Origin of the sequence: Novosphingobium mangrovi, from assembly GCF_022818885.1 — a bacterium.
Taxonomy (GTDB): domain Bacteria; phylum Pseudomonadota; class Alphaproteobacteria; order Sphingomonadales; family Sphingomonadaceae; genus Novosphingobium; species Novosphingobium mangrovi.
The window spans coordinates 1-56,173 of the sequence record NZ_JALHAT010000035.1; the positions used below are offsets into that span (position 1 = coordinate 1).

Genomic DNA, 56,173 nt, shown 5'->3' on the forward strand with positions numbered 1-56,173 from the left:
CGAACAGGGCCCGAATCCTTGTCCACCGTCTCGCGGTGTTCGTTGAGAACCAGGTCATCGACCAGACCGCCGACCAGGTTGATCGAGCCCGACACCGCCGGGGCCTCGATCGCCACGCGCTCGCCCGCCGCCAGCGCGCTCTTGAGGTCCTTCTTTTCCAGCGCCACGGCGGCCGCATCGCGAAGGCCGCCTTCACGGGTCGGCTTGCCGGGCTCGGTCGCTTCCTCGGCCCCGCCGGCCTCGACCGTCTTCGTGGGCGTCTTGGCCTGCGGGTAGAAGTAGCCGACACCGGCCTCCCACCCGAAAAGCACAAGCGCCGTCAGAACGACCGCTAGAATGATGTTACGCTGGTTTTGCACGAAGGCTTTCCTGTCGTCGTCTCGTCAGTGGCAACAGCGGTCCGCCGATGCGGTCTCGCTCTTGGATTGGTTTTGCGTGCCGGGCACCGGATCGTAGCCGTGCCCGCCCCACGGGTTGCAGCGCAATAGACGCCATATCGCATAGCATCCACCCTTAATCGCACCGTGGGCACGCACCGCCTCGATGGCGTACTGCGAGCAGGACGGCGCAAAGCGGCAGGTGGGCGGCAGCACCGCCGAAGGGCCGAGCTGCCAGGCCCGCGCAATGGCAATCAGCAGCAGGCCGGGCAGCCGCGCGAGGAAGGCCAGGAGCCGCTTCACGGCGCCACAGGCTCCGGCACCGAAGAACCGGCCTGTCCGCCCTTTGCCTGGCCCTTACCCCGGTCCGCGCTCGAATGCTTGCGGGGAGGTCGCTTGCCCCGGCGAGGTCCGCGCGGGGGATCGCCCTTCCCGTCACGCGCCCGCCCGAGCGCGGCAACAAGCTCGTCGCGCAGAAGCGAGAAGTCGCGCTCGATACCGTTTTCGCGGCCGATCAGGACGTGGTCGGTATCGGGCAGGCCGTGCTCGGGCAGAAGCTCGCGCAGGAGCGCCCGGAAACGGCGCTTCATGCGGTTGCGCACGACCGCATTGCCGATTCGCTTGGTCACCGTGATGCCCGCGCGCACACCCTTGCCCGCATTGCGATTCGCAAGCAGGACGAAGCCCGCACGCGCCACCCGCGTGCCTTTGTTGGCCGCAAGGAAATCGGAGCGCTGGCTCAGGATCTGGTAGGGGGTCTGGGTCATGGCAGGCCGGAGCCTACCGCGGCGCGGCAGGCGGGCAAGCTCTCATCGGGCGAATCGCCGATGCGCCTCGACCGACGGGCCGGAGCAGCGGCGGATTCCCAAACGACGGCAGCCCGCGCAATCACCGGAAACCTCCCGAAGGAGACCCTGGCGCCTGCGCGGGCCGCGACGTTCATTTCCACTCTCCGGACGCGCGCCCGGAAAGCGGGAATGCCAATAAGATCAGGCCGAAAGCTTCTTGCGGCCGCGAGCGCGGCGCGCGCGAAGCACCTTGCGGCCACCGACGGTCGCCGTGCGTGCGCGGAAGCCGTGACGGCGGGCGCGGACAAGGCGGCTGGGCTGGAAAGTGCGCTTCATGTCAGTCCTCGAATAGTTCAATTGGCCCGTTCAAGGACCGAACAAAAAGGCCGCCTGCTGCGAGACGACCCCAAATCAGATGCGCGCCGATACGTGAGCGGGAAAAGAGAGTCAAGTTGAGGGCGGCGATTCGTTGACCCCAAGGGCGATTTCTTGCGCTTTTGGTCCGGCCGTGCTGTTCCTTGCCGGCAACCGCCCCTGCCCATCGACACCCCCGGGCGACCGCCCCGCGCCAACGGAGCCCAGACTTGATCCTCATCGTTGCCGGACTCTTCGTCAGTTTCCTGGCCCTCTTCGTGCTCGCAAGCCTGCTGGAGCATCTTGTCTTCAAGCACCTCCTTCGCCGCGCCACCGCCATCAAGCTGCTTTCCACGCTGGGAGCATGGCTGATCGGCGGCGTAACCATTGCAGGCTCCGCTGGAGAGATGCAATCCGACCTTGATGCGGGCTTCCTGGGCACGATGCTCGTGGGCCTTCTCGCTCTAGCCCTGCCTGCGGGCATTCTTGCGGTGATCGGCTATCTGGGCGCACGCCAGCGCGCCAAAGCCAACCTGCCCGAAGATATCGAGAGAACCTTCTCCTGACGCCCCGTCAGGAATGCGCGTCGAGATCCGAGAGGGCAACCGCCCCGTCAAGCGGCACCCACAGACTCATCACGCCCGCGCCAAACCAGCGCGCTTGGGTGAAGGGGACCGAATTGGTCATGGCGTAGAAGGCCTCGGCCTCGAGCGGGCTCATGCCCATGTGCCGATAATAGTCGACATAACGGCGGTTCACCGGCGCGCTGAGCGCGTAGTCACCCGGCTGCAACCCATCCTCATCAATCCAGGAATGGACCGCGAACTCGGCACCGGGATCGGCGAGGCGGCGGGTGCCCGCCAGAAACAGCTCCACCCCGCCCGAACGAACCGAGCCGCCCGAGGGCACATGCGTGGCAATGCCGTGCGAGCGGATCAGACGCCCGAGTTCCAGGTTGGCAAGGTCATCGCGCGTACCGGGACACTCGACCATCTCGAGGACAGTGATGCCCGGATAGTCGCGCAGCATCGCGGAGAACTGGGCCGGACTGCGCGGCCCGGTTGCATCGACAAGTGCCGCCCGCGCGCCATCGAGCACGCGAAACGGGCCATAGGCCGCTTCACGCCCGGTCAGCTCAGGCAGGGAAACGTCGAGAACGGCACCACCCGAAGCCATGAGGCGCGACCTGCGCGCACCGGGCCCGGCAAGGGACGTGTCATCAAGATCGAGCGCTTCATAAGCCAGACGCTGCGCCGCCGCCGGAGAAGCCCCGCACAGGGCGCCAAGTCCCAGGGTGGAGGCCAAAATCGGCAGAAGAGCGGCAGTGAATGAGCGCATGGACAGAGAATGCCTCCTGGAGCCTTACCCAATCCGCGAGAGATGCGGTTAAAATGCTGTAAACTTTCACTCTCGCAACGCATTGTGGCTCGACAGGTCGCACCCTCGATGCAAATACTGCTCGAAATACGGATTAATACTTAGTCTATTCGTGGCAGGTACCTTTGTGGTCGCACTCATTTCGACGGTAGCTTATCTGGGCCTCGAAGCCCGCGCCGTCGAAGTACAATGCCAGGTAGCGCCGGGAATGCCCGGCTTCGCGCTGGTCGGCCTGCCCGACAAGGCCGTCGGGGAAAGCCGCCAGCGCGTCAGCGCCGCCTTGACCGCGATGGGCCTTGCCCTCCCGCCCAAGCGGATCACGATCAATCTCTCGCCCGCCGACCTGCCCAAGGAAGGCTCGCACTACGACCTCCCGATTGCGCTCGCCCTGCTGACCGCGATGGGCCTGCTCGATGCCGAGCAGATGGCCGAAGTCATTGCCGTAGGTGAACTCGCGCTCGACGGGCGGATCATCCCCTCCCCCGGCGTCCTCCTCGCCGCGCTCCATGCCAGTGCGGCCGAGAAAACCCTGATCTGCCCTGCCGCCCAGGGGACCGAGGCAAGCTGGGCGAACGGGGTTCCAGTCACCGCCGCGCCCGACCTCGTCAGCCTGCTCAACCACCTGAAGGGCACACAGGTCCTGCCCCGCCCGGCGCCCGGCCGCGTGGAGGCCAGCACACCCGGGCCCGACATGAAGCAGGTGAAGGGCCAGGAGACCGCCCGGCGCGCGCTGGAGATTGCGGCCGCTGGCGGGCATAACCTCTTGATGTGCGGACCGCCCGGCGCGGGCAAGTCGCTGCTCGCCGCCTGCTTGCCCGGCATCCTGCCCGAGCTGACACCTTCCGAAGCGCTCGAAGTCTCGATGGTCGCCTCGGTCGCAGGCACGCTGGAGGAGGGGCGCATCAGCCGCGCGCGGCCCTATCGCAGCCCGCACCACTCCGCCTCGATGGCCGCGCTGACCGGCGGCGGGCTCAAGGTCCGGCCCGGCGAAGTCTCGCTTGCGCACCTGGGCGTCCTGTTCCTCGACGAGCTTCCCGAATTCCAGCGCGCGGTGCTCGATTCGCTGCGCCAGCCGCTCGAAACTGGGGAGATCAGTGTCGCGCGGGCCAATGCGCACGTGACCTTTCCCGCGCGGGTCCAGCTGGTGGCGGCCATGAACCCGTGCCGGTGCGGACACCTGGGCGACCCCGCACTTGCCTGTTCGCGCGCGCCCAAGTGTGCGGCCGACTATCAAAGCAAGGTCTCAGGCCCGCTGCTGGACAGTATTGTTGCTCTTTTCAAGCGATGGTATGAGCGACTTATGCAAGACATTCCGCCAGTTGATAGGTCACACCCGGACGCCGAATGGTTGGCTGAGCTAGATCGACAAGGGGTCGAGCGCCTCAAGTCCCAAAGGCAGCGTTTTCGCTGACACCTCCCGCCTCCCACTTTTCCTAAGTCCAAGGTCTACAATGCAAGCTGTCCAATATGCCCGCTGGTCCTCGATGGAGCAGACCAAGGGATCGACCCTAGCCCGCCAACTCGACGCCACAGCAACTCACATCTCGGAAATGGGTTGGGAGATTTATCGCCCCCCCCTGATCGACCGGGGGAAATCCGCTTATACTGGCGATAACATCGAAACTGGTCAGCTAGGTAAGTTCGCGAAGTCGATCATGACCGGTACCGTCGATGCGACCAGCCTCGTGCTAGTCGTAGAAGAACTAGACCGCCTCTCACGTCAGCCCGCCGACGTGATGCTTTCATGGTTATCCCCGCTTGTGCGGCGTGGATTATCCATCAAAGTGGTCAGCACCGGTCAGATGATCTCGGTCGAAATGCTCGACCACGATATGGGCGGGCTGATGATGATCCTCATCACGGCATTTGGGTCACACACTGAGTCCCGAAAAAAGGCAGGTCGAGTTGCTGCCGCGTGGGAGAAAAAGCGTGAGGCTGCTCGCGATGGTCAGGCCACGATTCAGCGCAACCACCGCCATCCCAAGTGGATCGAAATTGCAACAGACGGATCGTTTTTCGTCCCTGAGGATAAAGCCCGAATCGTCCGCATGATTTTTGAGAACCGCATTGCCGGGATTGGAAAAGGTCTGACGGCGAAAAAGTTGAACGAGCTTTCGCAGTCCGATCCAGCATATGCACCATGGCCGCTGAATGCAGGGGAACGCAAAGCCCCCAAGATGTGGACGCCAACGTATGTTGGTCGCATCCTCGCAAACCGGGCCGTGTTGGGCGAATGGCAGCCCTACCATCGACCTCGGAAGGGTGCAGCCACTCCGGCTGGTGACCCCATATCGGATTTCTACCCGCAGGTAATCGACCCGGCGACTTTCGCCCGCGCGAATGAGAAGCGGCTTGTGGACGCCCTCAAGCATCAAGGCCGTGGACGCGGACTGAGCAACCTTCTCGGCACCCGCGCGGCTTGTGGCTCATGTGGTGGGCGCATGGACGCACTCGGATCGGCGCGACCGTTCATCAACAAAAAGGGGGAACAACGCCGCCATTATTTCCTCTATTGCCGAGCAGCCAAGGTCGCGAAGACGTGCGACAACGAACGCGGTTGGCCATACGACAAGGTCGAAGGCCCCCTCCTCGACCGAATTCTCACGCTGGCAATGGATGACCAACATTTCGCAGGCGACATAGACATCTCACCACTAGAGGCAGCCGTGCATAACGCACGCGCTACTGTGATGGAGACCGAGCGAAGGATCGGCATCCTCATCGACACATTGGAAACAGTCCCGAGTGATGCCGTGCGGGAGCGCTTGTCGATGCGTCAGAATGAGCTCGCCATCGCCAAAGAGACAGTCGCGAAAGCGCAGGAGGAACTTGCAGCCGCGCGCGGCAAGGTTTCCCCTGCTGAACACATTCGCCGAGTTAGCGAAGTCCGCGCGAATATGTGGGCAGAGGATGCAGACGAACGTTTCGAGGCCCGCCGCAAGATAAAAGAGGCACTTTCGGACGTGATCGACGTTATAAAATTTGATCCTGAGACCGGCAAGGTGCGGGTAAGCCTGCGTAATGGAGTAGCTGTATTCTCAATTACCGCAGATGGGGAGATCGTTCACGATTTCGATCTCCTAAAAGATAATGATAATTTCGAATACATCAGTGACCCAGAAAAGCGGGCGACGTTGATGGCATATAAGTCCCGACGCAAACGTACCAAGACCGCGAAAGCCTTCTCCTCATAGCGGTAAGGAACGTCCGAGGAAAATACCTGTACGTCCACGCTATAGCTTCGACTTCCTGCCCCCCCCTTAAGACACTCATGAATATCACCGACATCACCAACATCGACCACTAGGCTCTTGCCCGCGAGATCGACCTCGACCGGCACGGCCCCAATGGGCCGAAATCTTCCGGCCCATTGGGGCCATCGCAGTCGCACGAACGGGTCCACCGACAGGCTGCGGCTCTGCCTCGTCGAGCTTGCGCCTACCGAGGCCTCCCGTCTTTTCTTTGATATTCTTGGGGGTTGCGGTTCCGGCCATGCAGGTATTTATGCATAGCCTCAATCTCGCATGGTTCGTGCGCCACGCACGACAAAGGCTAAGGATTGGTAGCTCAGGACTCTAGAATGAAATATATTTTGACAGCCATTTTCACTTTTTTATTAATTCATTTCAATAAGGCCGAGAGCTTTCAAGATGCAGGCTTCCTAGCAACAACTTCCGCCTACATAGTAGGATTTATCGTCGGCCTCATGGGGTTAATTATCGGCGAAAAAATAAGAAACACCATAAAGCCCGATTTTGTAATCGCAGATTCCGTGTCATCTTTGGCAGCCTCCCACATATTCTGGTCATTTGGAATGCAGACAATAGGTTGCTTCCTAGGAATAATTCTTGGCGCTGCCACGATGTTCAGCCTACTGGGACCAACGAAAGTCGAACGCACTCAAGACAAAGACGCCCAAGCCTTTATAGATGGCCAACCTCTTGTTTCAAAAATAATGATGGACAACCCTAAAGCAGTTCAACAAATACGCAGAACTGTAGAAAAAGAAAATGGCGCAAACGCCACAGGCAATTACCATTTAACAAATGAAGAACGCGATTTATGCACAACACACCGCCTAATTAAAGAAATAAAAATGGAGAACTTGAGCAACGCCGATCACGAATTAATCCACAATTACAAAGCAGCCTTAACGCGAAAAATGGAATCCAAGATGATTCGCACAGATGGCAATTACGCATGCTTCAAGAGAGACAAGGAGTGCAAAAGCAAAAGCTGCGGTGCCAAGACGCTATACTAGAAGTGCAACTAAATAGCATTTATCAGAAATAATTTATTAAAATAACCTTGTGAGATGCAGGCATTCTCGCATGCCCATATTTAGTCAGAGGCGACGAATGGCCCGACAGAGTGCATTTGATAAGATACGCGCGGGGCTAGAGGATGCCATCGCCTATGCAGAGGGCGACGAGAAACGTGGACGTCGCGTGGAACCCAAGGGACCTAGCGAGCGCGACAATAAGACTTCACCGTCGTCAGGCAAATCCCGAACTGCCGTGCGGTCTGCGCGATTGAAGCCTTGTTGTCCTCGCGCCATGCCCTGACCGCCTCAGGGTCGTGGGCCATGGGTCGGCCCGTCAGGATAGTCTTGCCACGATGGGTGCGGCCCGTGCGCGCGAATACCTCTCGTGCGGTCTCTCGACCGGCACTTGTGCGGGCGACGATCCTGCGCCTCTCCATTTCTGCGAATTGGGCCATGAGGTTGAGGACGACCTCACCGATCTCACCCTCGACGTATCCGAGACCTTGCACATAGAGGCGGATGCCACGGCCTTTGAACTGGTCTCGATAGGTCGTCTGTATATCGATGCTATCTCGTCCGAGGCGGTCGATTGCGGTGACGAACACGGTATCGCCGTCGCGCATGTAATCCGCCATCGCGGAGAAACCCGGCCGGGTCATTGCTACCGTCGCACCCGACGTGGCCTCATCGGAGAACTCGCGGTCGAATGGTCCACCGAGATCATGGCGCTGGGATTCGATGGATTGGTCGGCTGCGCTGACACGATAGTACGCAATGTTGGCCACGGGTGCCCTCATGTAGTCGGAAAGATACACCGCGATAATGGCTAAGGTAGAAACCTGCGTCTAGTATGTTTCCGACCATATCGCGAGATCATGTCGTGCATGGTCGGAAACCAACACCTTGTTGACCTAGTCGTCAGGGAACGTCGGTGTCCAGCCACAGTCGCGGCCACCACAGTTTCGGCACCTCAGTTTGCCGGTGAGATCGTCGAGGCGCGAAACCTTACCAACGAGTGCATCCGGGGAAATCTTGGTCACATGGCCACACGCACACGACACCCGCAACCAGTAGCCATGGCGGACGAGGTCTGATCGGGTGCGGAGACGGTAAGAGGCCATCGTCTCGCGATAGACTATGATCGGAACATTTCAAGAACGATATGACAACGATTGATACCGGACGCAGAAAAGCCGGGGTTGTTTGCCCCGGCTCTCGTGTCCCCTAGAGGCGTTCTAGACGTCGTTGATGTGGTCGAGGTTGTCGAACTCATCCATAATGCCGGTCATCCAGCTGTCTCGGGTGGCGATCGCGGTTCTGAGATCGGAGACAGGATCGGAGCGGAGGGTCGCGCCGTTCCGGGTGATTTCGACCTGATATCGGGTACCCATGGACTTGGTTTCCCGCGACCGGATGTATTTCGCGCCCGATGCGGCTCGGGAGGGACGGTTGCGGTTGTTCTGATCGACTGTCGCGGCGCGCAGGTTGGACCACGTATTGTCGTCCTTGATGCCGTTGATGTGATCGACGTGGTGATCTGGCCAATGACCCGTCATGGCGAGGTGCGCGAGACGATGCGCGTAGTAATTGCGCCCATCGACATAGACCTCGACATATCCAAGGACCTTATGGCGTGATCCAACGACCTTGCCGTTTCGTGTGACCTCACCCGTTTCGGGGTTGTAGTTGTACGAGTGGATTAATTTATCGAGATTTGCCGCATTCGACAGGGATTCGCATTTTTCCTTTTTCATATATTTAATTATTTTTTTTATGAAAAAAGCAGACTAAAGAGCCCTAAAATCGGGTTTTTTATTCATTCCATAGGTGTCACGGGTACCACTTATTCCTTCGGGGGAGGATAATGTAAGGTCGCGGTCACGACCTGATCGCTCGCCGCGTGCGACCTGCATGGATGGACGCCCAGAGGGATTCCTCGAAAATGACTTCGGGCAATCAAGGGCTATGCCCCTGTCATAATGGATGTGGTCGCGAGACCGCGAAGACGTGGAGCGAATGACCGTGAGCGCAGCGAGTGGCCATGAGAGACGTTTTCGCATCTGGACGACCGAGGCCCCGCCGAGGTCGCCCTCATCCATCTTGCTCCGCTACATCCCTTGTCAAATGTCCATGTCGATCAACTGGTATCGGCCCATCGTCCTCCTGACCTGCTGTCATCCGGCCTCTCGACCTCAACGAGCCCCCCGCCCCCCTCACGTCATGGCTTCGCTCATGACATTCGCGATCCGGTGCCCTCGCCTCCACTTCGCTCCGAAAGAAATGGAATCAGGCCCCATGCCTTTGGTAAGATCGACCCCAATAACAAGCCCCCCATGTAAACGACCCATGCAATGTAACGCTCACCCCTATACATTAGGAATAAAAAGTTACACCATTCAAGTGATGCCCGCATCATGAATGGATGATGTTATAAATGTTAACCACATAAAACTGGCGCTTCGCGGCTGCGAATATAAGATACCGCGCGGAAAAAGAGGAAAAATGACAGATTTTTATTATGACGCACGCCCGTGCGGATTAGGAAAGACTTACCGAGCTATAACAGATATCATCCAGAACTCCGGACGTTACTTGATCGCCATCGAGCGCAAAGAGCGTCTCTACGCGTTTCAGGGCGATGTCCGTGCGCAGGCGTATCAGCACGGCGTCCATATCGAGACCCGCGCCATCCACTCGATTGACCGCAACAACGCACGATACAACGCCGATGGTGAGCGCATCACGGTCGGCTCGACCAACGTGCGCAAGGACGTCGAGGCCCTGCCCCACGTGATCGCCCCGGATACCCATGTCGTCGTGATCGTGACCCATGAGGCCCTCAAGTCTGCGGACCTCGATGCCTTCGCGGGCTGGCATCTCGTGATCGATGAGACCCCGGACATTTGGGATTCGCAGACGCTCAAGGTCGAGGTTGAGGCTACCCGGACATTTTTGCGCGACAACTATGAACTCGTCCCGGTGACTGATGGTCGCTCATACCTCAAGCCTCGTCGCGCGCTCGGTGCCATCGATCAGGTCTCGATGACCAACGACACCATATTCTCCACACTCTCGACCATCCATGCCCGCATACAGAGCCCGTCCGCACGCGTCACCACTGACCTCACCTCATGGGACGATCTCGCGAAGAAAACGTCGATGTCGATTTCGTCGATCTGGTCGCCCGAGACCTTGCTCGCATTTTCCACGGTCACGATCTTGGCCAACGCCTTTACCGAAAGCGTCACGTATGGCCTCTATCGGTCATTCTGGCCAGACATCGAGTGGCAGGACCTTGCGCGAAAAACGGTTCGCCGGTTCGCTCATCGCAAGGTCATCATCTCGTACTATGTCGAGGCCCACCAGATTGGCCGCCATTTCGTCGATACCGGCAAGGGTGGATGGTACCTGCAACGCATCGCAGAGGACATTTGCAAGAGGATCGGAGACGACGATCACATTTGGATGAGCAACCCGGCCAACATGCCTTTCCTGCGCGATCTTGACGGTGATGCGATCCTCCCCGGCAATCACCTCGGACCTCGTCAGGCCGGATCAAACAAGTACGCGCACGTCCATTCCTCGACCATGCTCTACACGGCCAAACCGACCACGGACGAGGCGCGTTGGATGGATGAGATCGGCATCTCCCCGGACATGATCGTCCAGTCTCGTGAGCGCGAGATCATGTTGCAGTTTGCCTGCCGCACGAGCGTCCGCAAGGCATCCTCGACCGCGACAGTGTGTCTCTATGTCTACGACAAGGCGCAGGCCGACTATCTCGCATCCTACTTCGTCTCTACCGAATATTGCCACGCTGAGACCAACCTCATCGATCTCGGATTTGCGCACGACGTTGCCAAGACTCCCGCTGGTCGCCCTCGTGTCGTGAGGACGCTGGAGGAAAAGCGCGCGATGGCCAACGAGCGGGTCAAGCGTCACCGCGCCAAGGCCAAGGCGCAAAAGGCGAAGGCGAAAACTCTGGGGGCCACAAACCTAGCTAGCCAAAATGAGATTGACACCTAACTCAAATTTGGCTAGCTAGGTTCCATGACCGGCAAGCCCGAAACCATAAGCCTGTATCAGTTCTTCCAGAGGTTTCCGAACGAGGAGGCCGCGCGGCAGTATTTTGAGCAGAACCGCTGGGCTGGCGAAGTCTCCTGCCCTCACTGCGGCAGCCCTTCGGTGGCCGAGGTCAAGAACCACAAACCGATGCCGTATCGCTGCCGCGACTGCCGCCAGCATTTCAGTGTCCGCACTGGAACTGTCCTCGCGGAAAGCCGCCTCCCGCTGCACAAATGGCTCATGGCGATCTACATGATGACCACTACCCGCAAGGACATCCCTTCGGCGCATATGGCCCGTGAACTAGGCATCACGCAGAAGTCTGCTTGGTTCCTCGCGCAGCGCATTCGTGAGACTTGGCTGCCCAAGAAGGATGGCGGCATGGGCGGTCATGTCCAAGCGGACGAAACCTGCATCGGCACAAGCATGCCACCCCCGGCGCTACAGTAGTGAATGACACTCACGGCGGCTATGTTGGCCTTGAGGTCACTGAATTTAACCAAATCCGCATCAATCATTCGGTCGGTGAGTATGTTCGCGGCATGGCGCACACCAACGGCATTGAAAGCTTCTGGTCGCTTCTCAATTGCGGCTACATTGACATCTACCACTACATGAGTGCCAAGCACCTTAACCGCTACGTCAACGAATACTCGTTCCGCCATAACACTGCGAAGTTGGGAACGATGGAATTTATCGAAGCGACCGCAAGTCGCATGATTGGCAAGCGCCTAACCTACAAAGGTCTTATCCATGCCTAATGACAAAAACATCATTGAGCCAATCGATGCCAGCTTTGATGATGTAACGAAGGCGCTGGCTCCTAGATTGAAATCACCAGTTAATAGCGGCCTGCCGATTGCAAAGTATGCTGGCACACTGACGATAGGTGAAGCGGAGATAGGCTGCGCTGTCCTCGACGATGGTACGCGCCTGCTGACACAAAGCGATATGATGAGGGCGCTGGGCCGCGCACGCCAAGCGAAGGGGCGCGGCTTTTACGATGCTGACGTCAACCTACCTGCATTCCTTACAGCAAAGAACATAAAAGAGTTTATTCCCAATGACTTATATGTGACGTCAAGCCAGATAGAGTTTTTCATGCCGAACGGCCAGAAGGCATTCGGTTACAAAGCAGAATTGTTGCCGCAGGTTTGTGATGTTTACCTTGAAGCAAGGGATGCTGGCGCACTTGTCCAATCCCAGCTTCATATCGCGAGACAGGCGGAAATCCTTGTTCGCAGCCTTGCGAAGGTCGGCATCGTCGCACTTGTCGATGAGGCGACAGGTTACCAGCGTGATCGCGGTCATGACGCGCTGCGAATGCTTCTCGAAAAGTATATCTCGGAAGGACTACAAAAGTGGATTCACACCTTCCCTGATCCCTTTTTTGCGGAACTTGATCGTCTTTATGACAATGCCCCAACCACATCACGATCGCGGCCACAGTATTACGGGCGCTTTATCAATAAGTATGTCTATGATCCGATTGAGCATGGTTACGTGAAGGCCAAGCTAAACGAACTTAACATTACGGATGATGGAAAGCGGCGAGCACGTTTTCACCAATGGCTAAACGATGATGGTCGCACCATCCTAACGCGACAGATCGGTAAGGTCGAAGGCATCATGGAAATGTGCGATGACATTGAGCACTTCAAGCGCGTAGCACGACGGCAGAAGTCAATCTCGGTTGCACCGTATCTCTTTGATGAAATGAATAAAATCATCGATTGATGGCGGCGTTATTGCGGGGCGGGGCATGCGCTCCGCTCCGGTCCAATTTGAGTGGATAGTTAGGTGTATAGGGCCCAAATCCCCCACCCCCAGCGATTGACAAAAAAGAGCCGGGATAGTGGCAAAGCGATCCCGGCTCGGATTTTTGAAAACAAATTGGAAGATACACGCGGGTTGCAATCGCCATGATCTCCGATTGCCAAACGAGGACGTTTGAGAAACTCCTGCATTTATACACGAGCGGGGAATCTGATGTCGATATCTTTCGACGTGACGTTGGAGGCGAGAGCATGGGGCCGGTCGCCTTTGCCCCCCGCCCTCGCCTCCTTACCTTGTGTGCGCAATACTCGTCACGCTTTCGTGTCGCAAGTCTCAATGCCCACATGAGTTTCCTCACACGAGATCAGGTCGCGTTTCTGGACAAGATGCCGGATCGAAGATGCCGGGACTACCTTCGTGAGTTCTGGCTACATGCAAACTGGCTCAAGGCAGAGGATGCTGCCAAGGACCTTTGATCATAGGTGGTAGAGGTAATAGGGGAGTTCGCTCTCATCGACACCCTCGGTTTGCTTCTCGCATTGAGCTACTACTGTCTCCAAAATTGCATCAACTTCATCTGGATGGTCAACAACAGCACGCATACCGATCACAAGGCGACACACGATTATAAACTCATTCAAGTAATGATATGCCGTGACAGTTATTGATGACATCTGCTGATATCGCTTGGCCTCTTCCCCCATTTTCATAGCGACATCTTCAAGCTCATCCAACATAACCTCTCGGTCTGCATCCGACTTTTCTTCTCGGTTATATCTTCTCGCGGAAACCGCCTCGCGACCTAGCGTTCGATACAAGGCTTGGGCACTCTTGCGGAAACTGTCTTCAACAAGCGCGTCACGCTTCCTTGCCTCTTGGCGATCCTTAGCACGAGTAACGTGATCACGAGCAGTCACCCATAGCGCGATGATCACGGCCAACATTGACCCGATGCCCGAAACCCAATCCGCGACGTTGCCCCACACGATCTCATTTGGACAGAACACACCGCCCCCCTTTCCAATTCCCGCACCCCACGGCCTGACCCAAATATGGTCGATTTAGTTCGTTCCGCCAATCACTTGCCGTGGGCAATTTTGTGGTGCGAAGACAGAGCAGGAGCCTTGGAGAGTGCCAGCAATGGTGACATCGAACCGATGATGTTTTTCACTTGAAAAGAGTCACGTTTCTGGATCGCATTGATTTGCACGTCGACGTCGACCCGGTGCGCGCGATTGACCTCGCCCGGCCCGGTTCCTCCGAAGACAGCGCCACAGTAGGCGCGCGCGTACGCCGCGCCCGTGCGCTTCAGACCGACCGGCTTGCTGGCACCGGCGCGCGCAGCAACGCCGAACTTCAGGGCGAGGCGCTGGAAACCCACGCAAGCCCCGACGAGGCAGGGCAAAAGCTCCTCCTCCAGGCCGCCGAAAGTCTCCACCTTACCGCGCGCGGCTACACCCGGATCCTGCGCACCAGCCGCACCATCGCGGATCTTGCGGGTGCCGAGACGATCGGACGCGCGCACATCGCCGAGGCGTTGAGCTATCGCCGCCAGCCGCCCCGCGCGTAGAACTCACATACAGGCGCGCGGCTGGCCGCATCCCGCTGCGAAGGCCGCCAAGAGGCGCTGCCCTTCCTCCCAATCACCAAGCCCGCTCTCGGCGTTGATATGTCCACATGGGCCGATGTCGAGGAAACCGGCTCCGCGCGCCTGCGCAAAATCCTGCGCGAAAGCGGGCGAGGCGTAAGGGTCATTGCTGGAGGCCAGGACGAGCGCGGGGAACCCAAACGCAACACGCGGCACGTCGCGAAACCCCGCCGAGGCTTCGCGGGGGAACGCAGGCCCTTCCGGATCGGGCGGGGCCACCAGAAGCGCGCCGGCTATGCGCCCTGCCGTGACATGCACAGACTCGCCCTGCCGCGCGGCCCAATGCGCCGTCAGCAGGCAGGCCAGCGAATGGGCGACCAGCACCACCGGCCCCTCGGCCTGCTCCAGCCCCCGTTCGAGCGCGGCCAGCCAATCTTCCAGATCGGGCCGATCCCAACTGGCGGGCGCAAACCGGGAGGCGTCCTCCACCCGCGCTTCCCAGCGCGATTGCCAATGAGCGGGGCCCGAGCCACCGAAACCGGGAAGGATGAGAAAGGACATGCGAACCTGCCTGCCGCCTGATGAGGGTTGCGTGGTTGGCCCGATGCACCCGGCCCAGACGCCTGAACAGGCACTTTCTCTGTCGCCCTCAACAGATAAGCTACCATCTTGGCGATTGCGCCCGCCAAGCCAAGCGGGCACAGCGAAAGCGGTGAACGGCATTCCCGCCAGGCTGAGGATATTTTCGATGGGCAACGTTTGGAACCGGCGCCAGGTGCTGGCACAGGCCGCCCTTGCGCCCGCCGCGCTCTCCACGCTGGCCCTATCCACTTTGGCCAAGCCTGCTCGCGCGCGGATCATCGACACCGGCTTCGAAGGGCTGGTCGGAGAGCGGGCCGAAGTCGCGCTCGATCTCCTGCGCGCCTCGCGCCAGGCCAGCTTCGGCGCGGGCAAGGACGTGTGGGTCTGGATCTCCTCACTCTGCCCCTACTGCCAGAAGTATTTCCGCGAGTTTCCGGATCTGACCGTGCCGGGCTTTCGCGTCCACTACATCCCCTTCATCCTGGGCGAAGGCGAGACAGGCGCGGTCCTGAAGGTCCTCAACGACCCGAGCCAGGCCACTTTCCTGAAGTTCATGCGGCGCGAACTGAACGATGCGCCAAGCGTGGCCTACAACCCGTTCTACACAGGGGCCCTCGACTACACGGGGAACGCCACCACGCTTCTGTCACGCCACCATGCGCATATCCGCCTGGTCCAGAGCGCCTACGACGCCGATGCGGGCTTCCCGGTCGAAACCGGGCTCAACCGCCAGCTGTCCACCCCGCGCACGTTCTTCCGCACGCAGAAGGGCGCCCTGCTGATGTGGGGCGGAGGCTTTGGCAAGGCCCAGTTCGAGCGGCTGCGCGAGCTGTGACACACCCCAGCCGGTCGCGCCGATGAGCCGCAGCGGCGCGCCGCCATTGAGCGCGGTCGGCGCGATCCTCGCCGCGCAGGTCTCAATCCACGTCGGCGCGGCGCTCGCCAAGGACCTCATCGGCGACCTTGGCGCCGAGACACTGGCAGCCATGCGCACGCTCCTCGCCGCTGTGATCCTGCTCCTCCTCGTGCGGCCCCGCCTGTCCCGGCTCTCTGGGCGCCTGCCTGTGTGGATCATGCTTTACGGCCTCGCGCTGGGCGGCATGAATCTCCTCATCTACGAGGCCTTCGCGCGCCTTCCACTTGGCGTTGCGGTGGGGGTGGAGATCTGCGGGCCGCTGGCGATTGCGCTGGGAGGGGCGCGGGGCGTGAAGGAATTGGCCTGGCCGGGGCTGGCCGTCCTTGGCCTCCTTGCCCTCGTCCCCTGGCCGGGGCGTGCCCATGCCCTCGATCCCGTGGGCCTCCTTGCGGCGCTGGGCGCGGCCACCTGCTGGGCGCTCTACATCCTGCTGGGCCGACGCGCGGCGCAGGCCGGGAGCGGCACTGCCGTTTCTTTGGGCATGGTCGCGGCCTGTCTCGTGACATTTCCCGCCGCACTGGCCAGCGGATCGGGCGCCCTGCCCGCATTGCCGGTTTGGGGCCTTGCCCTGGTGGTGGCCCTGCTGTCGAGCGCGCTGCCCTATGCACTGGAAATGCACGCCATGGCCGCCCTTCCCGCCCGCATCGTCGGCCTCGTCGCGAGCACCACGCCCGCCATGGCCGCGCTTTCGGGCTACCTGCTCCTGGGCGAGCCCCTGACAGCCTGGCAGATGCTGGCCATCGCGCTGCTGATCGCGGCGGCGGCGGGCTGCACGCTCACGGCCCGTTCTCCCGTAGCAAAGGTGACCGATGACCCGCTGACCTAGTCGGCGCAGGTGGCCTCGTCGTGGTCGACCTGGCGCAGGACTTCCCCGATCACCCGCGCGTCGCTGGCAAAGCCAAGGTGCGAGCAGCGGATTGCCACCGCGCGGTCGCGCTCGGCAGGCCAGCCCTTGGCCGAGCGGGGATGGATCACCCCGTCGCGCGGGCTCCACAGCGCGATGGTGGGCACTGGCGGCTTCTCACCCAGCACGCATTCGATCGGCGGCGCATCTACCGCATGGCCGGTGATGACCTGGTAGGCGCGCCAGGCGTTATTGGCGCGCGGATTGCCCGAAAAGGGCGTGCCCATGGTGATGACCTTGGCAACCGCCTCGGGCTGGCGCCGCGCGATCTCGCGCGCAAAAAGGCCGCCCAGGCTCCAGCCGACCAGCACGACTGGCCGACGATGGGTCCGCGCCAGCGCCCCCACCCGCTTCATCAGGAAAGCAAAGTTCTCCGGCGTCGGCCCGAAATTGACGCCAAGGCCCCATTCGTGGACCTCGTGTCCTGCCGCCGCCAGCGCGTCGGCCATCGGCTGCATCCTCTTGGGATGTGCGCCGAAACCGGGAAGCAGCATCACCGGCTGGGGATGGCGCGCAGGAGCGACCCGGGCGGCCTCCCCGCGCCCACGTCCCCACAAGGACGCGAACTCGCGCGCAAAGAGGCCAAGCGCGGGCTTGCGCACACCGGGCGGATGCGGCTGGCGCGCCAGCGCCGCACGGCGCAGCACTTCCCCGCGCATGTCCCCCCATGTGTCCCACGTCGGCTGCTTCACGTTCCCGTTATCCTTTCCTGCCTTGGTCCATCGCACCGTGTCGGCTCATTCCTCGCAGTCCCCGGTACGCTTGGAGACCATGCGCATCTTCATGTTCATCTCGGACATCGGCGCCTGCCCGCCCGTCACGTTCATTTCCATCGTGACGTCCGAGGTGGTGGCACTTGCCGTTCCCTGCAACGTCATGACCGCCGTTCCCTGACTGGGATGTGCACAGGTCATCTGGGCATCGAGCGCACCGTCCGTCACGGCAAAACGGTCATAGGAACAGTTGGAGGTCTCCCCGACATTCTCGAACATGTCGCGAAAACCATCTTCCGCCTCGGCCCTGGTGAGGCAGAAGTTCTCGGTCCGATCCCTGGCCATCATGCCCTTCACCTGCCCGGCAATCTCGGCCGGCAGGCCCGGCGCCTCGAAGTTCTCGATCGTGATGGTGCGCGCATAGAGGCCGGGCTCGGGCTTCACGAGCTCCCTTGCGGCCTCCTTCATTTCAGCCAGCGAGGGCGGCTCACCGCGTCCGTCCCCATCTGCCGAACCCGCCTCACCATCACCGCCCGAACTGCAGGCCGCGAGCGCCAAGCTCGCCAGCGCCAAACCTGCGTAAAAACGAACTCTGCCTTGCGCCATCGTCCTGTCCTCCTTGCTCGAACCGCCCGCGTGCCGCGCCGATCCCGCGCCTTGCGGGACTGCGCGGCTAGCACCGCGGTGTACCTCGCACCAACCATTACAGTTCAATGACACACTCTTGTCAGCAAGAGATTGAACGCACGCCCCACCGTCTCCATATGTTCCGCCATGACCGAACTCATCATCCGTCGCGGACTGGACGAGCCGGATACCTCGGGCTCGTTCACCCCGCACAAGCCCCAGCGCCCCGAAAAATCCCTCCCCGGCAAGACCTTCCGGATCGTGTCCGAGTACGAACCGGCGGGCGACCAGCCCACCGCAATCGCCGAACTGGTGGAGGGCGCGCAGGCCGAGGACAAGACGCAGGTTCTTCTGGGCGTCACCGGCTCGGGCAAGACCTTCACCATGGCCAAGGTCATCGAGGAACTGCAGCGCCCCGCCCTGATTCTTGCGCCCAACAAGATTCTCGCTGCCCAGCTCTACGCCGAGATGAAGGACTTCTTCCCCGAAAACGCGGTCGAATACTTCGTCTCGTACTACGACTATTACCAGCCCGAGGCCTACGTGCCGCGCTCGGACACCTACATCGAGAAGGAAAGCTCGGTGAACGAGGCGATCGACCGCATGCGCCACTCGGCCACGCGTTCCCTGCTCGAGCGCGACGACGTCATCATCGTCGCCTCGGTCTCGTGCCTTTACGGTATCGGCTCGGTCGAGACCTATTCGGCGATGACCTTCGATGTCGTCTCGGGCACCGAGGTCGACCAGCGCGAACTGATCCGAAAGCTCGTCTCGCTCCAGTACAAGCGCAACGATGTCGCCTTTGCGCGTGGCTCGTTCCGGGTGCGCGGGGACAACCTGGAAATCTTCCCCTCGCACTATGAGGATACCGCCTGGCGCGTCTCGTTCTTCGGCGATGAGATCGAGGAAATCTGCGAGTTCGACCCGCTTACCGGCAAGAAGGGGCCGACCCTCGACAAGGTGCGCGTCTTCGCCAATTCGCACTACGTGACGCCTGGCCCGACGATGAAGCAGGCCAGCGAGGCGATCCGTTTCGAGCTGGAGGAGCGGCTGAAGGAACTCCACGCCGAGGGCAAGCTACTGGAGGCCCAGCGCCTCGAACAGCGCACCAACTTCGACCTGGAGATGATCGCGGCGACCGGCTCGTGCAACGGCATCGAGAACTACTCGCGCTTCCTCACTGGCCGCCTGCCCGGCGAGCCCCCGCCAACACTCTTCGAGTATCTGCCCGACAACGCGCTCCTCTTCGTCGACGAGAGCCACCAGACCGTGCCGCAGATCGGCGCGATGGCGCGCGGGGACCACCGCCGCAAGATCACGCTCGCCGAATACGGCTTCCGCCTGCCCTCGTGCATCGACAACCGCCCGCTGCGCTTCAACGAGTGGGACGCCATGCGCCCTCAGACCTTCGCGGTTTCGGCCACGCCGGGCGGCTGGGAAATGGAGCAGACCGGCGGCGTCTTTGCCGAACAGGTCATTCGCCCGACCGGCCTGATCGACCCGCCGGTAGAGATCCGCCCGACCGAGGACCAGGTTCAGGATTGCATCGCCGAGTGCAAGGCGGTGGCCGAGAAGGGCTTCCGCACGCTCGTCACCACGCTGACCAAGCGCATGGCCGAGGACCTGACCGAGTTCATGCACGAGGCGGGCGTGCGCGTTCGCTACATGCACTCCGATGTCGAGACACTGGAGCGCATCGAGCTGATCCGCGACCTGCGCATGGGAGTCTATGACGTGCTGGTGGGCATCAACCTCCTGCGCGAGGGCCTCGACATTCCCGAGTGCGGGCTCGTCACGATCCTGGATGCCGACAAGGAAGGCTTCCTGCGCTCGGAAACCTCGCTGATCCAGACCATCGGGCGCGCGGCGCGCAATTCCGAAGGCCGGGTCATCCTCTACGCCGACCGCATGACCGGCTCGATGGAGCGCGCCATCGCCGAGACCGACCGGCGCCGCGAGAAGCAGCAGGCCTATAACGAGGAACACGGCATCACCCCCCAGACGATCAAGCGGCGCATTGCCGACATCGTCGCGGACACGGCGAGCCGGGACGGGGTTACCGTCGATATCGAGACCGAGGATGGGGCCAACAACCTCGTCGGGCACAACCTGCGCGCCTATATCGAGGACCTCGAAAAGAAGATGCGCGCGGCCGCGGCCGACCTCGAATTCGAGGAAGCCGGGCGCCTGCGCGACGAGATCCGCAAGCTGGAAGCGAGCGAACTGGGCCTCCCCGAAGGCGAGCACAAGGCTCCGCTGGTCGGGCGCTCGAACGAGGGCAAGCCGGGCACGCGCAAGATGCGCTATGGCAAGCAGACCAAAAAGTGGGGCAAGTAGGCCTGCCTGATCTCCAAAATATATACGTGAAACAAGGATATGGCCTGATCGTTCAAAGGGTGTAGCGCAAGGCACGCGGCAACGCCGCCGCTGCGCGCGAACATGCCAAGACGAAGGAGACCCGACGTGGAACTGAAGGACCAGGCCATCATCGTGACCGGCGGGGCCAGCGGCATCGGCCGTGAAGCCTGCTTTGCCCTTGCCCGCATGGGCGCCGACATCGTGGTGGCCGACTTCAACGCCGAGGGGGCGGCCAAGGTCGCCGAGGAGGTGCAGGCGCTGGGCGTGGCCGCGCACAGCTTCCAGGTCGATGTCTCGGTCGCGCAGGAAGTCGAGGCGCTCGTCGATTTCACCGTCGAGAGGCTGGGCACCTTGAACGGCCTGTTCAACAACGCCGGGATCGGGCTGGTAAAGCCGTTCCTTGAAATGGACCCGGCCTCCTATCTCAAGGTCATCGAAGTCGACCAGCACAGCGTCTATTACGGTATGTACTACGGCGCGAAGAAGATGGTGGAGCTGGGCACCAAGGGCACCTTCGTGAACACCGCCTCGATCTACGGCTCGGTCGCCTCGCGCGGGAACTTCAACTACAACGCCGCCAAGGCCGCGGTCATCGCCATGACCCGCTCGGGCGCGCTGGAACTGGCCGAACACGGCATCCGTGTGGTTGGCATCGCACCGGGCTACATAGATACCCCGATCCTGGGTACGGATAAGGGCGTGAAAGACCAACTCGCCGCGCAGCACATGCACAAGGAGCTGATCGCGCCCGAGAAGGTCGCGAGCGTCGCGGCCTATCTCTTCACCGACGCAGCCCAGGCCATCAACGGCTCCACGGTGCCCGTCGACGACGGCTTTCTGGCCTTCAAGGAATAAGCCGACACCTGAAAAAATGCCCGAAGGCTCACCAGGAGCCTCCGGGCAGTGCAAGGATTGGCCGAAACCAGCCCTCGGGTCGCATGGATACAATGTCTGCAAATTGCAGACTTGGCATGCCACGATCATGGTATGGGGCCAGCCTCGAACCATAGTTTCCCTTGCGCACAATCCCTGATCCCGACACATTTGCCGGTGTGGGGCAGGAAAAGTGCATAGACAGCGAATCGCTGGCGCACTTGCGCAGCGCGATCGAGCAGGCCCCCTTCCATCCGGAGGGGTGGCGTCATGCGCTCTACAGCCTGGCCGAGGCGACCGGCTCGCCGCGCGCGCAGATCCTCGCTCTTGGTGAGCGGCACCTGGCCTTCAACTGGGTCAACAAGACGCCCGACGATTTCGAGACGGTCATCCAGGAGATCGACGCCTATAACCCCGATGCGAACTACCGCATCGCCGCGATGGGCAAACCCATGGAACTCACCTGGGAGGACCACTACGACGCGGTGCGGGCCAAGCACACCGATGAGCGCTATCTGGAAATGGCGCGGCGCTACGATTTCGAACTCGGCGCGCAGATGGTCCTTTCGCAAAAGCCCGGACTGTTCTTCGGCGTCGCGATCATGCGCAGCGAACGCGAAGGACGCACCACCGAACACGAACGGGGCATCCTGGCCCAGGTCGCCCCGACGATCCTCTCGGCCATTCGCACCCAGGAATCGATCGAACACGCCGGCGCGAAACTGCTCCACGGCTCGCTCGAGGCGATGGATACGGCCGCAATCCTGCTCGATGGCCTCGGCAAGACGACCTACGTCAGCCCCGCCGCGCAGCGCCTGCTGGGCCCCGAGACCCTGCAGATCTCGGGCGGCGCACTCCACGCCCAGCGCCCCGAATTCGACCGCCAGCTGGGCCGGCGGATCGGCCAGGCGCTGGCGGGCGAGGACCCGGGCCCGGCCGACTTGTGGATCCGCACGGGCAAGGGACTCATGCTGGTCGACGCCCGCGCCCTGCCCCATGGCGACTGGCACCTGGGCCTCAGCGCCCGCGTCATCGTCAGCCTGAGGCCCCTGCGCCCCTCCGGGATGGGCCACGACCACGCTGAAAACGCAAAAAAGGTTGCGCGCATGGGCAGGCAGCTGGGTCAGGCGATGGGGCTGACCGACACCGAAGGCGAAGTTGCCGCGCTTCTTGCCCAGGGGCTCTCACGCAAGGATATTGCTGCACTGCGGCATGTCAGTCCGCAAACGGTAAACAGCCAGATGCGCACAATTTTCCTCAAGTGCGAGGTCAATCGCGAAGGCGAACTTGTTGCAATTGCACGATCTATTCTCGACGCGATCGGCAGCTAACCCACTCTCCCTCCCGTCCCGAAAAGGGGCAGGACTCATGCATCTGACGCAAGTCACGAGTCCCGCTTTTCACTGTTCTTTCCTGTGTGTGAGAGCAAACGGACCCCAGACACGGTGAATTGGAGAGGCCATGCGCATTCGTAACAACGCCCTACGTTCCAAGATCATGTCGGCCGAAGACGCCGCCCGCCTCATTGCCAACGGCAACACGGTCGGGATGAGCGGCTTTACCGGCTCCGGTTACCCCAAGGCCGTCCCCCAGGCCCTCGCATCCCACATCGAGGCCGAGCACGCGGCCGGAAATCCCTTCAAGGTCCGCATGTGGACGGGTGCCTCCACCGGCCCCGAACTCGACGGCGCGCTCGCCAAGGTCGACGGCATCGACATGCGCCTCCCTTACAATTCGGACCCCATCGCCCGCGAGAAGATCAACTCGGGCCAGATGAACTACTTCGACATGCACCTCAGCCAGGTCGCCCCGATGGCCTGGCAGGGCTTCCTCGGTCCGCTCGACGCCGCGGTGATCGAGATTGTCGGCATCCGCGAAGATGGTTCGCTGATCCCCTCTTCCTCGGTCGGCAACAACAAGACCTGGCTCGACCGCGCCGAGAAGGTCATCCTCGAGGTCAACTCCTGGCAGAGCGAGGCGCTCGAAGGCGTTCACGACATCTACTACGGCACCGCGCTTCCCCCCGCGCGCATCCCCATCCCGCTGACCCGTCCCGACCAGCGCATCGGCGAGGACTGCCTGCGCGTCGATCCGGCCAAGGTCGTGGCCGTCGTCGAGACCGACTCGCCCGACCGCAACGCCCCCTTCACCCCGCCCGACGAGAACGCGAAGATGATCGCCGGGCACATCCTCGAGTTCCTCACCCACGAGGTGAAGGTCGGCCGCATCCCCAAGGAGCTGCTGCCGATCCAGTCGGGCGTGGGCAACATCGCCAACGCGGTGCTTTCGGGCCTGATGGACGCGCCCTTCGAGGGCATGACCGCTTACACCGAGGTCATCCAGGACGGCATGCTCGACCTCCTCGCCGAGGGCAAGCTGCGCATGGCGAGCGCCACCGCCTTCTCGCTCAGCCCCGATGCGGCCGAGCGCGTGAACCGCGAGATGGAGTTCTTCCGCGACAAGATGATCCTGCGCCCGCAGGAAATCAGCAACCACCCCGAACTGGTGCGTCGTCTGGGCTGCATCGCGATGAACGGCCTTATCGAAGCCGACATCTATGGCGCGGTGAACTCGACCCACGTCATGGGCTCACGCATCCAGAACGGCATCGGCGGTTCGGGCGACTTTGCCCGCAACGCGTTCATCTCGATCTTCGTGACGCCGTCCGTCGCCAAGAAGGGCGCGATCTCGGCCATCGTCCCGCAGGCCAGCCACGTCGACCACATCAACCAGGACGTGCAGGTGATCGTCACCGAGCAGGGCCTCGCCGATCTGCGCGGCCTCAGCCCCAAGGAGCGCGCCAAGGTCATTATCGCCAATTGCGCGCACCCGACCTACCGCCCGATGCTCGAAGACTACTTCGCGCGCGCGCAAAAGGAATCCTTCGGCCAGCAGTCGCCGATGATCCCGTCCGAAGCCCTTTCGTGGCACCAGCGCTTCATCGACACCGGTTCGATGCTGCCCTGACGCCGCGATAAGAGGCCCGCAGTCCCCCATCCCTCTGTGCGGGCCTTGTCGCTGCGAAGCGACACGGTAGAGTACCTCGCTTGCCATCCCCATCCCGGCAAGCGAGGTACCTACTCACCATGCGACGTGCACAACTGGCCCTCGGGCTGCTCCTGGCGACCAGCGCCCTCCTTCCCGCCACGCAGGCGCTCCACGCCGCCGACGAGAAGGCCTCCGGCAGTTCGGCAAGCAAGGCCGAAACCGCAAGCGAGGACTCGCTCCCGCCCCTCCCCGAAGACGCCTCGGTGCGCCAGAGCGCCGTCATCGGCGGCAAGAGTGTGTCCTACACCGCCACGGTCGGCACGATCCCCGTCCACGACGCCAAGGGCAAGCTGATCGGCGAGGTCGTCTATACGGCGTACACCCTGCCCGGAAAGCAGGCCGAGAACCGGCCCGTGACCTTCGCCTTCAACGGAGGGCCCGGCGCGGCGTCGGTCTATCTGAACCTCGGCGCCATCGGCCCCAAGCGCGTCGCCTTTGGCGCCCAGGGCGATTCCCCCAGCGATCCGGCCGTGCTCCAGGACAACCCCAATTCCTGGCTCGACTTCACCGACCTTGTCTTCATCGATCCCGTCGGCACCGGCTTCTCGCGCTCGCGCGCCGACGAGAAGACCACCAACGCCGAGTTCTACGCCGCCGACGCCGACATCCACTACCTCAGCCGCGTCATCTACGACTGGCTCGTCAAGGAAGAGCGTCTGGCCAGTCCCAAGTACCTGACCGGCGAGAGCTACGGCGGCTACCGCGTGCCGCGCCTGGCCTACTACCTGCAGACCCAGATCGGGATCGGCGTCAATGGCATGGTGCTCGTCTCGCCCTACCTCGATCCGGCGGCCATCGGCGATGACACCGCGCTCTCGCCGCTCCCCTGGATGCTGAACTACCCGGCCATGGCGGCAGGCCACTTCGAGCGGCAGGGCCAGCACCTCGACGAGAGCAACATGGGCCCGGTCGAGGAGTACCTGCGCACCCAGTTCCTGGCCGACTTCATCGCCGGGCCGCGTGACAAGGCGGCGACCGCGCGCCTTTCCGCCCGCGTCGCCGAGTTCACCGGCCTCGATCCTGAACTGGTGCAGCGCATGGACGGGCGCATCGACATCGGCACGTACCTGCGCGAGATCCGCCGCACGCAGGGCCTTGTCGGCTCGGTCTACGACAGCAACTTCACCGCCTACGACCCCTTCCCGGCCAGTTCGCGCGCGCAGTACAACGATCCCCTGCTGACCACCCTCATCGCGCCCACCACGTCGGCCATGGTCGATTTCGTGACCCGCCAGGTCGGCTGGAAGGTCAACGCGCGCTACAACGCGCTGTCCTACGAGGTGAACCGCGCCTGGGACCGCGACAACACCGACAGCCCGGTCCAGGACCTGCGCAAGGCGATTGCCATCGACCCCAAGATGAGCGTCGACATCGTGCATGGCTGGGACGATCTCTCGTGCCCCTATTTCGCCTCGCAGCTGATCATCGACCAGATGCCCGACTTCGGCCAGGCCAGCCGCGTGAACCTGCACAAGTATCCGGGCGGACACATGTTTTATTCCCGGCTCGACAGCGGTGCAGCCATGCGACGTGACATTCTTGAAAGTTACGCCAAACGCAATTAGTAAGTAAACATAATGTTAAATTAAAGAAATCACCTTTCCAAATCTGGACAGTTACTATAAACAAATCATCGAGTGAGCCCGAAAAGCCCTCGCGGTCGCCCAGATTAGACATCTGCAAAATACATAAAGAGAAACATGAAAATTCGTTCATGTTTTCCACGGAACTAAAAAAGGGGGCCAAAAGCCCCCTTTTCTTCATTCTCCGGTCGGATGAAACTCAGAGTTTACCGAATTCGGCCTCGTAGGACGCCGTATTGCCCTCGGCCAGGAAGCGGGCCTGCTCGACCCATTTATCGCGGCGCGGACGCCCGGCAAAGGCGCCGAGCTTGCCATCGAGTTCGTCGAGATCCGCCTCGCTCCAGGCCGCGATCTGCGCGTAGGTGGTCACGCCCAGCGACACGAGGAGCTTCTGCATCTTGGGGCCCAGCCCCTTGATCTTGCGCAGGTCATCGCTCTGCGCCTCCGTAGCGGGTGCAGGAGCAGGTTCTTCCGGCGCGGGTGCAGACTCTTCCGGCGCAGGGGCAGCTGCGGGCGCATCCTCAGCCTTGGGTGCCTCGGCTTCAGGGGTCGGTTCCTGTGCCTTGGCGGCCTCCTCATCGGCCTTGTGGCTGCGCGCCTCGTCCGCCTCTTCCTGCGCCGCGACGGCAATCACTTCGCCGATTCCAGCCATGGTTCCGGCTGCGGCGGGCGGATCGATATGCGCGGGCTGCTTCTCGCGCGTGTCGGCCTCGTCAACGCCGGGCACGGGCAGGTCGTATTGCGAGGCGGGGCTCGCGGAATCTATGAGCGCCTGGTTGCGCTGGGCGGGCGCTGCGCCTTCGTCCAGCACGTCCGGGCGGTGCGTGCGCTCACCCGGCTTCTTCGATCCATGCGCGAAGATCCAGAAGGCGACCACGATCCCGATCACCAGGGCGGCAACGAAGATCAGCCAGTTGGCCTCGATCATTTGCAGCACGATATTATCCTTTTCGTTTCCATATGAGCCAGCCGATGCCCAGGCCCAGACCATACGTGAGCAGCACCGATACGGCCAGTTCCAGCCACAAGGGCATCAGCAGTCCTTTCCAAGCGTCGATTTCCGTGAAGTCCCGGAGTTGGGGCCGCGCATAGCAGCCCGCCCGCCCGATCCCAATGCCCTTGCCAGCAGGCCACGAGTTCGGGCCGGGCTTGCACGCATCAGCCCGGTCCGGGCGTGTCGATGGGGGTCGGCTTGACCGGCGCGGACACGATCACCGAAAACTCGATCCGGCGGTTGGCCGGGTCGCTCGGGCTGAGCCCGGAGATGGGCTGGCTTGCGCCCACGCCTGCCGCGCGCAAACCATCGGCCGGGATCCCGCGCCCGATCAGCGCCCAGCGCACCGCTTCGGCGCGCGCGAGCGAGAAGGCCTTGTCGACCTCGGCATTGCCCCCCTCATCGGTGTGGCCGGTGACCGCGATGATGCTGCCGACACAGGGGCGCAGCGCGCGCGCGACCTCATCGAGCAGCCGTCCACTGGCCGGATCGAGGCGCGCCGAGGACTGCGTGAAGCGGATCGTGCGGGTCTGGAGGATGCGCTCGACATCGCTCTGGCAATGGACCGCTTCGGGATTGTCCGCGCGGGTACTGGTGCGCGACCAACTGATCCCGCCGATACCCGGCACCGCCGCGATCCCGGCGGCGACCTGCTGGCGAAGGACCTGGGGCAATTCATCCCCGCCCGACAGGATCGGGTGACGCGTCAGCCAGCCGTAGCGGTCCTTGAAGGCCAGCTCGACCCCGTCGCCTCCCTCCACGCCGCTGCGCGCGGCCTGCGCCTCGCGTTCGAGCCCGGCGACAAAGCCGGGGCCGTTCAGAACCATGCCGGCGGCGGAAAGGAGCAGGCACAGGGCAGCACCTGCCCCGGCAATCAAGGCGTTACGCGGATTCATGGGCCAAGCCTAGAGCGATCGCGCGCGCCTGTCAGCCTCCAAGACCGCTCAATCGCCCTTCAATGCCCCGGCAAGCCCGACCAGCTTCACAAATTCCTGCCGCCAGTAGTCATCGGGCTGCCCGGCGAGGCGCGCCACGTCCCCCTCATCGAACCCATTGAGGAGCGTATCCCCGCGCAGATCCTGCCCGAAGGCCGCAACCGCCGCGGCAAAGGCGAAGTCGCCGCGCGGCGCCTTGGCGCTGGCCACGAGGCTTGCCGGGACCGGCCGCTCGATCAGCCTCGAGGTCGTGCCGTCCGGCAGCTTGTAGCGCAGCTTGACGAAGGCCAGTTCCTGCGCCCGGGCCTGCGCGGCCGTGTTCGGCGTGTCCTCGTAGCGCCGTTCGGGCAGCCAGCCCTTGGCACCTGTCGGCACGATCTCGTAGAGCGCCGTCACCTGGTGCCCCGCCCCGATATCACCTGCATCGACCGCATCGTTTTCGAAGTCCTCCTCGCGCAATGCCCGGTTCTCGTAGCCCAGCAGCCGGTACTCGCTGACGAGTGCCGGGTTGAACTCGACCTGGATCTTCACGTCCTTGGCGATGGTGAAGAGCGTGGAAGCCATCTGGTCGCCCAGCACTTTCTTCGCCTCGAGCGCGCTGTCGATGTAGGCGTAGTTGCCGTTCCCATGGTCAGCCACCTGCTCCATCAGCGCCTCGTTGTAGTTGCCCTGCCCAAAGCCGAGCGTCGTCAGCGTGATCCCGGCGTCGCGCTCCTTCTCGATCATCGCGATCATGTCCTCGCGGTCGGTGATGCCCACGTTGAAGTCGCCATCGGTGCCGATGAGAATGCGGTTCACGCCCCCTTCGATAAAGCTGTCCCGCGCGATGTTGTAGGCCAGCTTAAGGCCCGCAGCCCCCGCAGTCGAACCGCCCGCGCTCAGCGTATCGAGCGCGGCGCGGATCTTGCGCGTGTCGTTGGTGGGCGGCAGGACCAGCCCGGCAGCGCCTGCATAGACCACGATCGAAACACGGTCCTCTTCACCCAGTTGCCCGGCCAGACCCGAGAGCGCGGTCTTGAGGAGCGGGAGCTTGTCCGGCGCGCTCATCGAACCCGAAACGTCGAGCAGGAACACCAGGTTGGCCGGAGGTCGGCTTTCGCGTGCGATGTCATAGCCGCGAAGGCCGATACGCAGCAGGCGTGTTTCGGGGTTCCAGGGGGTTTGCGCCATGTCCGTGGTGACCGAGAACGGAGCCTCACGGCTGTCGGGCGCCGGGTAGTCGTAACGGAAGTAGTTGATGAACTCTTCGGTGCGCACCGCCCGCGCCGGGGGCAACTGGCCCTGCGTCAGGAAGCGGCGGGTGTTGGTGTAGGCGCCGGTATCGACATCGACGGAGAAGGTGGAAACAGGCGCCTGCGCCACGCGCTTCACCGCCGAGACCTCTTCGCCTTCGTATTGCTCACGCCCGGGCTGCGTGGGGACCTGCACGGGCGGTACGAAGCGGCTTTCCTGCATCGAATCCGCAAGCCTTGCCCCGGTGACGGTGACGGCCGAAGGCGCTGCGACGATACCGGGTGGTGGAGGCGCCGGAGGTGGAGGAGGTGGTGGTGGCGCGATTGCCAACGGTGGAGGGGGCGGCGCGTCCGCCACTTCGCCGCACGCGGCCAGAAGGCTGAGGCCCGAAAGCACCAGCCCCAGCCTCGCCACACGGCCCGTCAGATCCTTGCGAACCACCATAAACCAATCCCCTCGTCCCGTTGCAGGAACGCGAGAACGCCACCGCGCCCGTTAATCGCGACTGAACGAGCCCTGCACGCGACGATACGAAAGGGAAGCGGCGATCAGTCCGACTTGGTCTTCTGGAACAGCTTGCGGTCTTCCGGCCCGAAGGCCTTCTTCCATATGACAAAAAGGTAGGAACCCAAGATCGCGGGGATGCCTATCGCCAGTTCCACCCACTCGGGCAGATACTGCGTGAAGACAAAGCCGATCGCCACCGCGGGGGCTGCCGCCCAGAGCAGCGGCCAGCGCCAGTTGTTGATCGGATGGCCCAGGAACTTCGCGAGCATCTTCGCCTTCACCACCGAGGCCAGCCCCAGCGCGATGAAGAGCGCGCCCGCCGCCGCTGCGGCCTGGAACAGCGAATTGTACCCCAGGTGCTGCATGAGCAGGATCCCGGCGAACGTCAGGACCGCCTGGAAACCGATGGTCGCCAGCGACACGCCCAGGTTGCGCACACGGTGCACGTAGATCAGCGCCGCCTCGCTGACGACGGCGGTCGAGGCAACGACTTCGGCAGCAAGAAGCAGCGCCAGCGCGCCCGTCCCGCCTACGAATTCGCGCCCGATCAGGCCCATGACACCCTCGCCAGTGATGCCCAGCGACAGTGCGATGGCCGCCTGCGCGGCCATGATCCAGAAGCCCACCTGGCTGACCTGGCGCGCAATCGCACCGTAGTCCTTGCGCTTGAGCGCGCGGGTGATGACCGGCCCCAGCACCGGCTCGAAGCTGGTCTTGAGCTTTTGCGGCAAGCTCGCGACCTGCTGCGCGGCGTAGTAGACGCCAACCGCCGAGGGCGGCGCAAGGAAGCCCAGCAGCAGCACGTCGACACGGCGCGTGCCCCACTCGATCGTATCGGCCAGCGCAATCGGCATCGAGCGCACGGCGAGGCGACGCATGACGCCCACACGCGGGCGCCAGCCACGCGGCCGCCCATAAGCGCGAATGAAGGGCACGAAGGCGGTGATCGCGGCGGCAAAGATCGACGCAATATAGGCGAGCGAGAGCCCGCTTTCAGGCGCGACGAAGATCATCAGGCCTGCCATGATCGAGATCGTCCAGGGCTCGACGATGGCACGCGACCAGACCGTCGGGCTGATCTGCAGGCGATAGGCAAGCGCGGCCAGCCAGATCTCGGTCAGTGCCAGCGGCGGGATCGCGATCACCATGAGGCGGTCGATCTGGGTATAGGTGCCGCCCGGGAACATCGGGGCGGGCACGAACCAGAAGAACAGCGCCGCCGCACACGAGGCCAGAAGCGAGACCGCCACACCATCGAACACGGTGTTGGCGGGCAGTTCCTTGCCTTCCGCCTCACTCATGCGCTGGGCAAGACCGCGCTTCTCGCCCATCGTGCAGACCATCGCGGTCAGCTCGATGATGACGAGCGCGGAAGCAAAGCGACCAAGCGCAGCGGGCCCATAGGCCGCCGCCCGCCCGGCGATGAACAGGAAGGGGATGCGCGCGGCGAGGCGCAGGAAAAAGCCCAGGAAATTTGTGCGCCCGCCCTTGGCCAGAGCGGCGATATCATCGCCGTCCTGCTTGTCCCGGCCAGCCTCGTCGCGCGAAACGGTGTCGTTCAACCCAGGCGCTCCTGCTCCGAGCGCAAGGGGCGCGAAAGGATATCGGCGACAACTTCGCCCGCAGGCGCGGCGCCTTCGAGAAGACGGCGGACCGCGGCGACGATGGGCATGTCTAGCCCCTCGCGCCGCGCAAGATCATCGAGGATCGGCGCCGTGGCCGCCCCTTCGGCGACCGAACTCTTGCCCGCAAGCGCCTCGGCGGCGCTCTTCCCCTGCCCGAGCGCCAGGCCCAGTGAGAAGTTGCGGCTCGAGGTCGAGGAACAGGTCAGCACCAGGTCGCCCAGACCGCACAGGCCCGCCAGCGTCTCCGCGCGGCCCCCGCGCGCAAGGCCAAAGCGCTGCATCTCGGCATAGCCGCGCGCGATCAGTGCCGCACGCGCATTCTGGCCAAGGCCCAACCCCTCGGCCACGCCGCAGGCAATCGCCAGCACGTTCTTGATCGCGCCGCCGATCTCGGCCCCGATCACATCGTCGGAATAGTAAGGCCGGAAGGCCGGGCTCGCGATCAGGGGCGCAAGCCGCTGCCACTGCGCCTCCCCGCCCGAACAGGCGAGCGTGATGGCCGTGGGCAGACCCGCGGCGACTTCATGCGCGAAGGTGGGCCCCGAAAGCACGGCAAGACGGCTGCCCGGCGCGGCCTCGGCCGCGACCTCGGCCATCAGCCGCCCGCTGGACGCCTCGATCCCCTTGGCGCAAAGCACCAGATCGCGCTCTGCGGCAGGCAGCTGCCCGATCACCGAAGCGAGGAACTGCGCAGGGACTACCGCCAGCAGCACCGGAAGCTGCGCCATCTCGGCAAGGTCCGAGGTTGCCCGGATCGCCGGATCAAGCTCGGCGCCCGGCAGATAGGTGTCGTTGACGCGGGTTTCATTAATGCGCGCGGCAAGATCCGCCTCGCGCGCCCAGAGCTTCACCTCCTGGTTGCCCGCGCGGGCCAGCGCCTGAGCAAGCGCCGTGCCCCAGGCGCCTGCGCCGATGACCCCGACCGCCAGACCGCTTGCTTTCGTCGTCGTCATGCCTTCACTCCGGCTCCGCGCACCGCCTCGGCATCGGGATCGAGCGGCCAGCGCGGCCGCGCGGAGACGTCGAGCGGATCGCTCTGCCCCAGCGCATGGCGTTCCACACCCGCCCAGGCGATCATCGCCGCATTGTCCGTACACAGCTTGAGTGGCGGGGCGATGAACGGCAGCTTGAAATCGGCGGCCAGTCTTTCCAGCGCCGTGCGGATCGCGGTGTTCGCCGCAACCCCGCCCGCGACGACGAGGGCCGTCGGCTCAACATCCGCGATGCCCTTGAGCGCGCGGCGCGTGCGGTCGATGATGCACTCGATCGCGGCCTGCTGGAACGAGGCGGCGATATCGGCATCGCTGTACTCGCCCGACTGGTGCGCGCGCAGGACCGCGCTCTTGAGACCGGCGAAGGAGAAATGCGGCTCCTTGCTGCCCTTCAAGGGGCGCGGCAGCGGCACGGCCTTGGGATCGCCACTCGCAGCCAGGCGCTCCAGCGCCGGACCGCCGGGATAGCCCAGCCCCAGCACCTTGGCCGACTTGTCGAAGGCCTCGCCCAGCGCATCGTCGATGGTCGTTGCAAGGCGGCGGAATTTGCCCACGCCCTCAACCAGCAGGATCTGGCAGTGCCCGCCCGAAACGAGCAGCAGGAGATAGGGATAGGCCAGACTCGCATCGGCCAGCCGGGGCGAAAGAGCATGGCCTTCCAGGTGGTTGATCGCGATCAGCGGCTTGCCTGTCGCCATCGCCAACGCCTTGGCCGAGACCAGCCCGACCATGACCCCGCCGATCAGGCCCGGACCTGCCGTTGCGGCAATCGCGTCGACCTCGTCCAGGCGCATTCCGGCATCGGCCAGCGTACCCTCGATCAACGGCGCAAGGCGCTCAACGTGCGCGCGCGCGGCGATCTCGGGCACGACGCCGCCAAAGGGCTTGTGCTCCTCGTCCTGCGACGCGATGCGCTGCGCCAGGATCGTGCGGTCCGCCGTCACCAGCGCTGCGGCGGTCTCGTCGCACGAGCTTTCTATTCCGAGGACAATCGTCATCCTCACGCTACCTCGCTCACTTTGGCCGAACGACCTTTTCCTTGAAGCGCCCAGGCGCTAGCACGGTTTCCACGATGACTACCCAGACCACCGCGCCCAATCCGCGCTTCCGCCTCGGCACCCGCCGCTCGCCTCTTGCCATGGCTCAGGCCGAAGAGGCCCGCGACCGCCTGGCTGAGGCGCATGGAATCAATCCTGCGCATATAGAGATCGTGGCCGTGACTGCCAGCGGAGATCGCATCCAGGACCGCGCTCTGGCCGAAATCGGGGGAAAAGCGCTCTGGACCAAAGAGCTCGACGCCTGGCTGGCCGAAGGGAAAATCGACTTTTCGGTGCATTCGGCCAAGGATGTGGAAACGCTGCGCCCCGAAATCTTCGCCATCGGCGCGGTGCTCCCCCGCGAGGACGTGCGTGACGTGCTCGTGGGCGCGGCCAGCATCGCCGCGTTGCCTTCGGGCGCCGTTGTTGGGACGAGCGCGCCGCGCCGGGCTGCACAGCTTCTCCACGCCCGGCCGGACTGCAAGGTGGTGACCTTCCGCGGCAACGTCGCCACGCGCCTGGCCAAGCTCGCCGCGGGCGAGGCCGACGCAACCTTCCTCGCCGCCGCCGGTCTCAAGCGCCTGGGCGAAACCGGCACGGGCCACCCCCTCGATGAAGAGGACTGGTTCCCGGCCCCCGCGCAGGCCGCGATCCTGATCGAGTGCCGCGCCGACGATGCGCGCACCGCCGCCTTCCTCTCGGCCATCGACGATGCGCCCAGCCGCGCCGCGGTTCTGGCCGAACGCGCCCTGCTCGAAGGGCTTGGCGGCAATTGCCACAGCCCGATTGCCGTTCTCACCCGCCATGAAGGCGAACAGCTCCACATGCGCGCGGCGATCTATGCCCCGGACGGCGGCGAGCGGATCGAAGGTGAGGCCCGCTTCGCCTCGGGCAACCTGAAGGGCCCCGCCGACCTTGCCGCTGACCTCCTGTCGCGCGCAAGTCCGGCCGTTACCGTGCATTTCGCCGGCCCGCCAGCGTGAGCGCCCCAGGCGCCTCCCTGCCCCTCCCCGTCCTCATCCTGCGGCCAGAGCCCGGCGCGCAGGCAAGCCTGGAAGCCGCGCGCAAGCTGGGCCTCGCCGCCGAAGCCTACCCGCTCTTCGAAGTCCGCCCGCAAGCCTGGGAGGCCCCGCCCGCCGACGATATCGACGCGCTCGTCCTAGGAAGCGCGAACGCGCTGCGCCATGGTGGCGGCGCGCTCGACCTCTATCGCGGAAAACCCGCCTACGCGGTCGGCCAGAAGACCGCCGAGGCCGCGCGCGCAGCCGGGCTCGACGTGGTCGGTACCGGCCGGGGAGGCCTGCAGTCCGTCCTCGACGCACTGGCGCCCGAACACCGCCGCCTGCTGCGTCTTGCCGGGCGCGAACGGGTGGCGCTTCACTTGCCCGGGGGCGTCACCATGACCACCCGCGAGGTCTACGCCAGCGAGGCGCTGCCTGCCCCTGAGGCCCTGCGGCAACGCCTGCGCGATATGACGCAAAGCGCTGTCCTGGTTCTTCTCCACTCGGGCGAAGCGGCGGCCCGCTTCGAGGATCTATGCCGGGAATGGGGCCTAGCGACAGACGCCATTCATCTCGTGGCCATCGGCCCGCGTGTATCCGCGCGACTCCATAGCCCGTGGGGGAGTGTACGCTGCGCCCCCGAACCCAGCGACGCCGCCTTGCTGGCCTTGGCCGCACAGATGTGCCAAGAGGCTTTCTCGGGATCGATACAAGTAGACAACCAGACCTGATGCCAGACCTGATGCAGGACTTCGAGACACAACCCCTCGCGCGCGAAACCGTGCCGGGACCACGCCCCCGTTCGCGCGGCGGCATGGTCTTCGTCGCCTTCGTCGCCTTCCTGCTGGGCGCCGCCTTCGTCGCCTGGGCGTCCTCGCGCGGATGGCTCGAACAGGTCCTCCCCACGGCCGAAGTGTCCGAGGCACCGGCTGCGGAAACGGCCGTTGTCGGTGAGGCCGTCGATATCCCCGATCCCCTGCCCCTGCCGAGCCCCGGCGCTGGGCGCCCTTCGCCCGAGCAGCTTGCCGCGCTCGGCACGATGGAAGGGCGTCTCGCGATGATCGAAAACCGCCTCTCGCGCATCGATTTCGAGACCGACGCCGCCTCGGGCAACGCCGCACGCGCCGAAAGCCTGCTGATCGCCTTTGCCGCACGCCGCATGGTCGATCGCGGCGAGCCGCTGAGCTACGTCGCCGACCAGCTGCGCCTGCGCTTCATGGACGCCCAGCCCCGCGCGGTCGAAACGATCATCGCCTTTTCCAAGGAGCCGGTGACAATCGACGAGTTGAGCGCGCGGCTCGAGGCCCTCTCGCCTGAACTGAGCGTTTCGGGGCGCGACATCAGCTTCTGGGACCGCGTCCGGGGCGAGCTCTCCTCGCTGTTCACGGTGCGCCGCGATTCCGCCGCGCTGGTCTCGCCCCGCGCCCGGATCGAGCGCGCGCGCATCATGCTGACCGCGCGCCGCATTGACGGGGCTATCCGCGAAGTGGAACGCCTGCCCGGCGCAGAGGCTGCACACAACTGGATCGCCGATGCGCATCGCTACGAGAACGCCCAGAAGGCGCTGAGCCTGCTCGAGACGACCGCCATGCTCGAACCCCGGCGCCTCAAGGACGCCGAGGGCCGCTCCATCGACCAACCCAGCCCGCTTGCAACGCCCAGCCAGGGAAGCCCGACGCAAGCCGCTGAGGATGACGCCGGATCGGGCGAAGACTGAGCCCGAGAGAGCACCGGACATGACTGACACATCCGACCAGAGCCGGGCCGATCCGATGGAGGACGCCCGGCTTGAGGCGCTTGCGCGCTATTCCCTGACATCCGAACCGGAACAGGACTTCGACGACATCGTCGCGATGGCCGCGGAAATCTGCGACGTCCCCATCGCTCTGGTCAATATCATCGAAGCCGAGCGCCAGTTCTTCAAGGCGCGCATCGGAATGGACATTTCCGAAACCCCGCGCGATGTCTCGATCTGTCAGTTCGCAATCCGCGGGGATGCCCCCTTCATCATTCCCGATGCCCGCCGTGACCCGCGCTTCGCGGACAATCCCTTCGTGACCGCAGAGCCGGGCATCCGCTTTTACGCAGGCTTTCCCCTCGTGACCCGCGACGGGCATGCGCTGGGCACGCTATGCGTGATCGACCACGAGCCGCGCACTCTGGATGCCCAGCAGATCCGCATGCTGCGGATACTCGCGCGCCAGGCGATGTCGCAGATCGAACTGGGCGCCGCGCTGGAAAAGAGCCGCGCCGCCCATGCCGAAGCCGAGCGCCTGCGCGCAGGCCAGCACGAAATCGCCATGGAAATGACCCACAGGGTCAAGAACACCCTTGCCATCGTGCAGTCCATCGTGGCGCAGACACTGCGCCGCAGCCCCGATGTCGAGCAGGCGCGCAAGGCCATCGATGCACGCCTGCTCACACTGGCACGGGCACAGGATGTGCTGACCCGTTCGGCACTCGATGACATCGACATGCGCGCGCTCATCGCCGCGGCATTGGCACCGCATATGCAGGGCGAGAACGACCCGCGCTTCGTGCTGTCCGGCCCGCCGCTGCTCCTTGGCGCACGCCAGGCGCTGGGCCTCGCGCTTGGGCTCCACGAACTGGCTACGAACGCGACGAAATACGGTGCACTCTCCCAGTCGGGCGGCACCATCGCGCTCACCTGGAACGGCGCGGACGCAGCCTGCACGCTCGAATGGTCCGAACGGGGCGGCCCGCGGGTCGAGATGCCCACCGAGCGCGGCTTCGGCTCCACCCTGATCGAACGGATCGTTGCAGGCTATTTCGAAGGCAAAGCCCGGCTCACGTTCGCCCCTGAAGGTGTGCACTTCACGCTGTCGGGCCGGGCACGTCGGCCGGAATCCCGAAGCTGACCGACAATCGCGCGCAAAATGCCAAACTTGCGGGAAAAGACTCGAAGATCAGAAAGACGTATCCGAGGGCCATCGCCCTCGGGCTCCCCGAACTGTCGAACTCAAGGCTCTCGCGCCGCGTTGGCTGAGAAAGGTGAGGTCGCCGAGTTTGGGGTCAAGGGGTCAAGGGGTCATAACCCCTTGAGGAATTCACTTCCAACTACCCATTGGCGGCCCCTCTGAACGGCGTCCTCGTCCCTAGCCTTGCAGAAGCTCGGGAAGCTTGCCCGACATGCCCCGCGCCTCGTCCATGAAGAAGCGCTTGAGGGCGGGCAGACGTTGGACCGCGCCCATGCCCAGGCGGCGCACCGCGCTCGGCACGCGGCCCGGAATGCCGAACAGGCGGGTGAGTGTATCCGTCGCGGCCATGACCATGACCGAATCGAGGCTGCGCCACTTCTCGTAGCGCGCCAGCAGCTGCGCATCGCCCGGTTCGAGCCCCAGGCGCATGCCCTCGCTCAGCACCTCGACCAGCGCGCCCACGTCGCGCAGGCCCAGGTTGAGGCCCTGCCCGGCAATCGGGTGCATGCCATGCGCGGCATCGCCGATGACCGCGAGGCGCTCGTCGACCACGTTCACCGCGTGATGGAAGCGCAAGGGGTAGCTCATGCGCGGGGCCGAGAGTTCGATATCGCCAAGGACACCGTGCATCTTCTCCGCGACTTCGCTGAGGAACATCGCATCGTTCATCGCGATGACGCCCTTTGCGTCCTTCTCCGCAACGGTCCAGACCAGCGCGCTGCGATGGCGCCCCTGCGCATCATCGAGCAGCGGCAGCAGCGCGAAGGGCCCGGCGGGATAGAAGATTTCCCAGGCCGTGCCGCCGTGCGGCTTGGAGTGGAAGAGACCCGTCACCATCGCGCGGTGCTGGTAGTCCCACTTCGCCATCGAGAACCCCGCCTCATCGCGCGTGGGCGACTGGCGCCCTTCGGCGGCGACGAGCAGCGAGGAGGTGAGGATGCGCCCGTCGCTCAGCTCGACTTCGACACCGTGAGGCCCGCGATCCCGGCGAACCGCCTCGGTCTTCACGTGCCAGGCGATGTTGGGCTCGTCCTTGGCCGCCTCGAACAGCGCGATGCGCAGGTCACGGTTGGCGTACATGCGGCCCAGCGTGCCCTCATCGGGCTTGGGCTGGAAATCGATCCGGCCCGGCTTCATGCCGTCGGTCACCGCGATCGAATCGATCGCGCAGCCCAGCGGCTCGAGCCGCTTGCCAAGGCCGATATTGCAGAACAGGTTCCAGCTTGCGGTCGAGACCGCCGAGGCGCGGCCGTCCGCGCCCTCGGCGACGAGGTCCGCCGGGTCGGCGCGGTCGATCACATGGCTGGAGATCCCGGCCCGGGCCGCGGCCAGCGCCAGCGTCATGCCAACGAGACCACCGCCCAGGATGATGAGATCGCGGCGCTCCTTCGCGCCAGTCGGGATGCGTGTATCCGAGTCGCTCATGAAGAGCAGCTATCGGCCTCCGACGCATCAATGTCGAGACATCTTCCATCCCACGTGCCCTCGGGAGCGGAGAGCCCGACGGTGGCGGCAAGAGTAGGCGCGATATCAACGGTTTCGACAGGATCGGGCTGCTCGAAACCCTGGATCCCGGCGCGCCAGAACAGCATCGGCACGCGGCGGTCGTAGTCCCACGGGCTGCCATGGCTGGCGACCTTGAAGGGCTTCGCCTTGCCGGGCACGATCCCGCGGCGGGTCAGCATCTGCACTTCGCCCGAACGGCCCGGCACATAGGAGGCGCGCACCTTCTGAAGGTCCGTCCAGTCCTGCGGCGCGCCTTCGGGCATCGGCTCGGCCATGATCTCCTCATGCGCGAAGGCGGCCTCGATCTGCGGGTTGGCGCGCAGGACGTCGAGCAGGCTTGCCACCACGGTCTGCTTGCTCTCTCCCGCAAGGTCGGGCGCGAGCCACACGCTGCCCGATTCCCCGGCGCCGTAGAAGAGGTGTCCGCTGGGAACAGTCACGCCGGTGCGTCGAGCCACTTCAGCCTCGAGCGCGGCGGCACTCAGCGAGGGATCGACGCGGCCCGCATGCGGGTTACCGCGCAGCTGCTGGCGCTCGGGCGCATCGAACCCGCCGTGGTCGGCGCTCAGCACCACCTCGTAGTCGATCCCGCGTGCGTCGAGCGCGTCGAACAGCGTGCCGAGCGCGGTGTCGAGCGTGTTCATCTGGATGCACATTTCCACGCCCTCGGTACCGAAGGCATGCCCGACCTTGTCGGTGGAGGAGAAGCTGACCGAGAGCACGTCGGTGACACCGTCCTTGCCCATGCCCAGCTCATCAACGAGGCGTACGGCCATGTCGGCGGTGGCGAGATCGCCGCGCGGGCTCTCCGAAAAGGCTTCGTAGTCGCCCGCCTTCAGCGGGAACTTGTAGGTACCGATGGTGAAATCGCCGATGGGCGTAGCGCGGTCGAGACGCGAACAATCGCCCGGAACCGGCATCTCCGGGGCCCCGGCCGCGACCTTGCGGGCGATCTGCGCATTATACTGCGCAACGCTCTTCGAAACCTTGCGGTCGAGGAAGGTGGTGTAGCCCTCCTCGCCGAACCAGTAGACGGCATCGGTGTCGTGCCCGCTCATCATCACGGCGGCGCGGTCCTTGACCGAGACCGCCGCGTTGATCGTGCGGGGATCGCGCGTCTTCATGAGGTCGCCCAGCGTCGGCGCCTTGAGATGCACGGGGCTGACCACCGGCTTGTCGGAGGAACTGCGCGGATCGCGCTCGTCCTCGACGCAGTAGATTTCCTTGTCGGCGCGCGCGAGCGCAGGGTCCATCCAGCCGTTCGCCGGAATGCCGGTGCGCGCGGGGTGAACGCCGGTCAGGAGCGTGGAGTGCCCCGGGCAGGTCTCGGTCGCGGCGTGCGACTGGTAGCCCGAGGGAAACACGACACCATCCAGCAGGCGCGTGAAGCCCTTGGAGAAGCGCTGGCGGTACTGCGCGAAAAGGTCGGAGGAGAACTGGTCGACCGAGATCGCCACGATCAGCTGGGGCGCGGCCCGGGCTTCGGGCGCGGCGTCCTGGGCAAGGGCCGGTGTGGCCATTGCAGCCGTGGCAAGGCCAGTCGCAAGAGCGAGGGTGGAAAGGCGCAGGCGCATGGGTGTTCCTTGAATTGTCGGCGCGCACCGGGCACAGGCGGGAGGGCCGACAATTCCGAAGGGAACGAACGGCCGGGATCTCGCACGTGGGGCGCAAGGTAAGTTCTATGAATTCGCGTCGTTATAGCCTGTTTTTGACACGTATATGTCAACTCCTTGCCGCACTCACCCTGCTTGTCCTGGCCCCGGTGGCCCTGGCCGCCCCCAACCATATCGCGGCCACACTGGTAGCCGCGCCCGGCGCCGAGGCGGGCGAGGAGACGACTTTGGCCATCGCCATGAGTCCTGAAAAGGGGTGGCACGGCTACTGGCTCAATCCGGGCGATGCGGGTCTGGGCATGCAGCTCGACTGGAGCCTGCCCGAAGGTGCGCGCGCTGGCGAACAGCGCTACCCGGTGCCGCACACGCTGCTTGTCGCGGGACTGATGAACCATGTCTACGAGAGCGATTACGCGGTGCTCGTCCCCCTGACGCTGCCCGCAAATGCCAAGCCCGGCGCGCGCATCCCGGTACGCGTCAAGGCGCAGTGGCTGGCCTGCACCGAGGAAATCTGCGTGCCCGAGCGCGCCGAGCTTGCGACCGAGGTGGTGCTGGGCCAAGCGGACGCCAAGGCCGAAGCCAAGTTTGCCAAATGGCAGCGCGCGCTGCCCGCCCCGCTCGACGCGCCGGCTACCAAGGCGCTGGACGCCAAGACGCTGCGCCTCGCCATCCCGCTCCCCGCCTCGGTCGAGCTGGAAAACCCGCATGTCTTCCTCGCCCAGGACAAGGTGGTCAACTACGCCGCCCTGCAGACCTTCGCCCGCAAGGACGACACCCTCCTCGTCACCATCCCGCGTGCCGACTTCGCGCCGCGCGATCCCGAGGTTCTTGACGGCGTGCTCAAGCTCGACGGTTTCGGCAATGGCCTCGCTTTCACCGCGAAGAACGGCGCGGTCCCTACAGGCGGAACCCCGCTCAAGGGCGCGGACACGCCCGAGTTGCCCGCCCTGCCCTGGCTGCTGCTGGCCGCGCTGGCGGGCGGCCTCCTCCTCAACGTCATGCCCTGCGTCTTCCCGATCCTTTCCTTGAAAGCCCTCTCGCTCGCGCGGGCGGGCGAGAGCGAAGCGCACGCCCGGATCGAGGGGCTGGCCTATACCGCGGGCGTCGTCGTCGCCTGCCTTGCCCTTGGCGGCGTTCTTCTCGCGCTTCGCGCCGGGGGCGAACAGGTGGGCTGGGCATTCCAGCTCCAGGAGCCGGTCGTGGTCGTCGCGCTGCTGCTGCTGGCCGCCACGATCACCGCCAATCTCCTGGGCCTCTTCGAGTTCGCTGTTCCCGGCTTTGCCAGCGAGGGCAGTCCGCAGGGCGCCTTTGCGACCGGGCTTCTGGCCGCCTTCGTCGCGACGCCCTGCACCGGCCCCTTCATGGCGAGCGCAATGGGCGCAGCGCTGCTGCTGCCGGTGGTGCCCGCCCTTGCGCTCTTTGCCGCGCTGGGGCTGGGGATTGCCCTTCCCTTCCTCGCGGTTGCCTTCGTGCCTGCGCTGCGCACGCGCCTGCCCCGCCCCGGCAAGTGGATGACCACCTTCCGGCGCTGGATGGCGCTGCCCATGGGCCTGACCGCGCTCGCGCTGGGCTGGCTGGTCTGGAAGGTCGGGGGCGAGGTCTACTTCGCCGTCACGCTGCTCTTCGCGGTGCTGCTGGTGCTGGCGCTGTTCGGGGTGGGCCGGGCGCAGCGCAAGGGGCGCAAGGCCCGTCCGGCCGCGCTGCTGGCGCTGTTCGATGCGCTTGCCTGCCTTGCGCTGCTACCCGCGGCCGCGCCTGAGCCGGTCGAGGCCGCCTCGATCCTCGCCACCCGCCCCTTCAGCGCCGAGGCCCTCGCTGCCGCCCGGGCGGACGGCAAGCCGGTCTTCGTGTGGATGACGGCGGACTGGTGCCTGACCTGCAAGGTCAACGAGAACGTCGCCATCGAGCGCGAGGAAACCCGAGCCGCTTTCGAGGCGGCCGGTGTCGTCGTCCTGCGCGGCGACTGGACCCGGCGCGATCCCGAGATCACCCGCTACCTGACCGAGCAGGGAGCCGCCGGTGTCCCGCTCTATGTCTGGTACCCGCCGCAAGGTCCGGGCGAAGTGCTGCCCCAGGTGCTGACGCCCACGCTTCTGGCCGAAAGAGCGGCCGGCGGCTGAGTGCTCGAACCCGACGTCTGAGGGCGAAGTACAGGCCTTGCGGGAACCCCACGGCCATTCTGCGGTTGCATTGGGTAGATCACGAAATTGCGCTGCCCGTTTTCCCGCGTTTGCCGGACACGCGCCGCGCTCTACCCGGAGGTGTGCCGTGACCGACCTGCCCATGGCCGAATGGCTTGCCAACCTGATCCTCGCGACCGGTGTCGCGATGCTGCTGGGGAGCGTGGGCCTTGCAACGCTAGGCTACCTACGCGCGCGCAAGCGCATGGCCCGCCCCCAGGCGACAAAAGCCGATGTCGCCCCGGCACCTCTATCTCAAGATGAGGAAGCTCGCCCGCGTGCGCCGCTGCTGCCCGAGCAACGCCAGCGCTTCATCCGCGACTGGCGCGCCCTTCAGGCGCACGCGATCGCGAGCCCGGCCGACGCCCTGATCCTGGCCGACGTGCTGGTCGCGCAGGTCCTGCATGCCTGCGGCCATCCCCTCATGCTCGAGCGCGCCCACACCACCCTTGCCGCGAGTGACAGCATGTCGCGCGAGGAAGAGATCGCCCACACCTACCTTCTCGGCCACGCCAGCGTGACGCGCCTCGCGCAAGGGTGGCCCTGTGAGGACGAGATCCGCATCGCCCTTGCCCGCTATGAACTGGTGTTCGACGAACTCGTCAACGAGCCGGACGAGGACGCTCCCGCCTTTACGTTGCACCGGGGACGGATCGTCGCGCTCGACAGCCCCTCCGCGCCGCGCCTCGACGGATAGTTCACCTCCCCCGCACCAAAAGAAAAGGACATGGCCCCACCGGGAAGCCATGTCCTTTTCCGTATGCAGCCTCAGGAAAGGCTCGTGTGAGGGAGGGGGATTACTCGCCCTTCTCGAAGGCTGCACTGATGCGAAGGGTCACTTCGTCGCCCACGGCGGGGACGTAGTTCTTCACGCCGAAGTCCGAACGGGTGATCGTGCCCGTTGCGTTGAAGCCCAGGGTGTAGGCCTTGCTCATCGGGTTCACGCCGCCCGCATTGAAGCTGGCGTGGAGCGTCACCGGCTTGGTCACGCCGTGGAAGGTCAGGTTGCCGGTCACGTCGGCGGTGCGCTCGCCGGTGCGCGTCACCTTGGTCGAGACGAACGTGATCGTCGGGTACCCCTCGGCGTCGAACCAGTCAGCCGAGACGAGCTCCTCGTCGAGCGTTGCGTTGGTGGTGCTGACGGTTGCGACGGGGATCGAGACGGCCAGCTTCGTGTTCTCGATCTTGGCGGGGTCGATCGAAAGCGAGCCCGTCACATCGGCGAATTCACCGTACCACTCGGAAAAACCGAAGTGCATGACCGAGAAACCAACTCGGGTGTGCGAGGTCTCGACCTTGTAGGAGCCGGCCTGCGCGGCGGCGGGCGCGGGATCGGCGGCCTGTGCGTGGAGGATGGCGGGAACCGAGGCCAGCAGGGCTGCCGGGATCAGGGCGGACTTCAGGAACGAACGGGTCATGTGAAAAACTCCTAGAGGGGGGCTGGGCTGACAGGCTCAGGCGAGCTTGGTGATCGCGGCCTTGGCGTCGGCAATCGCGCTGGCGGCGGCTTCGGGTCCGAAGGCCATGCCCTCGGCGGTCACGACTTCGACGTCGGTCACGCCCATGAAGCCGAGCAGGCCCTTGAGGTGCGGCATACCGAAGATGACGCCCGCGTCATCGTCGTACTTGCCCGCACGCGACTGGGCGACGATCGCCTTGGTGTTCTTCACCAGGCCCTCGGGACCCTGTTCGGTGTACTGGAAGGTGGTGCCGGCGCGCAGCACGTAGTCGAACCAGGCCTTGAGCGTGGAGGGCAGACCGAAGTTGTAGATCGGAAGGCCGATCACCAGCACGTCGGCGTCCATCACTTCAGCGATCAGCGTGTCCTGCAGGTCGCGCGCTTCGAGCGAGGCGTCGGTCATCTTGTCGCCGACGGGAGCCGCGCGGCCGATGCCGACCAGGCTGCCCGAGTTGATGTGGGGAACGGGGTCGGTGTCGAGGTTACGCTCGACGACAACGGCGTCCTCGCCCAGCTCGGCAAGGTAGGTGTCGATCAGCTGGTTGCTGACGGAAGCGGCGCCGGTGGCGGCCGAACGGACGACGAGGTACTTGGTCATGGTGCTTCTCCGAATTTGACAAGTGGCGGCAAACAGTTGGGGGGCGGTTGCGGGGGGATCCGTTTGCCGCCGGGGCTTCGCTGGAAGCTCGTCCATGGAGATAGTCCTGCTGGTTTTGCATGACCATTGGCGATATGAGCATAGTCTCCATGCAAAAACGGATAGAAGGCGCCGCCGGGGTGGGACGATGAACTGGGACGACATCCGCACTTTCCTCGCCATTGCGCGGGCGCGCAGTCTTTCGGGCGCCGCCCGCGAACTGGGGCTGAGCCAGAGCACGATGAGCCGCCGTCTCGTCGCGCTGGAGGAGCGCAGCGGTGCCCGCCTCCTGCTCAAGACCCCGCACGGCTACGAACTCACCCCGCTGGGCGAAAGCGTGCTCGCCAACGCGCAGCGCATGGACGAGGATGCGATGGCGCTGGAGCGCGTGGTGCAGGGCCGCGATGTCGCGCTCTCCGGGCTGGTGCGGCTCACCACGGTCGAGACGCTGGCCAACCGGCTCATCCCCATTGCCGCGGCCAAGCTGCGCGAGGACTATCCGGGCATCACCATCGACCTGCTCTCCGACACCCGCTCGCTCAGCCTGATCGAGCGCGAGGCCGACATCGCGATCCGCATGGTGCGCTTCGAACACAACGAACTGATCTCGCGGCGCATGGGCACGATGGTCTGCGCGCTCTACGCCAGCCCCGACTACCTTGCCGCACACCCCGAACCGCTCACCGATCCCGGCCACCGCCTGATCACCGTCATGCCCGACATGGCCCACCAGGCCGAGGCGCGCTGGCTGCTGGAAAAGGCCCCCGAGGCGCAGGTCGTCTACCGCAGCAACAGCCGCGACGCGCAGGCAGGGGCGGTGCACGAAGGGCTCGGCATTGCCTGCCTGCCGCAGTACCTCGCCGAAACGATGCCCGGCGTCGTGCGCCTGAAGGACGCAGGCCTTGGCCCCGCGCGCGAGATCTGGCTGGGCGTCCACCGCGACCTTCGCGACATGCCACGCATCCGCGCCGTCATCGACGCGCTCGATGCCGCCTTCAAGGCCGAGCGGCTGCGCTTCCTCGTCGCCTGAACGCCCTTCCCAACCGCTCTGCGCCGCCCCATATCAACGTCAAGGAGATCGCCCCATGACCAGCCTCGAAAGCAAGATCGTCGTCTGCCCCTCCTGCGGCGCCTCGAACCGCGTCCCCACCGCAAAGCTGGGCGCAGGTGGCACCTGTGGGCGCTGTCACGCCGCCCTCTTCACCGGCAAACCCCTGGTGCTGACCTCGGCCAACTTCGATGCTCATGCAGGCAAGGGCGACCTTCCTCTGCTCGTCGATTTCTGGGCCAGCTGGTGTGGCCCCTGCCGCCAGATGGCCCCCGCCTTCGAGGCCGCCGCCGCCCGGCTCGAACCCATGATGCGCTTGGGCAAGCTCGACACCGAGGCCGAGCAGGCGATTGCCGGGCGCTACGCGATCCGCTCGATCCCGACCATGGTGCTTATTCACAAGGGCCGCGAAATCGCGCGCCAGTCAGGCGCGATGCCGCCCCAGGCCATCGTGCAATGGGCGCAAGGCGCGCTGATGGGAATGGCTGGCTGAGCGGATCATGCTTGAAAAATGGAAGGCAAATGCGCGCTGGATCGCCAACAGGGCCTTCTGGATCGTCTGGTTCTCGATCCCGGTCGCCATGAAGGCCTTTCTGCCCTCGCTGGAGGACAACTCGCTCATGATCCTGCCATGGGCCGGGTATATCTACCTCAGTTCGCGTTTGCTGGCGCCACGCGGGCTGGCCTTCTTGCGGCCTCGTACGCGGGAAGATCTCGCCATGGAATATGGCGGAGAACGGACCTGGGACGCCATGTGGCTGAACGAGCGCATCGCGCATCTTCTGTGGCCCTATGCCCTCCTGATCCCGGTCGGCGCATTCTTGATCCATCACCCACCGTTCGAGGACGGGCTGATCCGCTACAACATCGGCTATCTTGAAGAGACCGCCCAACTGCCGGGCGGCTCGCCATGGCTGGACGCTATCGGACAGTCCATCCGCTACCTGCCCGGGCTCGGCTTCATTGCGCTCGGGCTGTTCAAGATGCTCCGACGCTGGCGCTGGCGCGATGGTAATCCGCGAGACTAGAGAATGTCCGCCACTCCGGCCAGGCTCTCCCTCAGCTTGGTGAGGGCCTGCGCCTTCAACTGGTGGACGCGCGGGACGCTCACCTGCAGGACCTCGGCGATCTCGGAGAGGTTCAGTTCCTCCACGAAATAGAGCGAGATGACGAGCCGCAGGCGTTCGGGCAGATCGCCCAGCGCCGCGATCACTGCCTCGCGCATCTCCGCATCGGCCAGGATATCGAGGCTGTCGCGCTCCTCTGTGGCAAAGGCCAGGTTCTGGTCGGAATAGACCTCGTCGATGGATTCAAAGCGCATGGGCTGGCTGGAATCCTGCATCGCGGCAAGGTCCATTTCGGCCATGCCCAGCGCCTCGGCCAGTTCGGCCAGCGAAGGCGCGCGGCCCAGCGCGGCGCGCAGTTCGTGCTCCTTGGCCTCGATCTTGCGGCGGCGCTCGCTGGCACCGCGCGACATCGGCACGGTCTTGCGCACGAGATCGACCATGGCGCCGCGCACGCGCAGCTTGGCGTAGGCGGCAAAGCCGTCCTCGGTCGGGCCCGAATGCTTCTGCGCGCACTCGGTCAGCGCGACGAGCCCCGCCTGCATGAGGTCCTCCAGTTCGATCCCCGGACGCCCCGTGCCGTTGACGTGCCAGGCCAGGCGGCGAACCATCGGGAGAAAGCGGCGAACGCGGTCGGCCACTTCCTCCCGATGCCCTCCCAGGCGCGGACTGCGCGCACCGACCGAGTAGGTCGGCGGCGTGAATACGGTCTGATCCTGTTTCATGCCGCCAGACTTTCAGGCGACGATGTGCCCGCGCCATCGGGTCCCGGCAGGCCCGGTGCGGGCGCACGCGGCGCGCCCACCACGTCGATGACCTCGATGGGCTGGGTGGGTGGAAGTTCGGCAATCGAGAGGACGAGGCAGCTGGGCGCGCGCAGGCGCAGCAGCTGGGCCAGCGCGCGGCGCGCGCGCGGCTGCACGACGAGCGCGAGCGGGATCGCCTGCGCCCCGCGGCTGTCGGAGAGCTCGGCAATGCGCTGGCCGATAGTGGCCGCAAGGTCGGGCTCGATCACCGGCTGTCCGGTAACCGGGTCCATCATCCCCGAGACAATCGCGCTTTCAAGCCCGGCGTCGAGCGTGACCACGGGCAGGCGCATGTTGGGTGGGCACACCCGGCCCACGATCAGCGCGCCCAGGTCCGCGCGCACCAGCTCGACCAGCCGGTCGTGCTCCACCGTCTGCTGCACCGCGCGGCTGAGCGAGGCGAGGATCGGCAGCGGGTGGGCGATGGGAATACCGTCTTCCAAGAGGCTGCGCAGAAGGCGCGTCAGCGCGGCCAGCGAAAGGGGCTGCGGCGTGATCGTCTCGATCAGGCTGCCTGCGTGGTCTTTCAGCGCATCGATCAGCATCCGAACCTCGTCCGGGCCGAGCAGGTCCTGCGGACGTTCGGCCAGCAACTGGTTGAGGTGGGTCGCGATCACCGTCCCGGCGTCCACCGTCAGGAAGCCTTCGGCGATGGCGTGGTCCCGCGCGGCGGGGTCGATCCAGAGCGCGGGGCAGCCGAAGCTGGGGTCCTGCGTCTCCTCACCCTTCAAGGTGTGGCCCTTGCGCGCCTCGCCCGCATCGATGGCGAGCACCCTGTCGGCGCGCACGCTCGATCCGCCCAGCGTCACCCCGCCCAGCACGATGCGATAATCGTGCGGCGCCATGTCGAGCGCGTCGCGCACGCGAAATTGCGGCACGATGAAGCCGAAGGCCTGACTCAGCTGCTTGCGCACGCCGGTCACGCGACTGACCAGTGGAGAGCCGTGGCGCGCATCGACCAACTGCACCAGGCCATAGCCCAGCTCGATGGTGACGAGGGTATGGTCGGAAACGTCCTCCAGCTCGATGCGCGCCGGATCGACCGGCTCGGGCACGACCTCGGCGGGCAAGGCTGCGCGCGCGGCGCGTTTTCGCAAGGCGTGCCAGAGCCACAGCGCAAGCCCTGCTGCGGGCAGGAAAATCGTCTGCGGCATGGCCGGGATGAGGCCGATGGCCCCCAGCACGACACCCACCGGCAACCAGGTTTCAGGGCTGGCGAACTGGCCGCCGATCTGCCCGGCCAGGTCACGCGTGTCGGCGACGCGGGTAACGATGACGGCGGCCGCGATGGAGAGCAGCAGCGAGGGCACCTGCGCCACCAGCGCGTCGCCGATGGCAAGAGTGATGTAGGTCTGCGCGGCATCGCCCGCCGACATCTCGTGGCTGATCATGCCCAAGCAGAAGCCCGCGATGATGTTGACACCCAGGATCAGCAGCGCGGCGATCGCATCGCCCTTCACGAACTTGGAGGAGCCGTCCATCGAGCCGTAGAAATCGGCCTCGGTCGCCACTTCGCGGCGGCGCGCCTTGGCCTCGTCAGCCGTCAGGAGCCCGGCGGCGAGGTCCGCGTCGATGGCCATCTGCTTGCCGGGCAGCGCATCCAGCGTGAAGCGCGCGGAGACTTCCGAAACGCGCCCTGCCCCCTTGGTCACCACCACCAGATTGATGATGACAAGGATCAGGAAGACGAAGATGCCGACGGCGAAGTTACCGCCGATGAGGAAGGCGCCGAAGGCCTCGATCACCTTGCCCGCGGCCTCCCCGCCCTCGTGCCCGTGAACCAGCACGACGCGCGTCGAGGCGACGTTGAGCGCGAGGCGCAGCAGCGTCGCGAAAAGCAGGACCGAGGGGAAGGAGGAGAAGTCGAGCGGCTTGTCCGCGTTCATCGCCGCCATCAGGACGGCGACCGAAAGCGCGATGTTGAGCGTGAAGGACAAGTCGAGGACGATCGCCGGGACCGGCACGATCATCAGGACGATGAGCGTGAGGATGCCGACGGGAAGCGCCAGGGCGCCCGGGTCCTGGATGCGCTTGAACAGGTTCACAGGCCGAACCTCGCGAGTTTGCCGTAGGCGTTCTTCACGTTACCCGGCAAGGCCGCCTCGGAGGCCCCGAAAGCCCCCTTGAGCGTGTCCGCCATCGAGCGGGCGGGGACGTGCGGCGCGGCGGCGGCCGGGCTGGCCCCGCCATGAAACTCCCGTGCGAGCGGCCCGAGGTTGGCGGGCATCGAACCGGCACTGCGCGCGGCAAGAAAGGCACTCGCCGACGGCATGTTCTTGCCGGGCGCGGCAAAGACCGCCGGATCGTAGGCCATCCGCAATTCGCCCCCACTTTCGTCCATGGCGCTGGCCATGCGGGTGCGCAGGAGGTTCATCACGCCGCCCACTGAACGCGCAGCGCCCGTGCCTTCGTAAAAGATTGCGCGGTTCGCCGCGGCGGCCTTGGGCAACAGTGCGGCGGCGCTCTGCCCGGGATTGCGGGCCAGCGCGCCGAGGAATTCGCCTGCGCCGGCGGCCCCCAGGAAGTGGGCCAGATAGAGCTCGGTCGCATCGGGCGCGCGGCCCAGAACCGCGGTCAGCTCCGCGCCGTTGTCGCGCGCGAGTTCCGCGGCCATGCGCGCGGAGGCATCGGCATCGTAGCGCAGCCCCAGGACCTGGCTGCGCAGGCCGGGATCGCGGATACGGCCGCCCTCGATGGCCTCGCTGACCCACGAGAGGCCGTGGCGCGCGCCGTGGCGGTCCAACGTGCCAAGCCAGGTGCCATTGGTGAACTGGAACAGCCCGGCGGCACTGGAGGTACCGGCCCGGGCCGTGGGATCGAGACCGGATTCAAGCCGGGCCTGCGCCATGAGATACTGGAAATCGACGCCGGTCGCATCGGCGGCGCGGGCAATGGCCTCACGCGCCTGTGCGTGCGTGGGCGACTGTGCGCGCACGGGTGCACCCGCAAAATTCGCTCCGACTGTACCTGAATCGCTCAAGGATGGACTCCCGAATGTCTACTCCGGGACGAGATCAGCAAGGGCCGTGCCAGATGCACCGCCAGCACACCGTTCAGGCGCGGGCGCCCGCCACGGCGTAAGTGCCCGACGCGCGGTAGAGCTGCGGGCTGCCGGTCAGCGCATCGAGACGGCGCGTGACATTGGCGGCGAGGATATTGCGCACCTGCCGGTTCACCTCGTTGAGGCGCCGTGCAGTGTCGAGCAGGCCGCGGCATTCCTCGTCGAGGTCGGCGCGCTGCAGGTGGTCAAGTTCGCTGCACAGGCGGTCCTTCGCGCCCGTGGCTCCGACGATGCCATCGAGGTCGAGCGCGGCAAGCGCCTGCCGCTCGGTCTCGAGCACGGCAAGCATCTGCCGCAAGGTGCCGGAAAGCTCGCCCCCGGTCATGTTACTTGGGTGTCCGCAGCATGACGCCCGCCGCGATCATGGCGTCGGCGATCTGGGCAGGCACGAGGGGGTAGGTGCCGGCTTCCACGGCCTTGCGGATCTGCGAGACGCGGTCGGTGTCGACCGGCGCATCGCCAGGATCAAGCGCCGCCGAAGTCTCGACGGCAGGCAGGCTCGGGGCCGGGTTCGCCTCGGGCCGGGCCGAGGCCGGGGCCGACGAGGCGACCCCTGCAAGTTCTTCACCGCCCGACGGGCGGGCCGGACGCGACGGGATCGATCCGATCGACTGCGCAGGTCCCACTTCGATAGGTGGCATTGTACCGCTCCTTCAAAAAGTCTGCTGCTCAGAACGGCGGTTTTGATCCGGCTTTAAGGGCCCTCTCGGGGCGAGGATCGAAACCTTGCGTTATCGTTTGCTTTCAAACCCAAATCCCGGCGCAATCCCGGCGCAAGTCACGGCAGGGGCACACTGACGAGACCCGGCCGCACGATGCGCGCGCGCATTTCCTCGCCACGGCCCCGCCGCCCGGTGGCCAGGCGGACCCGGATCCACGCGCCGACAGGGCCCGATTCCAGAGCCTCTCCCGGCTGTGAGACAGTAAAGCCCTGCCCCGTCACGGCGATGCTGAGGGCATCCCCGCGGTTGACCGCGTCGGGCTCACGCACAGGCGGCTGGAAAGCGGGCGGAGGCGCACTGCGTACGGGGACGAAGAGACGCCAGCCCCCGACATCGGCGCACTGGACGACGACACTGTCCTTGGAAGGGCCGCGCCAGGACAGCGCCAGACTGCTCTGGCAGCGCTGGAGACGCAGGCGCCGGTCGAGCGGCGTGATCGCCCCCCCGACCGCGCCCACGGGCGCGCCGGTGAAGGCCGCGACCTGCCGGTCGATCGCGTCGAGATCGGCGTAGGTAGCGCCTCCGGCGGCCAGCGCCATCAGGATCGTACTCAAGCTCATGCGCGGGACGTGTTTCCTTGCGAAGGGACATTTCGTCCCGGCCGGTAAGCAATCTTCATGCCAGATGCCGCCATCAACGCCGCCTTCAGCGGGGCAACCCGGCCGCATCGAACGCGAGCTCCGCCCGGATCACCCCCTGCCCCGGCTCCAGCACGATACGGGCGGCCAGCCCTGCCTCGCGCGCCTCGCCCGCCAGCGCCAGCGCGGCTTCGAGCGCCGCGGTCCGGCTCTGCACCCGCGCGGCCTCGTAAGGCGCGGTAATGGTCAGCTGCTGGCGCGGGTCGGGCGCCTGCTGGGTCAGCCACTGCGCCAAGGGCGGCGCATCGGGAAGCGCGATGTAGACAGAGAGCGGCTCGGCCCGTTGCGAGCGACCGGCAATCTCTTGCCGCATGGCCGCCGGTGCCTTGCCGCCCTCTTCGGGCGCAGGTGCCGTGCTGACCGCAGCAGCCGTGACCATGAAGAGGATCAGCGAGAGATCGGCGAGCGAGGTCTGCCAACTGACCGTGGCGCGCCCGCTCACTTGCGGCGCCCCTGTCCGTTGACTGGCGTATGAGGCTCCTCGCCATGGCGCGGCAGCGCGACGCCGACCTGGCTCTCCAGCCAGTCGAGCACTTCCTGGCGGGCCTGCTCCTCATCCGAGGCGCGGCGCGCGACCGCACGCGCGAGCGGGGCAAAGACCATGTTGCCCAGAAGCAAGCCATAAAGTGTCGTCAGCACGGCCATGGCGATCGCGCTGGTAAAGCTGCCGTCCTGCCCACTGCCCGCCGGAAGCTGGCTGAGCGAGATCAGCGTGCCGGCCAGCCCCAGCACGGGCGAAAGGTCGGCGGCCTGGTTGAGCGTGCGCACCGCGCGCATCGACCGCGCGGCCCGGCGGCGCTTGTGGGCAATGTGCGCGGCGTGGAGCGAGGCCACCGATCGCGAGCCGATCAGGGCGCCGGTTGCCTCGTCGAACTCGGCATCGCCGGAGAGGTGCGGCTCGGTGCGGATCACGCCGTCCTGGCGCAGATCCTGAACGTGAACCGCCAGTTCGGCCTTGAAGCTCGCCGCATCGAAGCGCTTGCGCAAAAGACGGCGCAGCGCGGCGCAGGCCGCACCGCTGTCGGTAAACCCGCAGCGCAGCAAAGTCGCAAGCAGCGTGCCCCCGCCCACGATCAGCGCGGACGTCGCATCGACGAGATTTTCGGGATTGATCACGGGCCGGGCTGTCCTTTGACGACGGGTCTCTTCAGCCAAGAACGGCGCGCGCCGGTGATTTTCAGGCCTGCCCCTGCATTTGCCGCCCTTCCGGCAAAGCCTTGCCGTGCACGGGCCCCACGCGGCCCACAACGCCCGTAAAGGCCCGAAATCGCGTCCCTCGCGCATTTGGCACGTGCCTTGCGAATACCGGGCCGAACCGCCGCGACACCCTGCGGCCACGACCACCCCGGCCCCCACCTGGCCGGCATACGAAGGAGCGATCATGCCGCAGGACCTCTTCGGCATTCACGGCAAGGCCCTGGAACTGCGCTCGCAGCGCATGGGCCTCATTGCCTCGAACATCGCGAACGCCGCGACGCCGGGCTACAAGGCGAAGGACATCGACTTTGCCGCGGCCCTCGGCGCCGCGCAGAACGGGACTGCGCTCGAAACGGCGGCCGAGCACGCCACCCGCTACCGCGTGCCGGTGATGCCCGCGCTCGACGGCAACACGGTGGAACTGCCCAACGAGCAGCTCGCCTTTTCCGAGAACGCGGTCGGCTATTCGACCACGCTCGAATTCATCCGCGGCCGGGTGGACACCCTCAAGCGCGCGTTGCGGGGAGACTGATCATGGCGAATTCGCCCATGACCCTCTTCACCCTCGCCCAGCGCGGCATGTCCGCACAGATGGTGCGGATGAACGCGGCGGCCTCGAACCTCGCCAACGCCGGCACCGTCTCGGCCAGCGAGGGGGAGGCCTACAAGCCGATCCGCCCCGTCTTTGCCGCCGACCTCGATGCCGCAAGCGGCCTCGCCTCGGTCGATGTGCGCGGCGTGGTGCGCGAGAACGCCGCCGCGCTGCGCCAGCACACCCCCGAGCACCCGCTGGCCGATGCCAACGGCGATGTCTGGGCCGCCCCCGTCGATGAGAACGCGGAGATGGTCGAGATGCTCGAAGCCTCGCGCCAGTACCAGAACCTGCTCGAGGCCCTCTCCACCGCCAAGCAGCTCATGCTCGAAACGATGAGGCTCAAATGACCATCACCTCGATCAACACCGGCCTGCCGACCACGCCGACCACAACGACCAGCGAGACGCCGCGCAATTCGCTTGGTGATCTGGGCCAGGCCGATTTCCTCAAGCTGATGATGACCCAGCTCCAGCAGCAGGATCCCTTCGAGCCGATGGATCAGACCGCCATGCTCGCCCAGATGGCGCAGTTCTCCTCGCTCGCGGGGACGACCGCGATGGGCGACACGCTGTCGCGCATTTCCACGCAGATGGACACGCTGAACCAGACCGGCCTTGCCACCCAGCGCGCCGTCGCGGCCCTCGCCACCCAGGTCGAGGCCCTGAACGCGGCCAACGCCAACACCGCTTCTCCCACCACCCCCGCCGCCTGAGCGCGCGCAACGAAAGCCCTGCCCGATGTCCTATTACACCTCGCTGACCGGCCTCAAGAACGCGCAGACCGACCTCAACGTCATCTCGCACAACATCGCCAACGCCGAGACCACCGGCTTCAAGAAGAGCGATACGGCCTTTGCCGATATCGTCTCCTCCTCGATCCTGACCGACCCCTCGCTCACCACCGGCATCGGCGCGCGGGTCAGCGCGATCATGCAGGAGTTCTCGCTCGGCCCCATCGAGCAGACCGGCTCGGCGCTCGACGTCGCGGTCAATGGCGAGGGTTTCTACACCGTCGTCTCCCCGCTCTCGGGTGAGACCGCATACACCCGCGCGGGCTCGTTCTCGGTCGATGGCAGCGGCTATATCCGCAATGCGCAGAACATGCGCCTGCAGGTCTTCCCGGTCGACGCCACCGGTACGATCACCTCGCTGACCACGCTTCAGGACGCGCAGATCCCCGCCCAGAACGGCGCGGGCGAGGACTTCGCCGGGGTGACCATCACCTCGGACGGCTCGGTCGTCGCGACGTACGCGGATGGTTCGAACGAGACCGTGGGCGTACTTGCGCTCGCCAACTTCATCTCGCCCCAGGGGCTGCGCCAGGAAGGCAACGCCAGCTGGACAGCCACCGGCGTCTCGGGTGCCGCGAGCTACGGCCAGCCAGGTTCGGGGCTCTACGGTTCGCTCATGGCCGGATCGCTCGAACGCTCCAACGTCGAGATCGCCGAGGAACTGGTCTCGCTGATCACCGCGCAGCGCAACTTCCAGGCGAACGCCAAGGCGGTCGATACCGCCACGCAGCTCTCGCAGACCATCATCAACCTGCGCACCTGATCGGCACACGGACCGGACCTGACCCATGGATCGCCTGATCTACACCGCGCTTTCGGGCATGGCCAATTCGATGACACGCGAACGCGTGATCGCCTCGAACATGGCCAACGCCCAGACCATCGGCTTCAAGGCCGAGGTCCTCAACGCCACGCCCATGACGCTCGAAGGCCCACAGCTCCAGGTGCGCGCCATGTCGAGCGCCGACGTCAAGGGCGCGATGATGAAGGACGGCGCGGTGGTGAATACCGGCAACCCGCTCGACGTGGCGCTGTCAGGCGACACCATGCTGGCCGTCCAGGCCGACGACGGGGGCGAGGCTTATACCCGCCGCGGCGATCTCTCGGTCACCGTGACGGGCGTCCTCCAGAACGGCGACGGGCTGCCGGTGATCGGGCAGAACGGCCCGATCACCCTACCCCCCGGCGCGCGCATCACAGTGGCACCGGACGGCGCGCTGCTGATGGCCGATCCGGCCGTCCCCGAGGCGCCGCCGGCCCGGCTCGACGTGATGAAGCTGGTATCCACCACCGGCTCGACGATCACCAAGACGCTCGCCGGACAATTCCGCGTTCCGGGTGACGGCATCCCGGGCAGCCCGACCGAGTTCGGCGTGCTGCCGGTTGACGCCAACGCGCGCC

55 protein-coding genes and 3 pseudogenes (1 of these 58 cut by a window edge) are annotated in these 56,173 nt (G+C 65.0%); 29 read left to right on the plus strand and 29 right to left on the minus strand.

The genetic code is table 11. The annotated features are described in order from the left end of the window. The 4 genes from yidC to rpmH form a co-directional block, all read right to left on the minus strand. Positions 1 to 359 (minus strand): membrane protein insertase YidC (gene yidC / locus MTR65_RS15895; protein WP_243801921.1); only part of this gene is annotated, 359 nt, incomplete at its 3' end. Positions 360 to 383: 24 nt separating this feature from the next. After that, positions 384 to 650, minus strand: coding sequence for a membrane protein insertion efficiency factor YidD (yidD, locus tag MTR65_RS15900; RefSeq protein WP_144400923.1), 267 nt, complete (start codon positions 648 to 650; stop codon positions 384 to 386). A 26-nt stretch (positions 651 to 676) separates the two neighbouring features. Further along, positions 677 to 1,144 (minus strand): ribonuclease P protein component, encoded by a 468-nt coding sequence (gene rnpA / locus MTR65_RS15905; protein ID WP_243801923.1) that lies wholly within the window; start codon positions 1,142 to 1,144, stop codon positions 677 to 679. A 222-nt stretch (positions 1,145 to 1,366) separates the two neighbouring features. Further along, positions 1,367 to 1,501, minus strand: a complete 135-nt coding sequence (gene rpmH / locus MTR65_RS15910) for a 50S ribosomal protein L34 (protein WP_039388288.1) — start codon at positions 1,499 to 1,501, stop codon at positions 1,367 to 1,369. A gap of 248 nt (positions 1,502 to 1,749) precedes the next feature. Between rpmH and MTR65_RS15915 the strand changes: the two genes are divergently transcribed. After that, positions 1,750 to 2,085 carry a hypothetical protein gene (locus MTR65_RS15915; RefSeq protein ID WP_243801925.1) on the plus strand — a complete coding sequence of 112 codons (336 nt, stop codon included), beginning with the start codon at positions 1,750 to 1,752 and terminating at the stop codon, positions 2,083 to 2,085. A 7-nt stretch (positions 2,086 to 2,092) separates the two neighbouring features. Here MTR65_RS15915 and MTR65_RS15920 read toward each other — a convergent pair whose 3' ends face one another. Then, a complete protein-coding gene (locus MTR65_RS15920; RefSeq protein WP_243801927.1) occupies positions 2,093 to 2,857 on the minus strand; it encodes an alpha/beta hydrolase in 765 nt (254 codons plus the stop codon). Positions 2,858 to 3,023: 166 nt separating this feature from the next. Between MTR65_RS15920 and MTR65_RS15925 the strand changes: the two are divergent. The 3 genes and pseudogenes from MTR65_RS15925 to MTR65_RS15935 form a co-directional block, all read left to right on the plus strand. Continuing rightward, positions 3,024 to 4,163 (plus strand): annotated as a pseudogene (locus tag MTR65_RS15925) (YifB family Mg chelatase-like AAA ATPase); the annotation flags it as partial. Between the two features lie 184 nt (positions 4,164 to 4,347). After that, on the plus strand, positions 4,348 to 6,090 hold the full coding sequence (locus MTR65_RS15930) for a recombinase family protein (protein WP_268739492.1): 1,743 nt from the start codon (positions 4,348 to 4,350) through the stop codon (positions 6,088 to 6,090). Positions 6,091 to 6,476: 386 nt separating this feature from the next. Next, positions 6,477 to 7,157 (plus strand): hypothetical protein, encoded by a 681-nt coding sequence (locus tag MTR65_RS15935; protein WP_243801931.1) that lies wholly within the window; start codon positions 6,477 to 6,479, stop codon positions 7,155 to 7,157. A 203-nt stretch (positions 7,158 to 7,360) separates the two neighbouring features. Here MTR65_RS15935 and MTR65_RS15940 read toward each other — a convergent pair whose 3' ends face one another. Both MTR65_RS15940 and MTR65_RS15945 read right to left on the minus strand, forming a co-directional pair. Beyond that, entirely contained in the window at positions 7,361 to 7,945 is a 585-nt protein-coding gene (locus MTR65_RS15940) for a recombinase family protein (protein ID WP_243801933.1), read from the minus strand. A 450-nt stretch (positions 7,946 to 8,395) separates the two neighbouring features. Beyond that, on the minus strand, positions 8,396 to 8,914 hold the full coding sequence (locus MTR65_RS15945; RefSeq protein WP_243801936.1) for an HNH endonuclease signature motif containing protein: 519 nt from the start codon (positions 8,912 to 8,914) through the stop codon (positions 8,396 to 8,398). Between the two features lie 838 nt (positions 8,915 to 9,752). Here MTR65_RS15945 and MTR65_RS15950 point away from each other — a divergent pair. The 3 genes and pseudogenes from MTR65_RS15950 (at position 9,753) to MTR65_RS15960 (ending at position 12,962) form a co-directional block, all read left to right on the plus strand. Further along, positions 9,753 to 11,186: a hypothetical protein gene (locus tag MTR65_RS15950; protein ID WP_243801938.1), complete on the plus strand. Its 1,434-nt coding sequence runs from the start codon at positions 9,753 to 9,755 to the stop codon at positions 11,184 to 11,186. Positions 11,187 to 11,210: 24 nt separating this feature from the next. Then, positions 11,211 to 11,986, plus strand: a pseudogene (locus MTR65_RS15955) (IS1595 family transposase). Then, on the plus strand, positions 11,979 to 12,962 hold the full coding sequence (locus tag MTR65_RS15960; protein ID WP_243801940.1) for a P63C domain-containing protein: 984 nt from the start codon (positions 11,979 to 11,981) through the stop codon (positions 12,960 to 12,962). Before MTR65_RS15955 ends, MTR65_RS15960 begins: the two are co-directional and overlap by 8 nt. A gap of 515 nt (positions 12,963 to 13,477) precedes the next feature. On the opposite strand, the gene MTR65_RS15965 is transcribed toward MTR65_RS15960, so the two are convergent. Next, positions 13,478 to 13,987 carry a hypothetical protein gene (locus MTR65_RS15965; protein ID WP_243801942.1) on the minus strand — a complete coding sequence of 170 codons (510 nt, stop codon included), beginning with the start codon at positions 13,985 to 13,987 and terminating at the stop codon, positions 13,478 to 13,480. A gap of 203 nt (positions 13,988 to 14,190) precedes the next feature. Between MTR65_RS15965 and MTR65_RS15970 the strand changes: the two are divergent. After that, positions 14,191 to 14,571 (plus strand): annotated as a pseudogene (locus MTR65_RS15970) (magnesium chelatase subunit ChlI family protein); the annotation flags it as partial. A 3-nt stretch (positions 14,572 to 14,574) separates the two neighbouring features. Here MTR65_RS15970 and MTR65_RS15975 read toward each other — a convergent pair. Then, positions 14,575 to 15,150, minus strand: a complete 576-nt coding sequence (locus MTR65_RS15975; RefSeq protein WP_243801944.1) for an RBBP9/YdeN family alpha/beta hydrolase — start codon at positions 15,148 to 15,150, stop codon at positions 14,575 to 14,577. 187 nt (positions 15,151 to 15,337) lie between these two features. On the opposite strand from MTR65_RS15975, the gene MTR65_RS15980 reads away from it, so the two are divergent. Both MTR65_RS15980 and MTR65_RS15985 read left to right on the plus strand, forming a co-directional pair. Continuing rightward, the gene (locus MTR65_RS15980; RefSeq protein ID WP_243801946.1) at positions 15,338 to 16,006 is read left to right on the plus strand and encodes a thioredoxin domain-containing protein; all 669 of its coding nucleotides are present in this window, start codon (positions 15,338 to 15,340) and stop codon (positions 16,004 to 16,006) included. A gap of 22 nt (positions 16,007 to 16,028) precedes the next feature. Continuing rightward, on the plus strand, positions 16,029 to 16,913 hold the full coding sequence (locus MTR65_RS15985; RefSeq protein ID WP_243801948.1) for an EamA family transporter: 885 nt from the start codon (positions 16,029 to 16,031) through the stop codon (positions 16,911 to 16,913). Here MTR65_RS15985 and MTR65_RS15990 read toward each other — a convergent pair. Both MTR65_RS15990 and MTR65_RS15995 read right to left on the minus strand, forming a co-directional pair. Then, a complete protein-coding gene (locus MTR65_RS15990; protein WP_243802068.1) occupies positions 16,910 to 17,650 on the minus strand; it encodes an esterase/lipase family protein in 741 nt (246 codons plus the stop codon). The two genes, MTR65_RS15985 and MTR65_RS15990, sit on opposite strands and share 4 nt — an antisense overlap. Before the next feature lie 78 nt (positions 17,651 to 17,728). Further along, complete coding sequence (locus MTR65_RS15995) at positions 17,729 to 18,310, minus strand: DUF3617 domain-containing protein (RefSeq protein ID WP_243801951.1); 582 nt, start codon at positions 18,308 to 18,310, stop codon at positions 17,729 to 17,731. Between the two features lie 168 nt (positions 18,311 to 18,478). Between MTR65_RS15995 and uvrB the strand changes: the two genes are divergently transcribed. The 5 genes from uvrB to MTR65_RS16020 all read left to right on the plus strand — a co-directional run bounded on the left by uvrB (position 18,479) and on the right by MTR65_RS16020 (position 26,175). Beyond that, entirely contained in the window at positions 18,479 to 20,668 is a 2,190-nt protein-coding gene (uvrB, locus tag MTR65_RS16000; protein ID WP_226633024.1) for an excinuclease ABC subunit UvrB, read from the plus strand. 126 nt (positions 20,669 to 20,794) lie between these two features. Next, positions 20,795 to 21,544 carry an SDR family NAD(P)-dependent oxidoreductase gene (locus MTR65_RS16005; RefSeq protein WP_243801953.1) on the plus strand — a complete coding sequence of 250 codons (750 nt, stop codon included), beginning with the start codon at positions 20,795 to 20,797 and terminating at the stop codon, positions 21,542 to 21,544. 161 nt (positions 21,545 to 21,705) lie between these two features. Further along, positions 21,706 to 22,893 carry a helix-turn-helix transcriptional regulator gene (locus tag MTR65_RS16010; RefSeq protein ID WP_243801956.1) on the plus strand — a complete coding sequence of 396 codons (1,188 nt, stop codon included), beginning with the start codon at positions 21,706 to 21,708 and terminating at the stop codon, positions 22,891 to 22,893. Positions 22,894 to 23,023: 130 nt separating this feature from the next. Further along, positions 23,024 to 24,529, plus strand: coding sequence for an acetyl-CoA hydrolase/transferase family protein (locus tag MTR65_RS16015; protein WP_039388300.1), 1,506 nt, complete (start codon positions 23,024 to 23,026; stop codon positions 24,527 to 24,529). A gap of 119 nt (positions 24,530 to 24,648) precedes the next feature. Continuing rightward, complete coding sequence (locus MTR65_RS16020; RefSeq protein WP_243801958.1) at positions 24,649 to 26,175, plus strand: S10 family peptidase; 1,527 nt, start codon at positions 24,649 to 24,651, stop codon at positions 26,173 to 26,175. Between the two features lie 217 nt (positions 26,176 to 26,392). Here MTR65_RS16020 and MTR65_RS16025 read toward each other — a convergent pair whose 3' ends face one another. The 6 genes from MTR65_RS16025 to tsaD form a co-directional block, all read right to left on the minus strand. Beyond that, positions 26,393 to 27,121, minus strand: a complete 729-nt coding sequence (locus tag MTR65_RS16025) for a hypothetical protein (RefSeq protein ID WP_243802070.1) — start codon at positions 27,119 to 27,121, stop codon at positions 26,393 to 26,395. Positions 27,122 to 27,351: 230 nt separating this feature from the next. After that, positions 27,352 to 28,083, minus strand: a complete 732-nt coding sequence (locus MTR65_RS16030; protein ID WP_243801960.1) for an OmpA family protein — start codon at positions 28,081 to 28,083, stop codon at positions 27,352 to 27,354. Positions 28,084 to 28,131: 48 nt separating this feature from the next. Continuing rightward, positions 28,132 to 29,799 (minus strand): vWA domain-containing protein, encoded by a 1,668-nt coding sequence (locus MTR65_RS16035; RefSeq protein WP_243801962.1) that lies wholly within the window; start codon positions 29,797 to 29,799, stop codon positions 28,132 to 28,134. 104 nt (positions 29,800 to 29,903) lie between these two features. Then, the gene (locus MTR65_RS16040) at positions 29,904 to 31,424 is read right to left on the minus strand and encodes a lipopolysaccharide biosynthesis protein (RefSeq protein WP_243801965.1); all 1,521 of its coding nucleotides are present in this window, start codon (positions 31,422 to 31,424) and stop codon (positions 29,904 to 29,906) included. Next, a complete protein-coding gene (locus MTR65_RS16045) occupies positions 31,421 to 32,440 on the minus strand; it encodes an NAD(P)H-dependent glycerol-3-phosphate dehydrogenase (RefSeq protein WP_243801967.1) in 1,020 nt (339 codons plus the stop codon). The genes MTR65_RS16040 and MTR65_RS16045 overlap by 4 nt, the downstream gene beginning before the upstream one ends. Continuing rightward, complete coding sequence (gene tsaD, locus MTR65_RS16050) at positions 32,437 to 33,477, minus strand: tRNA (adenosine(37)-N6)-threonylcarbamoyltransferase complex transferase subunit TsaD (protein WP_243801970.1); 1,041 nt, start codon at positions 33,475 to 33,477, stop codon at positions 32,437 to 32,439. Before tsaD ends, MTR65_RS16045 begins: the two co-directional genes overlap by 4 nt. 74 nt (positions 33,478 to 33,551) lie before the next feature. Here tsaD and hemC point away from each other — a divergent pair, with 74 nt between their 5' ends. Genes hemC through MTR65_RS16070 form a run of 4 tightly spaced genes read left to right on the plus strand, consistent with a single transcriptional unit; the run spans position 33,552 to position 37,396 of the window. Further along, positions 33,552 to 34,499, plus strand: coding sequence for a hydroxymethylbilane synthase (gene hemC, locus MTR65_RS16055; RefSeq protein ID WP_268739493.1), 948 nt, complete (start codon positions 33,552 to 33,554; stop codon positions 34,497 to 34,499). Next, on the plus strand, positions 34,496 to 35,248 hold the full coding sequence (locus tag MTR65_RS16060; protein WP_243801972.1) for a uroporphyrinogen-III synthase: 753 nt from the start codon (positions 34,496 to 34,498) through the stop codon (positions 35,246 to 35,248). Before hemC ends, MTR65_RS16060 begins: the two co-directional genes overlap by 4 nt. Beyond that, the gene (locus MTR65_RS16065; RefSeq protein WP_243801974.1) at positions 35,248 to 36,234 is read left to right on the plus strand and encodes an MICOS complex subunit MIC60; all 987 of its coding nucleotides are present in this window, start codon (positions 35,248 to 35,250) and stop codon (positions 36,232 to 36,234) included. The genes MTR65_RS16060 and MTR65_RS16065 overlap by 1 nt, the downstream gene beginning before the upstream one ends. A gap of 19 nt (positions 36,235 to 36,253) precedes the next feature. Next, complete coding sequence (locus MTR65_RS16070; protein WP_243801976.1) at positions 36,254 to 37,396, plus strand: sensor histidine kinase; 1,143 nt, start codon at positions 36,254 to 36,256, stop codon at positions 37,394 to 37,396. A gap of 237 nt (positions 37,397 to 37,633) precedes the next feature. Here MTR65_RS16070 and MTR65_RS16075 read toward each other — a convergent pair whose 3' ends face one another. Both MTR65_RS16075 and MTR65_RS16080 read right to left on the minus strand, forming a co-directional pair. Then, a complete protein-coding gene (locus MTR65_RS16075) occupies positions 37,634 to 38,881 on the minus strand; it encodes a UbiH/UbiF/VisC/COQ6 family ubiquinone biosynthesis hydroxylase (protein WP_243801978.1) in 1,248 nt (415 codons plus the stop codon). Continuing rightward, positions 38,878 to 40,536 carry an alkaline phosphatase family protein gene (locus MTR65_RS16080; RefSeq protein WP_243801980.1) on the minus strand — a complete coding sequence of 553 codons (1,659 nt, stop codon included), beginning with the start codon at positions 40,534 to 40,536 and terminating at the stop codon, positions 38,878 to 38,880. Before MTR65_RS16080 ends, MTR65_RS16075 begins: the two co-directional genes overlap by 4 nt. A gap of 107 nt (positions 40,537 to 40,643) precedes the next feature. Here MTR65_RS16080 and MTR65_RS16085 point away from each other — a divergent pair, with 107 nt between their 5' ends. After that, entirely contained in the window at positions 40,644 to 42,695 is a 2,052-nt protein-coding gene (locus tag MTR65_RS16085; RefSeq protein ID WP_243801982.1) for a protein-disulfide reductase DsbD family protein, read from the plus strand. Between the two features lie 148 nt (positions 42,696 to 42,843). Continuing rightward, positions 42,844 to 43,452, plus strand: coding sequence for a hypothetical protein (locus MTR65_RS16090; protein ID WP_243801984.1), 609 nt, complete (start codon positions 42,844 to 42,846; stop codon positions 43,450 to 43,452). Positions 43,453 to 43,552: 100 nt separating this feature from the next. Here MTR65_RS16090 and MTR65_RS16095 read toward each other — a convergent pair whose 3' ends face one another. After that, a complete protein-coding gene (locus tag MTR65_RS16095; protein ID WP_243801986.1) occupies positions 43,553 to 44,173 on the minus strand; it encodes a YceI family protein in 621 nt (206 codons plus the stop codon). Positions 44,174 to 44,209: 36 nt separating this feature from the next. Then, positions 44,210 to 44,812 carry an FMN-dependent NADH-azoreductase gene (locus MTR65_RS16100; protein ID WP_243801988.1) on the minus strand — a complete coding sequence of 201 codons (603 nt, stop codon included), beginning with the start codon at positions 44,810 to 44,812 and terminating at the stop codon, positions 44,210 to 44,212. Positions 44,813 to 44,999: 187 nt separating this feature from the next. On the opposite strand from MTR65_RS16100, the gene MTR65_RS16105 reads away from it, so the two are divergent. The 3 genes from MTR65_RS16105 to MTR65_RS16115 are packed head-to-tail and all read left to right on the plus strand — an operon-like array spanning position 45,000 to position 46,927. After that, positions 45,000 to 45,881, plus strand: a complete 882-nt coding sequence (locus MTR65_RS16105; protein WP_226632990.1) for a LysR family transcriptional regulator — start codon at positions 45,000 to 45,002, stop codon at positions 45,879 to 45,881. 55 nt (positions 45,882 to 45,936) lie between these two features. After that, positions 45,937 to 46,392 carry a thioredoxin TrxC gene (trxC, locus tag MTR65_RS16110; protein WP_243801990.1) on the plus strand — a complete coding sequence of 152 codons (456 nt, stop codon included), beginning with the start codon at positions 45,937 to 45,939 and terminating at the stop codon, positions 46,390 to 46,392. 7 nt (positions 46,393 to 46,399) lie between these two features. Beyond that, the gene (locus MTR65_RS16115) at positions 46,400 to 46,927 is read left to right on the plus strand and encodes a hypothetical protein (RefSeq protein ID WP_243801992.1); all 528 of its coding nucleotides are present in this window, start codon (positions 46,400 to 46,402) and stop codon (positions 46,925 to 46,927) included. Here MTR65_RS16115 and MTR65_RS16120 read toward each other — a convergent pair. From MTR65_RS16120 to MTR65_RS16155, 8 genes are all read right to left on the minus strand, one after another. Further along, the gene (locus tag MTR65_RS16120) at positions 46,924 to 47,688 is read right to left on the minus strand and encodes a sigma-70 family RNA polymerase sigma factor (RefSeq protein WP_243801994.1); all 765 of its coding nucleotides are present in this window, start codon (positions 47,686 to 47,688) and stop codon (positions 46,924 to 46,926) included. The genes MTR65_RS16115 and MTR65_RS16120 overlap by 4 nt on opposite strands. Continuing rightward, positions 47,685 to 49,814: a flagellar biosynthesis protein FlhA gene (locus MTR65_RS16125; RefSeq protein ID WP_243801997.1), complete on the minus strand. Its 2,130-nt coding sequence runs from the start codon at positions 49,812 to 49,814 to the stop codon at positions 47,685 to 47,687. The genes MTR65_RS16120 and MTR65_RS16125 overlap by 4 nt, the downstream gene beginning before the upstream one ends. Beyond that, positions 49,811 to 50,704 carry a transglycosylase SLT domain-containing protein gene (locus MTR65_RS16130; RefSeq protein WP_243801999.1) on the minus strand — a complete coding sequence of 298 codons (894 nt, stop codon included), beginning with the start codon at positions 50,702 to 50,704 and terminating at the stop codon, positions 49,811 to 49,813. The genes MTR65_RS16125 and MTR65_RS16130 overlap by 4 nt, the downstream gene beginning before the upstream one ends. Positions 50,705 to 50,822: 118 nt before the next feature. Then, entirely contained in the window at positions 50,823 to 51,155 is a 333-nt protein-coding gene (locus MTR65_RS16135; RefSeq protein WP_226632980.1) for a flagellar protein FlgN, read from the minus strand. A 1-nt stretch (position 51,156) separates the two neighbouring features. After that, complete coding sequence (locus MTR65_RS16140) at positions 51,157 to 51,471, minus strand: flagellar biosynthesis anti-sigma factor FlgM (RefSeq protein ID WP_226632979.1); 315 nt, start codon at positions 51,469 to 51,471, stop codon at positions 51,157 to 51,159. Between the two features lie 137 nt (positions 51,472 to 51,608). Beyond that, complete coding sequence (locus MTR65_RS16145) at positions 51,609 to 52,112, minus strand: flagella basal body P-ring formation protein FlgA (RefSeq protein WP_243802001.1); 504 nt, start codon at positions 52,110 to 52,112, stop codon at positions 51,609 to 51,611. 85 nt (positions 52,113 to 52,197) lie between these two features. Next, positions 52,198 to 52,632 (minus strand): hypothetical protein, encoded by a 435-nt coding sequence (locus MTR65_RS16150; RefSeq protein ID WP_243802003.1) that lies wholly within the window; start codon positions 52,630 to 52,632, stop codon positions 52,198 to 52,200. Further along, positions 52,629 to 53,306 (minus strand): MotA/TolQ/ExbB proton channel family protein, encoded by a 678-nt coding sequence (locus MTR65_RS16155; protein WP_243802006.1) that lies wholly within the window; start codon positions 53,304 to 53,306, stop codon positions 52,629 to 52,631. The genes MTR65_RS16150 and MTR65_RS16155 overlap by 4 nt, the downstream gene beginning before the upstream one ends. 265 nt (positions 53,307 to 53,571) lie before the next feature. Between MTR65_RS16155 and flgB the strand changes: the two genes are divergently transcribed. The 5 genes in view from flgB to MTR65_RS16180 are tightly spaced (at most 25 nt apart) and all read left to right on the plus strand, a layout consistent with a single transcriptional unit that may run on beyond the window. Beyond that, positions 53,572 to 53,919 (plus strand): flagellar basal body rod protein FlgB, encoded by a 348-nt coding sequence (gene flgB / locus MTR65_RS16160; RefSeq protein ID WP_226632971.1) that lies wholly within the window; start codon positions 53,572 to 53,574, stop codon positions 53,917 to 53,919. Between the two features lie 2 nt (positions 53,920 to 53,921). Next, positions 53,922 to 54,329, plus strand: a complete 408-nt coding sequence (flgC, locus tag MTR65_RS16165) for a flagellar basal body rod protein FlgC (RefSeq protein WP_039388341.1) — start codon at positions 53,922 to 53,924, stop codon at positions 54,327 to 54,329. After that, a complete protein-coding gene (locus MTR65_RS16170) occupies positions 54,326 to 54,694 on the plus strand; it encodes a flagellar hook assembly protein FlgD (RefSeq protein ID WP_243802008.1) in 369 nt (122 codons plus the stop codon). Before flgC ends, MTR65_RS16170 begins: the two co-directional genes overlap by 4 nt. 25 nt (positions 54,695 to 54,719) lie before the next feature. Next, a complete protein-coding gene (locus tag MTR65_RS16175; RefSeq protein ID WP_243802010.1) occupies positions 54,720 to 55,535 on the plus strand; it encodes a flagellar hook-basal body complex protein in 816 nt (271 codons plus the stop codon). A gap of 25 nt (positions 55,536 to 55,560) precedes the next feature. After that, a protein-coding gene (locus MTR65_RS16180) for a flagellar basal body rod protein FlgF (protein ID WP_243802012.1) crosses the window boundary here: on the plus strand, positions 55,561 to 56,173 show its 5' portion. 155 nt of this gene lie beyond the right edge of the window; only the first 613 of its 768 coding nucleotides appear in the window; it begins with the start codon at positions 55,561 to 55,563; the stop codon falls past the right edge of the window.

Bases quoted from the DNA above. Each gene is read 5' to 3' on its own strand.
- MTR65_RS15975 (WP_243801944.1), bottom strand. From the start codon at position 15,150: ATGTCCTTTCTCATCCTTCCCGGTTTCGGTGGCTCGGGCCCCGCTCAT.
- MTR65_RS15960 (WP_243801940.1), top strand. From the start codon at position 11,979: ATGCCTAATGACAAAAACATCATTGAGCCAATCGATGCCAGCTTTGAT.
- MTR65_RS16015 (WP_039388300.1), top strand. From the start codon at position 23,024: ATGCGCATTCGTAACAACGCCCTACGTTCCAAGATCATGTCGGCCGAA.
- hemC (WP_268739493.1), top strand. From the start codon at position 33,552: ATGACTACCCAGACCACCGCGCCCAATCCGCGCTTCCGCCTCGGCACC.
- MTR65_RS16115 (WP_243801992.1), top strand. From the start codon at position 46,400: ATGCTTGAAAAATGGAAGGCAAATGCGCGCTGGATCGCCAACAGGGCC.
- flgB (WP_226632971.1), top strand. From the start codon at position 53,572: ATGCCGCAGGACCTCTTCGGCATTCACGGCAAGGCCCTGGAACTGCGC.
- tsaD (WP_243801970.1), bottom strand. From the start codon at position 33,477: ATGACGATTGTCCTCGGAATAGAAAGCTCGTGCGACGAGACCGCCGCA.
- MTR65_RS16175 (WP_243802010.1), top strand. From the start codon at position 54,720: ATGTCCTATTACACCTCGCTGACCGGCCTCAAGAACGCGCAGACCGAC.
- MTR65_RS15930 (WP_268739492.1), top strand. From the start codon at position 4,348: ATGCAAGCTGTCCAATATGCCCGCTGGTCCTCGATGGAGCAGACCAAG.
- MTR65_RS16140 (WP_226632979.1), bottom strand. From the start codon at position 51,471: ATGCCACCTATCGAAGTGGGACCTGCGCAGTCGATCGGATCGATCCCG.
- MTR65_RS16075 (WP_243801978.1), bottom strand. From the start codon at position 38,881: ATGAGCGACTCGGATACACGCATCCCGACTGGCGCGAAGGAGCGCCGC.
- MTR65_RS16085 (WP_243801982.1), top strand. From the start codon at position 40,644: ATGAATTCGCGTCGTTATAGCCTGTTTTTGACACGTATATGTCAACTC.
- MTR65_RS16030 (WP_243801960.1), bottom strand. From the start codon at position 28,083: ATGAATCCGCGTAACGCCTTGATTGCCGGGGCAGGTGCTGCCCTGTGC.
- MTR65_RS16105 (WP_226632990.1), top strand. From the start codon at position 45,000: ATGAACTGGGACGACATCCGCACTTTCCTCGCCATTGCGCGGGCGCGC.
- flgC (WP_039388341.1), top strand. From the start codon at position 53,922: ATGGCGAATTCGCCCATGACCCTCTTCACCCTCGCCCAGCGCGGCATG.
- MTR65_RS15935 (WP_243801931.1), top strand. From the start codon at position 6,477: ATGAAATATATTTTGACAGCCATTTTCACTTTTTTATTAATTCATTTC.
- MTR65_RS15985 (WP_243801948.1), top strand. From the start codon at position 16,029: ATGAGCCGCAGCGGCGCGCCGCCATTGAGCGCGGTCGGCGCGATCCTC.
- MTR65_RS16065 (WP_243801974.1), top strand. From the start codon at position 35,248: ATGCCAGACCTGATGCAGGACTTCGAGACACAACCCCTCGCGCGCGAA.
- MTR65_RS16100 (WP_243801988.1), bottom strand. From the start codon at position 44,812: ATGACCAAGTACCTCGTCGTCCGTTCGGCCGCCACCGGCGCCGCTTCC.
- MTR65_RS16070 (WP_243801976.1), top strand. From the start codon at position 36,254: ATGACTGACACATCCGACCAGAGCCGGGCCGATCCGATGGAGGACGCC.
- MTR65_RS16080 (WP_243801980.1), bottom strand. From the start codon at position 40,536: ATGCGCCTGCGCCTTTCCACCCTCGCTCTTGCGACTGGCCTTGCCACG.
- trxC (WP_243801990.1), top strand. From the start codon at position 45,937: ATGACCAGCCTCGAAAGCAAGATCGTCGTCTGCCCCTCCTGCGGCGCC.
- MTR65_RS16025 (WP_243802070.1), bottom strand. From the start codon at position 27,121: ATGATCGAGGCCAACTGGCTGATCTTCGTTGCCGCCCTGGTGATCGGG.
- rnpA (WP_243801923.1), bottom strand. From the start codon at position 1,144: ATGACCCAGACCCCCTACCAGATCCTGAGCCAGCGCTCCGATTTCCTT.
- MTR65_RS16135 (WP_226632980.1), bottom strand. From the start codon at position 51,155: ATGACCGGGGGCGAGCTTTCCGGCACCTTGCGGCAGATGCTTGCCGTG.
- MTR65_RS16020 (WP_243801958.1), top strand. From the start codon at position 24,649: ATGCGACGTGCACAACTGGCCCTCGGGCTGCTCCTGGCGACCAGCGCC.
- MTR65_RS16145 (WP_243802001.1), bottom strand. From the start codon at position 52,112: ATGAGCTTGAGTACGATCCTGATGGCGCTGGCCGCCGGAGGCGCTACC.
- MTR65_RS16035 (WP_243801962.1), bottom strand. From the start codon at position 29,799: ATGGTGGTTCGCAAGGATCTGACGGGCCGTGTGGCGAGGCTGGGGCTG.
- MTR65_RS16120 (WP_243801994.1), bottom strand. From the start codon at position 47,688: ATGAAACAGGATCAGACCGTATTCACGCCGCCGACCTACTCGGTCGGT.
- rpmH (WP_039388288.1), bottom strand. From the start codon at position 1,501: ATGAAGCGCACTTTCCAGCCCAGCCGCCTTGTCCGCGCCCGCCGTCAC.
- MTR65_RS15920 (WP_243801927.1), bottom strand. From the start codon at position 2,857: ATGCGCTCATTCACTGCCGCTCTTCTGCCGATTTTGGCCTCCACCCTG.
- uvrB (WP_226633024.1), top strand. From the start codon at position 18,479: ATGACCGAACTCATCATCCGTCGCGGACTGGACGAGCCGGATACCTCG.
- MTR65_RS16170 (WP_243802008.1), top strand. From the start codon at position 54,326: ATGACCATCACCTCGATCAACACCGGCCTGCCGACCACGCCGACCACA.
- MTR65_RS15980 (WP_243801946.1), top strand. From the start codon at position 15,338: ATGGGCAACGTTTGGAACCGGCGCCAGGTGCTGGCACAGGCCGCCCTT.
- MTR65_RS15990 (WP_243802068.1), bottom strand. From the start codon at position 17,650: ATGCGCGGGGAAGTGCTGCGCCGTGCGGCGCTGGCGCGCCAGCCGCAT.
- MTR65_RS16095 (WP_243801986.1), bottom strand. From the start codon at position 44,173: ATGACCCGTTCGTTCCTGAAGTCCGCCCTGATCCCGGCAGCCCTGCTG.
- MTR65_RS16045 (WP_243801967.1), bottom strand. From the start codon at position 32,440: ATGACGACGACGAAAGCAAGCGGTCTGGCGGTCGGGGTCATCGGCGCA.
- MTR65_RS15995 (WP_243801951.1), bottom strand. From the start codon at position 18,310: ATGGCGCAAGGCAGAGTTCGTTTTTACGCAGGTTTGGCGCTGGCGAGC.
- MTR65_RS15945 (WP_243801936.1), bottom strand. From the start codon at position 8,914: ATGAAAAAGGAAAAATGCGAATCCCTGTCGAATGCGGCAAATCTCGAT.